The sequence below is a fragment of the Flagellimonas beolgyonensis genome, from assembly GCF_003992615.1.
Taxonomy (GTDB): domain Bacteria; phylum Bacteroidota; class Bacteroidia; order Flavobacteriales; family Flavobacteriaceae; genus Flagellimonas; species Flagellimonas beolgyonensis.
In genome coordinates, this window is sequence record NZ_RZMY01000015.1 from 115,343 (window position 1) to 173,013 (window position 57,671).

The 57,671-nt window shown below is 43.9% G+C and carries 57 protein-coding genes and 1 riboswitch (2 of these 58 running past the window's edge); of the genes, 26 read left to right on the top strand and 31 right to left on the bottom strand.

What is annotated here, in order from left to right; genetic code table 11:
- The 12 genes from EO131_RS10610 to EO131_RS10665 all read right to left on the bottom strand — a co-directional run.
- Positions 1-109, bottom strand: the 5' portion of a protein-coding gene (locus tag EO131_RS10610) for a sulfate adenylyltransferase subunit 1 (RefSeq protein ID WP_127021671.1). The gene continues 1,139 nt to the left of window position 1, outside the view; the window shows 109 of its 1,248 coding nt (coding positions 1-109); it begins with the start codon at positions 107-109; the stop codon falls past the left edge of the window.
- An 81-nt stretch (positions 110-190) separates the two neighbouring features.
- Entirely contained in the window at positions 191-1,090 is a 900-nt protein-coding gene (cysD, locus tag EO131_RS10615) for a sulfate adenylyltransferase subunit CysD (RefSeq protein ID WP_127021822.1), read from the bottom strand.
- Between the two features lie 111 nt (positions 1,091-1,201).
- Complete coding sequence (locus EO131_RS10620) at positions 1,202-1,825, bottom strand: phosphoadenosine phosphosulfate reductase domain-containing protein (protein WP_127021673.1); 624 nt, start codon at positions 1,823-1,825, stop codon at positions 1,202-1,204.
- An 11-nt stretch (positions 1,826-1,836) separates the two neighbouring features.
- Positions 1,837-2,100, bottom strand: coding sequence for a DUF2061 domain-containing protein (locus tag EO131_RS10625; protein WP_127021675.1), 264 nt, complete (start codon positions 2,098-2,100; stop codon positions 1,837-1,839).
- 179 nt (positions 2,101-2,279) lie between these two features.
- The gene (locus EO131_RS10630; protein ID WP_127021677.1) at positions 2,280-2,687 is read right to left on the bottom strand and encodes an RrF2 family transcriptional regulator; all 408 of its coding nucleotides are present in this window, start codon (positions 2,685-2,687) and stop codon (positions 2,280-2,282) included.
- A gap of 57 nt (positions 2,688-2,744) precedes the next feature.
- Positions 2,745-3,911, bottom strand: coding sequence for a trans-sulfuration enzyme family protein (locus EO131_RS10635; protein ID WP_127021679.1), 1,167 nt, complete (start codon positions 3,909-3,911; stop codon positions 2,745-2,747).
- Positions 3,912-3,996: 85 nt separating this feature from the next.
- The gene (locus tag EO131_RS10640) at positions 3,997-4,320 is read right to left on the bottom strand and encodes a GIY-YIG nuclease family protein (protein WP_127021681.1); all 324 of its coding nucleotides are present in this window, start codon (positions 4,318-4,320) and stop codon (positions 3,997-3,999) included.
- Positions 4,321-4,393: 73 nt separating this feature from the next.
- On the bottom strand, positions 4,394-7,783 hold the full coding sequence (thrA, locus tag EO131_RS10645) for a bifunctional aspartate kinase/homoserine dehydrogenase I (RefSeq protein ID WP_127021683.1): 3,390 nt from the start codon (positions 7,781-7,783) through the stop codon (positions 4,394-4,396).
- 77 nt (positions 7,784-7,860) lie between these two features.
- Positions 7,861-7,967, bottom strand: a riboswitch (SAM riboswitch).
- A 114-nt stretch (positions 7,968-8,081) separates the two neighbouring features.
- Entirely contained in the window at positions 8,082-10,016 is a 1,935-nt protein-coding gene (locus EO131_RS10650) for a CocE/NonD family hydrolase (protein ID WP_206512879.1), read from the bottom strand.
- 105 nt (positions 10,017-10,121) lie between these two features.
- Entirely contained in the window at positions 10,122-11,375 is a 1,254-nt protein-coding gene (metK, locus tag EO131_RS10655; RefSeq protein ID WP_127021685.1) for a methionine adenosyltransferase, read from the bottom strand.
- Positions 11,376-11,540: 165 nt separating this feature from the next.
- Positions 11,541-14,231, bottom strand: coding sequence for a carboxypeptidase regulatory-like domain-containing protein (locus tag EO131_RS10660; protein ID WP_127021687.1), 2,691 nt, complete (start codon positions 14,229-14,231; stop codon positions 11,541-11,543).
- Positions 14,231-15,127, bottom strand: a complete 897-nt coding sequence (locus tag EO131_RS10665; RefSeq protein ID WP_241243831.1) for a GLPGLI family protein — start codon at positions 15,125-15,127, stop codon at positions 14,231-14,233. The genes EO131_RS10660 and EO131_RS10665 overlap by 1 nt, the downstream gene beginning before the upstream one ends.
- A 113-nt stretch (positions 15,128-15,240) precedes the next feature.
- On the opposite strand from EO131_RS10665, the gene EO131_RS10670 reads away from it, so the two are divergent.
- The 5 genes from EO131_RS10670 to EO131_RS10690 all read left to right on the top strand — a co-directional run bounded on the left by EO131_RS10670 (position 15,241) and on the right by EO131_RS10690 (position 19,424).
- Complete coding sequence (locus tag EO131_RS10670; RefSeq protein WP_127021689.1) at positions 15,241-16,746, top strand: sensor histidine kinase; 1,506 nt, start codon at positions 15,241-15,243, stop codon at positions 16,744-16,746.
- The gene (locus EO131_RS10675) at positions 16,739-17,422 is read left to right on the top strand and encodes a response regulator transcription factor (protein WP_127021691.1); all 684 of its coding nucleotides are present in this window, start codon (positions 16,739-16,741) and stop codon (positions 17,420-17,422) included. The genes EO131_RS10670 and EO131_RS10675 overlap by 8 nt, the downstream gene beginning before the upstream one ends.
- 130 nt (positions 17,423-17,552) lie before the next feature.
- Entirely contained in the window at positions 17,553-18,167 is a 615-nt protein-coding gene (locus EO131_RS10680) for a deoxynucleoside kinase (protein ID WP_127021693.1), read from the top strand.
- 129 nt (positions 18,168-18,296) lie between these two features.
- On the top strand, positions 18,297-18,509 hold the full coding sequence (locus EO131_RS10685) for a hypothetical protein (protein ID WP_127021695.1): 213 nt from the start codon (positions 18,297-18,299) through the stop codon (positions 18,507-18,509).
- A 198-nt stretch (positions 18,510-18,707) separates the two neighbouring features.
- Positions 18,708-19,424, top strand: coding sequence for an energy transducer TonB (locus EO131_RS10690; RefSeq protein ID WP_127021697.1), 717 nt, complete (start codon positions 18,708-18,710; stop codon positions 19,422-19,424).
- A 201-nt stretch (positions 19,425-19,625) separates the two neighbouring features.
- Here the strand turns inward: EO131_RS10690 and EO131_RS10695 are convergent, their stop codons facing one another.
- The 4 genes from EO131_RS10695 to EO131_RS10710 form a co-directional block, all read right to left on the bottom strand.
- Positions 19,626-22,028 (bottom strand): sodium-translocating pyrophosphatase, encoded by a 2,403-nt coding sequence (locus tag EO131_RS10695; RefSeq protein ID WP_127021699.1) that lies wholly within the window; start codon positions 22,026-22,028, stop codon positions 19,626-19,628.
- 111 nt (positions 22,029-22,139) lie between these two features.
- Entirely contained in the window at positions 22,140-22,667 is a 528-nt protein-coding gene (locus tag EO131_RS10700) for an inorganic diphosphatase (RefSeq protein ID WP_127021701.1), read from the bottom strand.
- A 73-nt stretch (positions 22,668-22,740) separates the two neighbouring features.
- Positions 22,741-25,236, bottom strand: a complete 2,496-nt coding sequence (locus EO131_RS10705) for a DUF5686 family protein (RefSeq protein WP_127021703.1) — start codon at positions 25,234-25,236, stop codon at positions 22,741-22,743.
- Between the two features lie 158 nt (positions 25,237-25,394).
- Entirely contained in the window at positions 25,395-26,375 is a 981-nt protein-coding gene (locus EO131_RS10710; protein ID WP_127021704.1) for a pyruvate dehydrogenase complex E1 component subunit beta, read from the bottom strand.
- Between the two features lie 171 nt (positions 26,376-26,546).
- On the opposite strand from EO131_RS10710, the gene EO131_RS10715 reads away from it, so the two are divergent.
- The 8 genes from EO131_RS10715 to EO131_RS10750 all read left to right on the top strand — a co-directional run bounded on the left by EO131_RS10715 (position 26,547) and on the right by EO131_RS10750 (position 33,416).
- Positions 26,547-27,293, top strand: coding sequence for an electron transfer flavoprotein subunit beta/FixA family protein (locus tag EO131_RS10715; protein ID WP_127021706.1), 747 nt, complete (start codon positions 26,547-26,549; stop codon positions 27,291-27,293).
- A gap of 76 nt (positions 27,294-27,369) precedes the next feature.
- Positions 27,370-28,338: an electron transfer flavoprotein subunit alpha/FixB family protein gene (locus EO131_RS10720; protein ID WP_127021708.1), complete on the top strand. Its 969-nt coding sequence runs from the start codon at positions 27,370-27,372 to the stop codon at positions 28,336-28,338.
- An 89-nt stretch (positions 28,339-28,427) separates the two neighbouring features.
- Positions 28,428-29,057: a bifunctional nuclease family protein gene (locus tag EO131_RS10725; protein WP_127021710.1), complete on the top strand. Its 630-nt coding sequence runs from the start codon at positions 28,428-28,430 to the stop codon at positions 29,055-29,057.
- Between the two features lie 6 nt (positions 29,058-29,063).
- Complete coding sequence (locus EO131_RS10730; RefSeq protein ID WP_127021712.1) at positions 29,064-30,521, top strand: NupC/NupG family nucleoside CNT transporter; 1,458 nt, start codon at positions 29,064-29,066, stop codon at positions 30,519-30,521.
- 88 nt (positions 30,522-30,609) lie between these two features.
- The gene (locus tag EO131_RS10735; protein ID WP_127021714.1) at positions 30,610-30,972 is read left to right on the top strand and encodes a four helix bundle protein; all 363 of its coding nucleotides are present in this window, start codon (positions 30,610-30,612) and stop codon (positions 30,970-30,972) included.
- Between the two features lie 101 nt (positions 30,973-31,073).
- A complete protein-coding gene (locus tag EO131_RS10740; protein WP_127021716.1) occupies positions 31,074-31,898 on the top strand; it encodes a thymidylate synthase in 825 nt (274 codons plus the stop codon).
- A 15-nt stretch (positions 31,899-31,913) separates the two neighbouring features.
- The gene (locus tag EO131_RS10745) at positions 31,914-32,576 is read left to right on the top strand and encodes an HAD family hydrolase (protein ID WP_164731671.1); all 663 of its coding nucleotides are present in this window, start codon (positions 31,914-31,916) and stop codon (positions 32,574-32,576) included.
- 111 nt (positions 32,577-32,687) lie between these two features.
- Positions 32,688-33,416 (top strand): hypothetical protein, encoded by a 729-nt coding sequence (locus tag EO131_RS10750; RefSeq protein WP_127021720.1) that lies wholly within the window; start codon positions 32,688-32,690, stop codon positions 33,414-33,416.
- Between the two features lie 44 nt (positions 33,417-33,460).
- Here the strand turns inward: EO131_RS10750 and EO131_RS10755 are convergent, their stop codons facing one another.
- Positions 33,461-33,649, bottom strand: a complete 189-nt coding sequence (locus EO131_RS10755; RefSeq protein ID WP_127021722.1) for a hypothetical protein — start codon at positions 33,647-33,649, stop codon at positions 33,461-33,463.
- Positions 33,650-33,790: 141 nt separating this feature from the next.
- Here EO131_RS10755 and EO131_RS10760 point away from each other — a divergent pair, with 141 nt between their 5' ends.
- Together EO131_RS10760 and EO131_RS10765 are read left to right on the top strand one after the other, a co-directional pair.
- Positions 33,791-34,399, top strand: a complete 609-nt coding sequence (locus EO131_RS10760; RefSeq protein WP_127021724.1) for a hypothetical protein — start codon at positions 33,791-33,793, stop codon at positions 34,397-34,399.
- The gene (locus EO131_RS10765) at positions 34,377-34,874 is read left to right on the top strand and encodes a DinB family protein (protein WP_164731672.1); all 498 of its coding nucleotides are present in this window, start codon (positions 34,377-34,379) and stop codon (positions 34,872-34,874) included. Before EO131_RS10760 ends, EO131_RS10765 begins: the two co-directional genes overlap by 23 nt.
- A gap of 199 nt (positions 34,875-35,073) precedes the next feature.
- Here EO131_RS10765 and EO131_RS10770 read toward each other — a convergent pair whose 3' ends face one another.
- Together EO131_RS10770 and EO131_RS10775 are read right to left on the bottom strand one after the other, a co-directional pair.
- The gene (locus tag EO131_RS10770) at positions 35,074-35,370 is read right to left on the bottom strand and encodes an isoamylase early set domain-containing protein (RefSeq protein WP_127021728.1); all 297 of its coding nucleotides are present in this window, start codon (positions 35,368-35,370) and stop codon (positions 35,074-35,076) included.
- Between the two features lie 156 nt (positions 35,371-35,526).
- On the bottom strand, positions 35,527-36,606 hold the full coding sequence (locus EO131_RS10775; protein ID WP_127021730.1) for an aminotransferase class V-fold PLP-dependent enzyme: 1,080 nt from the start codon (positions 36,604-36,606) through the stop codon (positions 35,527-35,529).
- A gap of 54 nt (positions 36,607-36,660) precedes the next feature.
- Between EO131_RS10775 and EO131_RS10780 the strand changes: the two genes are divergently transcribed.
- Together EO131_RS10780 and EO131_RS10785 are read left to right on the top strand one after the other, a co-directional pair.
- Positions 36,661-37,053 (top strand): 2TM domain-containing protein, encoded by a 393-nt coding sequence (locus tag EO131_RS10780; RefSeq protein WP_127021732.1) that lies wholly within the window; start codon positions 36,661-36,663, stop codon positions 37,051-37,053.
- Positions 37,050-37,541 carry a dihydrofolate reductase gene (locus tag EO131_RS10785; protein ID WP_127021734.1) on the top strand — a complete coding sequence of 164 codons (492 nt, stop codon included), beginning with the start codon at positions 37,050-37,052 and terminating at the stop codon, positions 37,539-37,541. The genes EO131_RS10780 and EO131_RS10785 overlap by 4 nt, the downstream gene beginning before the upstream one ends.
- A 3-nt stretch (positions 37,542-37,544) precedes the next feature.
- On the opposite strand, the gene murI is transcribed toward EO131_RS10785, so the two are convergent.
- The 8 genes from murI to EO131_RS10825 all read right to left on the bottom strand — a co-directional run bounded on the left by murI (position 37,545) and on the right by EO131_RS10825 (position 45,630).
- The gene (gene murI / locus EO131_RS10790; protein WP_127021736.1) at positions 37,545-38,324 is read right to left on the bottom strand and encodes a glutamate racemase; all 780 of its coding nucleotides are present in this window, start codon (positions 38,322-38,324) and stop codon (positions 37,545-37,547) included.
- Between the two features lie 89 nt (positions 38,325-38,413).
- Positions 38,414-38,923: an OmpH/Skp family outer membrane protein gene (locus tag EO131_RS10795; RefSeq protein WP_127021738.1), complete on the bottom strand. Its 510-nt coding sequence runs from the start codon at positions 38,921-38,923 to the stop codon at positions 38,414-38,416.
- Positions 38,924-38,968: 45 nt separating this feature from the next.
- Positions 38,969-39,805 (bottom strand): OmpH/Skp family outer membrane protein, encoded by an 837-nt coding sequence (locus EO131_RS10800; RefSeq protein ID WP_127021828.1) that lies wholly within the window; start codon positions 39,803-39,805, stop codon positions 38,969-38,971.
- A gap of 98 nt (positions 39,806-39,903) precedes the next feature.
- Positions 39,904-42,582 carry a BamA/OMP85 family outer membrane protein gene (locus EO131_RS10805; RefSeq protein ID WP_127021740.1) on the bottom strand — a complete coding sequence of 893 codons (2,679 nt, stop codon included), beginning with the start codon at positions 42,580-42,582 and terminating at the stop codon, positions 39,904-39,906.
- Entirely contained in the window at positions 42,554-43,294 is a 741-nt protein-coding gene (locus EO131_RS10810) for an isoprenyl transferase (RefSeq protein WP_127021742.1), read from the bottom strand. Before EO131_RS10810 ends, EO131_RS10805 begins: the two co-directional genes overlap by 29 nt.
- A 1-nt stretch (position 43,295) precedes the next feature.
- Positions 43,296-43,979 (bottom strand): type IX secretion system protein PorG, encoded by a 684-nt coding sequence (gene porG / locus EO131_RS10815; protein ID WP_127021744.1) that lies wholly within the window; start codon positions 43,977-43,979, stop codon positions 43,296-43,298.
- A 111-nt stretch (positions 43,980-44,090) separates the two neighbouring features.
- Entirely contained in the window at positions 44,091-44,972 is an 882-nt protein-coding gene (locus EO131_RS10820) for an NAD kinase (RefSeq protein WP_127021746.1), read from the bottom strand.
- Between the two features lies 1 nt (position 44,973).
- The gene (locus EO131_RS10825) at positions 44,974-45,630 is read right to left on the bottom strand and encodes a CBS domain-containing protein (protein ID WP_127021748.1); all 657 of its coding nucleotides are present in this window, start codon (positions 45,628-45,630) and stop codon (positions 44,974-44,976) included.
- An 84-nt stretch (positions 45,631-45,714) separates the two neighbouring features.
- Here EO131_RS10825 and EO131_RS10830 point away from each other — a divergent pair, with 84 nt between their 5' ends.
- The 7 genes from EO131_RS10830 to clpX all read left to right on the top strand — a co-directional run bounded on the left by EO131_RS10830 (position 45,715) and on the right by clpX (position 52,773).
- The gene (locus tag EO131_RS10830) at positions 45,715-46,431 is read left to right on the top strand and encodes a pyridoxine 5'-phosphate synthase (RefSeq protein ID WP_127021750.1); all 717 of its coding nucleotides are present in this window, start codon (positions 45,715-45,717) and stop codon (positions 46,429-46,431) included.
- On the top strand, positions 46,431-47,201 hold the full coding sequence (locus EO131_RS10835) for an alpha/beta fold hydrolase (protein ID WP_127021830.1): 771 nt from the start codon (positions 46,431-46,433) through the stop codon (positions 47,199-47,201). Before EO131_RS10830 ends, EO131_RS10835 begins: the two co-directional genes overlap by 1 nt.
- A gap of 136 nt (positions 47,202-47,337) precedes the next feature.
- Positions 47,338-48,837: an SGNH/GDSL hydrolase family protein gene (locus EO131_RS10840; protein WP_127021752.1), complete on the top strand. Its 1,500-nt coding sequence runs from the start codon at positions 47,338-47,340 to the stop codon at positions 48,835-48,837.
- A 77-nt stretch (positions 48,838-48,914) separates the two neighbouring features.
- Positions 48,915-49,259, top strand: a complete 345-nt coding sequence (locus EO131_RS10845) for a phage holin family protein (protein ID WP_127021754.1) — start codon at positions 48,915-48,917, stop codon at positions 49,257-49,259.
- A gap of 99 nt (positions 49,260-49,358) precedes the next feature.
- Entirely contained in the window at positions 49,359-50,681 is a 1,323-nt protein-coding gene (gene tig / locus EO131_RS10850; RefSeq protein WP_127021756.1) for a trigger factor, read from the top strand.
- Between the two features lie 87 nt (positions 50,682-50,768).
- Positions 50,769-51,446 carry an ATP-dependent Clp endopeptidase proteolytic subunit ClpP gene (clpP, locus tag EO131_RS10855; protein ID WP_127021758.1) on the top strand — a complete coding sequence of 226 codons (678 nt, stop codon included), beginning with the start codon at positions 50,769-50,771 and terminating at the stop codon, positions 51,444-51,446.
- A gap of 91 nt (positions 51,447-51,537) precedes the next feature.
- Positions 51,538-52,773, top strand: coding sequence for an ATP-dependent Clp protease ATP-binding subunit ClpX (gene clpX / locus EO131_RS10860; RefSeq protein WP_127021760.1), 1,236 nt, complete (start codon positions 51,538-51,540; stop codon positions 52,771-52,773).
- On the opposite strand, the gene EO131_RS10865 is transcribed toward clpX, so the two are convergent.
- The 4 genes from EO131_RS10865 to EO131_RS10880 all read right to left on the bottom strand — a co-directional run bounded on the left by EO131_RS10865 (position 52,770) and on the right by EO131_RS10880 (position 56,709).
- Complete coding sequence (locus EO131_RS10865) at positions 52,770-53,318, bottom strand: hypothetical protein (RefSeq protein ID WP_127021762.1); 549 nt, start codon at positions 53,316-53,318, stop codon at positions 52,770-52,772. The genes clpX and EO131_RS10865 overlap by 4 nt on opposite strands.
- 199 nt (positions 53,319-53,517) lie before the next feature.
- Positions 53,518-53,970, bottom strand: a complete 453-nt coding sequence (locus EO131_RS10870) for a hypothetical protein (RefSeq protein ID WP_127021764.1) — start codon at positions 53,968-53,970, stop codon at positions 53,518-53,520.
- A gap of 79 nt (positions 53,971-54,049) precedes the next feature.
- Positions 54,050-55,186 (bottom strand): helix-turn-helix domain-containing protein, encoded by a 1,137-nt coding sequence (locus EO131_RS10875; protein ID WP_127021766.1) that lies wholly within the window; start codon positions 55,184-55,186, stop codon positions 54,050-54,052.
- Between the two features lie 11 nt (positions 55,187-55,197).
- Positions 55,198-56,709, bottom strand: a complete 1,512-nt coding sequence (locus tag EO131_RS10880; RefSeq protein WP_127021768.1) for a GH3 auxin-responsive promoter family protein — start codon at positions 56,707-56,709, stop codon at positions 55,198-55,200.
- A gap of 97 nt (positions 56,710-56,806) precedes the next feature.
- On the opposite strand from EO131_RS10880, the gene EO131_RS10885 reads away from it, so the two are divergent.
- Positions 56,807-57,601 carry a DUF2797 domain-containing protein gene (locus EO131_RS10885; protein WP_127021769.1) on the top strand — a complete coding sequence of 265 codons (795 nt, stop codon included), beginning with the start codon at positions 56,807-56,809 and terminating at the stop codon, positions 57,599-57,601.
- Between the two features lie 21 nt (positions 57,602-57,622).
- A protein-coding gene (locus EO131_RS10890) for an APC family permease (protein WP_127021771.1) crosses the window boundary here: on the top strand, positions 57,623-57,671 show its 5' end (the start). Its footprint extends 1,241 nt past the window's final position; the window shows 49 of its 1,290 coding nt (coding positions 1-49); its start codon is at positions 57,623-57,625; its stop codon lies off the right edge, out of view.

Below are 57,671 nucleotides of genomic sequence, written 5' to 3' on the forward strand. Positions count from 1 at the left end.
CTTCCAATTTATCGTCGGTCAATGATTTAGTATCGTACAACAATCTTCCGATCAAGGTACTTTTTCCATCATCCACACTGCCTGCTGTTGCTATTTTTAAAACTTCCATATTTAGTTTTTGGTTAAGGGTTGTTCGTTGTTGGTCATCCAAATGATTCTGATGAACCAGCAACTATAAACCATCAACTTTTTAAAAGTACCCTTGTTGTTTACGTTTCTCCATGGCTGCTTCCGAACGCTTGTCATCGATTCGGGCCCCTCTTTCCGAAATTTTGGAATTCCGGATTTCTGCCACGACCTTATCAATGGTATCGGCATGGGATTCCACCGCAGCGGTACAGCTCATGTCGCCTACGGTTCGGAATCGCACCATTCGCTCTTGCACTTGTTCATCATCTGCCCGGAAGACCACATCATCCTCGGCAGACCAAATAAGGCCATCGCGTAGGAAGGTATTTCTTTTGTGGGCAAAATAGATGGAGGGTATTTCAATGTTTTCCTTTTGGATATAGCTCCATACATCCAACTCGGTCCAGTTGCTGATCGGGAACACCCGTACATTTTGGCCCAATTCAATTTGGCCGTTCAACATATCGAACAATTCCGGGCGTTGGTTCTTTTCGTCCCACTGGCCAAAATCGTCACGCACGGAAAATATGCGCTCCTTAGCCCTTGCTTTTTCCTCGTCCCTTCGGGCACCACCGATACAGGCATCAAACTTGAATTCTTCAATGGCGTCCAATAGGGTTGTGGTCTGCAACATATTCCTACTGGCATATTTACCGGTTTCTTCCACAACCTTTCCCTGATCGATGGAATCTTGAACATTGCGAACAATAAGTTCCACGCCCAATTCTTCCACCAATCTATCCCTAAATTCAATGGTTTCCGGGAAATTGTGCCCGGTATCGATATGCATCAACGGAAAAGGAATCTTGGCGGGCCAAAACGCCTTTTGGGCCAATCGAACCAAGGTGATGGAATCCTTTCCCCCGGAAAACAGCAGAACCGGACGTTCAAACTGTGCAGCCACCTCCCGGATAATATAAATAGCCTCATGCTCCAAGGCGTTGGCCTTTGGCCTATCCAAAAAATATTGGATGTCTTTCGACTGTATTTCTTCTGTAAGTGTATTCAAATCTTTATCTGTATTTATACTTCACAACTTTGCTCGAAGTATCCATTCTTACTTAATCTTTTATTAGCTATGCAAGCCACATTCCCTGTTCGCCAAAACTTTTGTTGGGTCGAAATATTTGTGTTCGTTGGGCAGGTTGCGCAGTTTTAGATAGGCATCGAGTTGGGTGTCGCTCCAATGATAGAACGGGCTCACTTTTAGCACACCTTCCTTACTCATACTCAACACATCCAATGAATCGCGATGGGCAGTTTGTCCTTTACGTAGGTTTGTAAACCAAACATCGGGTTTGTGCTCTGCCATGGCCCTTTTAAAGGGTTCCAATTTCACTTGCTCCGTAAATTCGGCATGTTGGGGATCATCAATTTGTGGAATGCCCATTACGGCATCGCGATGTGCGGATGTTTGCTTGGGCACATACAATTTGATGTTTAAGCCCAAACGCTGAATCAATTCCTCTGCATGCTTATAGGTTTGGGGGGTATTGTACCCTGTATCGCACCAAATTACGGGAATGTTGTTGTCCACTTCGGTCACCGCATGCAAAATGGCCACCTCATACGGTCTAAAATTGGTGGTAACCACCGGTTTCTTGCCATGTCCAATGGCCCAAGAAATGATTTCTTCCGGCGGAATGCCCTTGAACTGTCTATTTAGATTTTGTATTTCTTCCTGTGTCAAAGCCATATCTCATTGTATTATTTACCCCACTTGATGGAGTTCCAAATGCGTTCATGAAAAAAATAAAGGACCATTTTGGTCACCAGTTCCACCAAACCAATAGAGAAAGCAAGGGACAAGGTTCCTGTCACGATCCAAGAAATAATAATGGTATCAATCGTTCCCACAATGCGCCAGCTAACGGATTTGGCGATGCTCCTTTTTGGACTTTCAGAAACAACATCCTTGGCGTACGTGGCCTGCTCCTTATTGTTTTTTACAAGTATCTGTTCGGTAATCATCCGTTAATTTATTATCCTATCATTTTACTAGGGTTTTCAAAAATAGAATTAAATTTTAGAATGAAAACTAAAATATCCTTAAAAAATACTTTTAACCTATAGTTTTAGTAGATTATCGAAAATAAATGAGTGATTTTAAGATATCAGCAATGGTTTTTAAGAAAACTTGGGGATCTAAATCAAAGCAAATCGGCCAACGTATTGTTCCGGTACACCTCCAAGGCACTATCCCGTACCTGAAGCATTAGTTTGTGGACCGAACAGGAGTCCTCATCCGGACAATCGTCGCACTTCTCATAAAAATTAAGGCTAACACAAGGCACCATGGCTATCGGTCCTTCCAAAACACGCATAACCGTGGTCATATGAATTTCCTTGGGTTCTTTGATCAGGTAATAACCTCCGCCCTTCCCTTTCTTGGACCCCAAAAATCCATTTCTGCGCAGGGTAAGAAGGATGCTTTCCAAAAATTTTTGGGAAATGTTCTCATGCTTGGCTATTTCGGCAATTTGAACAGGCTCCTTACCCTCTGCCCTAGCGAGGTAGGTTAGTGCTTTAAGGCCGTATTTTGTTTTCTTGGAGAGCATTTCACGAATATAGCGAAATTAAACAATCCCCAATTGAAAATATCCCAAGGTGGTTTACTACTCCAATGCCTGTTCGATATCGGCAATGATATCGTCGATGTGCTCCAAGCCAACCGAAATGCGAACCATACCATCGGTAATGCCCACTGCCTCCCTTTCTTCTTTGGTGAGTTTACTATGAGTGGTCGATGCTGGGTGGGTCACAATACTTCGGGAATCGCCCAAATTGGCCGAAAGCGACAACAGTTCAATATGGTCAAAAAACTGTCGTCCCGCATCAAGTCCACCTTTTACCCCAAAGGCCACTACACAGCCACCGGCCTTCATCTGCTTTTTGGCAATTTCGTATTGGGGATGGGATTTCAAGAACGGATATTTCACCCATTCAATTTTATCATGCCCCTCCAAGAAAGTAGCCAATTTCAAGGCATTTTCACAATGCCTATCCACACGCACGGCCAAGGTTTCCAAACTTCTGGACAAGACCCAGGCATTGAAAGGGGACAACGCGGGACCTGTAATCCTTGAAAAACGATAGACCTTGTCCATCAACGCATTACTTCCCACTGTAATACCAGCCAACACCCTTCCTTGGCCGTCCATCAATTTGGTTCCGGAATGGATTACCAAATCGGCTCCAAACTTTATGGGTTGTTGCAAATAAGGTGTTGCAAAACAATTGTCCACAATAAAAATGAGCCCATGCTTTTTGGCAATGGCACCCAATGCTTCCAAATCCAACACCTCAACGCCAGGATTGGTGGGCGATTCAGCATAAATGATCTTGGTATTTGGTGTAATCAATCCTTCAATGGAATCGAGATCCTGGGCATCAAAATAACTTGTGGAGATATTCCATTTGGGAAAAAAATTGGTAAACAAGGTATGGGTGGATCCAAAAATGCTTTTGGATGAAATCACATGATCGCCCGAATCCAACAAAGCTGCCAAGGTAGAAAAAACAGCAGCCATGCCCGAAGCATAGGCAAAGCCATTTTCGGCACCTTCCATTTTGCATACCTTATCGATAAACTCCGAGGAGTTGGGATTGGAATAGCGGGAATAGATGTTCCTGTCCTTTTCTTCGGCAAAGGAGGCCCTCATGTCCTCAGCATCCTCAAAAACAAAACTCGAGGTCAAATAAATAGGACTGGAGTGTTCCAAATTCTGGCTTCGCTCCATTTGGGTCCGTATCGCTTCTGTTTCAAATTTTTTGTTGCTCATCTTCTTTTTTTTTGGTGGCTGAGCGTAGTCGAAGCCACTTTACTTTTCCACAATGTAGTTGATTGTTGGATGGCTTCGACTACGCTCAGCCACCTTTGTTTTTCTCCTTAAAATATCTATAATTAGAACTGTTCATGTATTCAGCCAAATTCGGTAAAGCTTCCAATTCCCCATTGATAAGGGCCTCCTTCTTTGCTCTCGACCAACTTTGAATTTGTTTCTCCCTTTCAAATGCCGTTGCTATGTTCAAATATTCTTCCACATATAATAATTCAACTGGCAATCTTTTTTTGGTATGATTGGCGCCCCTACCATCTTGATGTTCCTTAATTCGTTTGTCCAATGCTATGGTACTACCGGTATAACAGCCACCATCAGAACATTTCAATATGTAAACATAACCTTTCACAACCTAATTAATGTGGCTTCGACTACGCTCAGCCACCAAATAATCCAAAAACGGTAGCTGAGCGAAGTCGAAGCTATATCTTTTCAGCTATTCGTAATATATCACCGAAAACACCGCGCGCCGTAACGGCCGCTCCAGCTCCTGCCCCTTGAATCACCAATGGATGTTCCCCATACGATTCGGTATAGATTTCTATGATGGAATCGGAGCCCTTCACCTGACCCAGGGCGCTTTCCTTTGGAACCGAAACCAACTTCACCTCCAAAATTCCTTTGTCCTGTTGCAGGTCGCCATGCAAATCCCCCACATACCGAAGCACGTGTCCCGGTTTTTGATTTTTCTTGATGTCCTTATAAATGTTGTCCATTTCCACAATCCTGCCCATAAAATCATTAAAATCCAGTGTCTGTAAACCCTCAGGAATCAGATTTTGGATGTTGATATCGGCAAATTCGTTCTGTAAATCGAGTTCACGGGCCAATATCAACAACTTCCTACCAACATCATTGCCCGATAGATCTTCCCTTGGGTCGGGTTCAGTATATCCATTGGCCATGGCCTCCTTTACAATGTCCGAAAAGTTGGCCTCCTTCTCTGAAAAGGTATTGAAAATATAACTTAAAGATCCTGAGAAAACCCCTTTTATACGGGTGATGTTCTCCCCAGAAAGGTGCAACAACTTTATAGTATCGATCAATGGCAACCCTGCCCCCACGTTGGTTTCGTAGAGGTATTGTTTTTGATTGTCATCCAAACATTTTCTAATGGACTTGTATTTCTCAAAACTAAGGGTATTGGCTATTTTATTGGAGGAAACCAAATCAAAGCCTTTTTTGATCAAGGGTTCATATTGCTCCACAAAAGTGCTGCTTGCCGTATTGTCCACAGCAATCAAGTTTTCCAAATGATGCTTTTGTGCAAAGGCCATAATGTCTTCCAACTGGTAGGGTTTGCCTTCTTTTTCCAATCGCTTTTTCCAATCGGAGCCAATGCCAGAAGCATCCAATAATACCTTTCTGGAGTTGGCCACGGCAAATACCCTCAGGTCGATTCCTTTTCGTTCTTCGATGCTCTTTTCGGAACCCAAAATTTGTTCGATCAACGTGCCGCCCACATTTCCATGACCGAACAGCGCCAAATTGATACGTTTGGCGATTCCAAAAATCTGCCCGTGCACCACATTCACCGCTTTGGTAAGATCGGATTTTTTAACCACCATACTCACGTTCTTTCCGGTCACCGTATTGTTAAAAAGCAACGGAATCACCTGGTTTTTGGCCAAAGCATTGAACGGTTTGTGGAAACTGCTCAAATCCATGCCCACAATGGAAATCACGGACACATCCTTTACCACGGTGATCTGGTTGATGTCCTGGCTGGAATAATCGGTCTCAAACTCAATATCCAATACTTTTTTGGCCTTATCGGCAAGGGATGCATCCACCACCAAACCAATGCCCCGTTCCGATGATCCCTGGGAAACAATGCCCACACTTATCCCGTTCTGACCCAAGGCACGGAATATCCGCATGTCCACACCAACCTTGCCCAACAGTCCCCTACCTTCTAGGTTGATGAGGGCCATATTGTCCAACACCGACAGGGATTTGATGCCTCCATTGTCTGTTTTCGGTCCAATCAACGTGCCTTCATTGTCATCATTGAAGGTGTTGCAGATACGTAGTGGAATGTTCTTTTCAATCAGTGGAATGATGGTTTTGGCATGCAAAATATTGGCACCAAAATTGGCCAACTCGTTGGCCTCACTGTATGATATAACATCGATTAATTTGGCATCCTTCACCAATTCCGGATTGGCCGTGAAAATGCCATCCACGTGGGTATAGTTCACCAACTCCCCTGCATCCAAAAAGTTGGCCAAGAGTGCCGCGGAATAGTTACTACCGTTCCTGCCCAAAGTAGTGGTGGCCCCTTCCCTACTGGACCCGATAAAACCTGTGACCACTGCAATGGTGTTTGGCTCCAGGTTGTGGAAATAGCGAATCACATTCTCCTTGGAGGCACTTTGGTCTACTTCAGCATTGCTGAAAGTGTCGTCGGTCTTGATCAATTTTCTGGAATCGAACAATTTCACCTTCAATCCATTGGCATTGAGCAAGGAGGTGATCACTTTGGCGGAAATCAATTCCCCAAAGGCCAAAATTTCATCCTTGGTCTTCAGGCTGTAATCGCCAGTAAGGGACACCCCGTTCAGGATTCGTTCGATGGTCTGGAGTTCAGCATCAATATCGACGCCCTTAAAATTATTTTTTTGATAGGCTGCAAACGCTTCCAAAGCTGATTTGAAATCTTCTCCCGAGGCAGCCAAATCCAGAAGGTTTTCGAGATCATCCGTTGCATTACCCCTGGCGGAGACCACCACAGCAAAATGTTCTTTTTTATCGGCCCTGTTTTTGATAATCTTCAGAACCCTTTCCAATCCTTCCCCATTGGCTAAAGACTTACCGCCAAACTTGAGAATTTTGATGCGTTCGGTATCTGCTTGACTTTTAAAGACCGACTGCAGCAACTTTTCCAATTGCTCAAACTCCATTAAAAAGGCATCGTGGCCATGAAGCGACTGGACCTCACCATAGGTGACGTTGGTATTGGCCTGTGCCAATCGTTTAAAGGTTTCCTTATTTTCCTCTGCGGTAAAAAACAAGTCGGAATTGACCCCTATGATATGAATTTTGGTATCGCTGTCCTGTAAAGCTTGAAAAGCCTCTTCTCCGTTTCGGGTAATATCGATGGACTTCAACAATTGGTTCATCAACTTATAGGCGGACAGTTGAAAGCGCTCCTGCAATTTTTTGCCATGGTGCATCAGCCAGCTTTCCACATTGAAGACCTGCAATTCTTCGTTCGTACTCCGCTTGAACCGTTCCTTGAAGGATTCCGGAGTTCGATAACAGAGCATGGCATGCATACGTGCATCGTGCACCGGTTGCTTGGAATTGACCAAAAACTGTTCTTGGATCTGGCAGTTTGCAATCAACCAGTCCGTGGATTTCCAATCGGAGGCCACAGGAATGAGGTGTTCGGTAATTCTCGGGTTGAAGGCTGCCATTTCCCAGGCAATGCCACCTCCCAATGAGCCACCAATGATGGCAAACAGTCGGTCTATCTTCAACTGTTCCAATCCCAAAAGAAAGATTCGGGCGATATCCCCTGCCACAAAATCCTTGTAGTTTTCAATTACAAAACCATCATAACCGTTACCCGGAATGTTAAAGGAGAGTACGGTATACGTTTGGGTATCGATGCATTTTCCGTCCCCGATCAAATCGGACCACCAACCTTGTTCCCCGGCCACGTTGGAGTTGCCGGTCAATGCATGGTTCACCAATACAATGGGTGCGGTGTGTAAGGGCTGGCCAAATAATTGATAGGACAGTTTCAAATCCTGCTCGGTTCCATTGATCGTTTTAAAATGCTGTATGTCCAAATGCCTTAATTCCATAATGCAATATGTGACCTTGAAGGTCAATAAATAATAAAAATTGGGTTATAAGAAAGTGGGGCAGAGACTACCGGGTTGCGTTATCTATTCCCAATGGGATAGAATGTAGCACCTTCTTGACAAAAGGGGTCAAGGGTTGCTAAGGCTTCAAAGGGTCTATTCCCTCCACCTTTCTTGATAACTTTCAATACGTGTGTGAACTTCGTTGGACAAAGATACTGATGGAAAAATGGAATTTCCTAATCTTTTGGGATTTTTTCACAATCCCCTTAAAAATACTTTGCCTACAAACAGTTTACTACTTCAACACCGTAAACTCAATATTTGAATCGGTGAAAACGGTATGGGTCTGTGTTTTGAAATCGGATTCGTCCGCTTTAAAGATGTTGTCCACATAGGTCTGCGGGTTCATATCAATCAAGGGGAACCATGTACTCTGCACCTGAATCTGCAATTTGTGGCCTTTTTTGATCGTATGGAACACATCCTGAAGTTTGATGTCCACATCGGTCTTTTGGTTGGGCACAAAGGGCTCAGGGTCAGAAAAACTGTTTCGGAACCTGCCCCGCAATACTTCGCTGCGTACCATTAAATGATAGTTGCTCATTTTGAGGTGATCCTGCATTTCTTCGTTGGTCTCGGCATCGGCCGGATGCACATCGATTACCTTAACGATCCAATCGGCTGCGGTACCCGTGGTGGCCACCTTTAAATGGGCCATAATATCACCGGCCAACGTAAAGTCTTTGTCCATCACCTCGGTCTCAAATACCAAAACATCGGAACGTCGTGCGGCAAAACGCTGATCGTCGGTCATGTACTTTCTTGGAGTGAAAACGGTCTTCACATCTTCGGAATACGGAACGGGTTTTTTCACATCACTGATAAACTGAATGCCTTCGGTTCCTTTTTGGTCCAAAGTAAGTTCCTGGTCTTCGGAAAGGTATAGGGTCTGTTTCACGGCATTCTGAGGAGGCCAGGTATCGTACATTTTCCATTCTTTTTTGCCCGTATCGAATACATAGGCTTCGGGCAATCCGGAATCCATACTACCATCTCCTTTGAGGAAATGGTTGAAAAATTTGGTCTCTATTTTTTCCTGGAAAAACAACGAAATAGAATCTCCAAAATAGTAGTTGCCCACTACATTTCGTTCCCGGTCACGGGCCCACCCCCCGTGATCCCAAGGGCCGAACACCATGGTGTTGTAATTGCCTTCGTTGTATTTTTCAATGTTCTTGTAGGTTTCCAGCGGCCCGTACAGGTCTTCCGCATCGAACCAACCACCCACGATCATGGTAGCCACACTGCTTTTTACATCTTTCAAATGTTGGATCAACCCCTTGCTTTGCCAATGTTCATCATAATTGGGATGCTCTTTCAACTCATTCCAGAAAAAATCATCGGTGACCCCTTCGGGGCGCATGGTCGGGGTATCGGCCGTTTCGTATTCAAAAAAGTGGTCCAAATTCTTCAATGGGCCGTTGTCCAAAAAGAACTGGTATTGATCTTGGGTCGGCAATTCCGGAAGGACATACCAAGCTGTATCAACAGGCTGGTCTCCGTTGGGCCTAGGGGTACCAAACAAACTGGTAGCGCGGAAATAACTCAACAAATAGGCACCGTTATGGTGGAAATCATCAAAAAAGAAATCGCCGATACATGCCTGGGGCGAAGCAGCTTTTAAAGCTGGGTGCGCATCCACCGTAGCGTAGGTGGCATAGTATCCGGGATAGGAAATTCCCCAAATTCCCACATTGCCATTGTTGTTCTCCACATTGTTCACCAACCACTCAATGGTATCGTAAGTATCCGAGCTTTCATCTACTTGATCATTGGACGTTTTGTTGGGAATATAGGCCCGCATGTTTTCATAATGGCCTTCACTCATCCACCTGCCCCGAACATCTTGATAAACGATGATGTTCCCCTCTTTCATCAAATGTTCGTTGGGTCCAATTTTGGTCCTCATATTGCCTTCGCCATAAGGTCTGGAGCTATAGGGCGTCCGCTGCATAATGATGGGATATTTTTTCGAGGTATCCTTTGGCGAATAGATTGTGGTATGCAATGTAACGCCGTCCCGCATTTCAATGTCAACTTCCTTTTTGGTATAATGGTCCACCACGTAGGTGTCGACCACTTCGGTTTCTGTTTTGACGGTTTTTTTGCAGCTTACTGCCAACACCATAAAACCAAGACTAAACAATAGGATTTTGACCGAACTTCTCATGGATTGAATTTTTTGATTCCCTAAAGCTACTAAAGATCATGGGAGTATCCCAACAAAAAAAGGGAGTCCTTGTTAGACTCCCTTCTTCCCAATTGTAATTCAGTATTATAGCCCGAAAGCTTCCTTTACCTTGTCCACCATGTCCAATTTTTCCCAGGTGAACAACTCCACTTCCTTCTCGATTCTTCCGTTGTAGGGCGACTCGAAAATCTTGGTCACCGTTTGGGGCTGTTTACCCAAATGGCCATAGGCCGCTGTTTCCAGATAGATCGGATTGCGGAGTTTTAAACGTTCTTCAATGGCAAAGGGGCGCATATCGAACAATTCGGATGCTTTTTTGGCAATGGCTCCATCGCTCAGACCTACTTTTGAGGTGCCGTACGTATCAACATAAATAGAGGTGGGCTCCACTACTCCGATGGCATAGCTTACCTGTACCAACATCTCATCGGCCACACCAGCGGCCACCAAATTTTTGGCAATGTGTCGTGCTGCATAGGCCGCACTTCGGTCCACCTTGCTAGGGTCTTTTCCACTAAAGGCTCCACCACCGTGGGCACCTTTGCCCCCATAGGTATCCACAATGATCTTACGACCTGTCAAGCCGGTATCGCCATGCGGACCTCCGATCACAAACTTTCCGGTGGGGTTGATGTGGTATTTAATATGGTCGGTAAACAATTTTTGAATGTTCTCCGGCAACAATTTCTTGACTTCTGGAATCAATATATTGATGATATCCGCCTTGATCTTGGCCAACATGTTGGCGTCAGTGTCAAATTCATCGTGCTGGGTAGAAACCACTATGGTATCGATGCGCTGTGGCACATTGTCATCGGAATATTCAATGGTCACCTGGGCCTTGGCATCGGGTCTTAGGTAGGGAATTCGGGTTCCCTCCCTTCTCAAAACAGCCAATTGCTGAAGAATCTTGTGTGAAATATCCAAGGCCAACGGCATGTAGTTTTCGGTCTCCTTGGTGGCATAACCGAACATCATCCCTTGATCCCCGGCACCTTGCTCTTCCTTACTGCCGCGATCTACCCCTTGGTTGATATCTTGTGATTGTTCGTGGATCAATGAAATCACCCCACAGGAATCCCCACTGAACTTGTATTCGCCCTTGGTATAGCCTATGTTGTTGATCACTTCGCGAGCAATGCTCTGTAAATCCACATAGGTGTGACTTTTCACCTCTCCGGCCAATACCACTTGCCCAGTGGTCACCAAAGTCTCGCAGGCCACTTTGCTCTCGGGATCAAAAGCCAAAAAATTGTCCAATAGGGCGTCGCTGATCTGATCGGCAATCTTATCTGGGTGTCCTTCGCTTACGGACTCGGACGTAAATAAATATGACATTGTACTAATTTAAGCGAGAAGGATTTGACGGAGAATGGACCGGGAAATGGCCAACTGCTTTAGCATTTTTTAATGAGGTTGCAATCAGTCAAATCCTTCCTCGGTTCGCGGAGCAAAATTATGGGAAAACCTTTTATTTCCAAAAAGATTTCCAAAAACTTAAAACTACAGCTCATACTTTATTTTGAATACCACGTATCGGGGCTGCACCCTATAGGCCGAAGTACTAAAAAAGAGATCATTGTAATTGTCCCGATTCAAGTCTTGATTATTGGCAATATTGGTAGCGTTGATGCTGTATTCCCATTTGCTGTCCGTTTTTTGATAAGACAAGCTTGCGTTTAAAAAACCATATTTGTTTTCAATACTGCCCGCTTTGTCCCTGTAATAGTAGTGATTGTAGTCGGCCAAAAAGATGAAATTTTTCAAGAGGACCATATCCATTTTCACAAAGGGCCTATCCGTATAAAACGTGGAGGAAGCGGTTCCTGTCCTGTACTGATTGATTGCATAGCGGTAGCCCATTTCCACATTTGGGGCATTCGCAAAACTGGTTCCCACCGAAGCCGAATATTCCTGCGTGAAAGAGGTGGATTTTCGAGGAGCATCGTTCACCACGTTGTTGGTAATGGTTTGGGACAGCACGGCACCACTTGTTATTTTAACCTTGCCAAAGGTGCGTTGGAAATTTCCGGTTGCGTTCAGGGTTTCATCCTCTAGGTCGGAATTGATCGTGGTATTGACCTGATTAATACCGGCAATGGACGTGTTGCTCTTGAAAGCATCCACCCGTTTGCTATAGCTCAATTGGGCAAAAATGTTTTGCATATTGAACATGCTGAAACTAAAAAAATTTAGGGATAGATTATGGTACAGTGCACTTTCAAGGTTTCGATTGCCCTGGTACAGTGAATTGTAATTGTTGAACACATAGCCCCGAGCCAAATTGGTGATATTGGTAAAACCGCGGTCAATATTGTAATTGAAACGGAGGCTCTCCGATCTTTTCATTTGGAAGTTCACAAAAAAGTCGGGCACCAAATTGAAGCGTTTGTCCTGCACCGTGGTCCCCAATTGCTGATTGGTCGCAACATAATTATGAATGTGAAAACCGGGGTTGAAGGTAAATTTTCCGGTCACCATTTTGTAGTGCAGGCCCATGAACACATCAGAGAAACCAAAATCAACGGTGTTGTTCAACTCATCCGAATCGAAATCCAGGTTGGAGCCATTGTCCAGGATCTGAAAAATCCCGGAATTGAACTTTTGTCCGCTCTGTAGGGTTCCCAAAGTGAAATTGAGGTTGCTCTTGGGACCTGTCACCCAAAAATAGTTGAGCTTCAAATCTAATCGGTTGGTGATCACACGTTGCTCTTGGTTCACATTGAACCTATTTTGGTTCTCATCCAAAGGCACAAGGCCCACAAAAGGTTGTTGTTCCCGAATGGCCTGATAAAAGGGATTTTCGTTGGCATACTCGTATTGGGTCTCCAAGGCAAAAATATGCTTCTCGTTTAGGGTGTAGTAAAGGTTCGAATTTTGTCTGATACTGCTTGGGGTCTGCTCCCGGTTTTGAACAATATTGTCGGTAACATCAGAAACGGAAAGGGTGTTCACCGCCTCGGTCTCATCAGACATTTTCAACAGCACATCGTGGTTCCATTGCAAACGTTGCGAGGGTTTATAGTTTGAAGAAAACTTGACCAATCCCAAGTGCGAAATTTGATCCGTGTTGGTACTGGCCGTTTCCGTTTGGTTGCTTACAATATAGGTTTTGCGGGCCTCCGTTTCCATCAGGGTATTGGTATAGGAATAAATTCCGAAACCGCTCAAGCGCCATGTACTGGTGGGCTTATAGCCAAAATTTACCGCGCCGAATCCCGTATTGATCTCCTTGGCGCGATTGTTCTGCAAAAGGGTAAGTCCCAGACCACCAGAGCCCGTATTAAAATTTGTGCCCGTACCTCTGGTTGCCCCGCCAAAACCTCCGGTAAAGTTCCAGTAATCCATTGTGGTAAAGGGTACCTCACCAATGTTGTTCAGATCGGTCAACACATTTAAACTAAACTCGGGACTATAATAAAACAATTTGGGGTGGGCCACATAGCGTTCATCAAGACCCGCTCCCCCTGTTATTTCACCAAACCAAAACTTCTTTTTGCCTTCCTTCAGTTTTATGTTCAGGGCAATATTGTCCTGATTGTTGGTGACCCCACTCAACTGGGACACTTCGCTGTAGTTTCGGAGTACTTCTACCTTATCCAGGGCATTGGCCGGGATATTTTTGGAAGCCAGTTTGGAATCGCCATCAAAAAAATCTTCCCCTTCCACCATTACTTTGGACACCTTCTTGCCCTCTACCTTGATTTCACCCTGGTCGTTGACTTCAATACCGGGCAACTTGCTAAGTACATCTGCCAATTTCCGTTCGGTGCCGCTTACAAAGGAATCGGTATCATAAACAATGGTATCCCCTTTTATGGAAATTGGAATGTCGTACACTACCTCTACCCCTTCCAGATTGGCAATTTGGGGCTCCAACACCACATCTTGAACCATATCCGCTTCTTTGGTCTGCAAGGACAGCTCCTTGGTCACAAAACCAAGGTAGCTCACTTTTAAAATATAGTTGCTATTGGCCTTGACCTTGATACTATACCGACCATTATCATCGGTAATACCAAACCCATCCAAGGCTTGGTTTTCTTGGTTGATTACGACAACGTTTGCTACATCCAATGGTTGTTGGAGTGTATCCCTAACCGTACCCGTAAGTGTTAACTGTTGGGCAAATACCCTTCCATTGCCTCCCCAAAAAAGGCAGACAAACAGTATCCAGAACAATACCCTTCGCATTAACCCTTAATTTCAATACTGATGGATTGACCATCTTTTCTGTGGCTATTGGATTGCCACCTTTCTTGCATTTCCTCCATTTTCTTGGCCAAGATCTCATCATACTCTGCCTGAGATACTTTTTTGCCCTTTGATGGCGGCTCCACGGCTTCCTTTTTATCGGGATTAAGAATGAGCTTACTGCAAAGAATAGCTGTTCTTTCGGTGGTCACTTCCAAAATCAAACCCGGTAGACCCCAGTACGGGCCAGGACCCTGACTGATGGGAATTTCCGGCGTATACCAAGCGGTAATGAGCTGGTCCTTCGGTTTTTCTATGCGGGAAAGCAAAGAGTTGTTTGCAGTGGAATCCTGCGCAACACTATCTTTGCCCATTTCGTTGTCCTGGTTATTGTCAAGTCTTTTTAAGCGCCTAACCAAGGTCGTATCCGGTTTTTTTATGGCGGTTGCCTTATAACAAGTATAATTCCCAATCTTCTTGGTTTCTGAAGTCAACTTCCATTCCCAAGGTTGTAAACTGTCCTTCACCAAAAATAACTTCCCGAACATATCGGTCTCGTTCACATAGGTCTGGGTTTGGACGTTCTTATAATATTTTCCCTGACCGCTTCCGGCAATTACCATGGTAAACCCACTTTGGGTCGCCCCTGGGGTTCCCAAACGCTCTTCCTCTTGGTATATGGAACCGGAACGATCGAAGGTAAGCTCAAAAGACTTTTCCATGCTTTTTTTCATGCTTTCCATGATCTGTTCCCTTTGGGCATCGGAAATGCCTTGGCCATCCAACTTAATGTCCATTGATGTTTTACTTTGGTAAATGGCCTTACCTTGAAAATCTTGGGCCATCAATGGCGCCACTAAAAACAATAATACCCATGTTATTTGTGCTTTCATCATCTTTGATTTTTGGTTTGTCCAAATATCATTTTTTAAGCTGCATGGTAGTGTTAACCAGTGTTAACGAGTGTTAACCGATTGGTTTTACCATATTTAAGCACGTAATTTGGCGTATGGGAAAGTTCAATTACCGATGGATGGTCTATCTGATTGCCACTGTAATCTTGGCCACCATCTGCATTCAGGTATATTGGAACTACAACAACTATTTGGTCAACAAACAGCAACTCATCAACGAAGTACAAATAGGATTGGACAATGCGGTGAATTCCTATTATGAAAACTTGGCCCAGCGCAATACCGTTGCAGTTGCTTTGAATTCTGAGGGCACCAGGGATTTTTTGAAAGGCGATGGGGAGTTCGACAGTTTGATGCATCGGATCGATATTTCCAGTAAGGGTATTCGCGGGTTGGATTCGCTCACCAGGGACAGCACCAAAAAATTTACGGTAATCAGGGGTGTTGCCTCGGATTCTTTGCCCATTTTTCAGGTACCAACATCAAGAGATCATAGCCGATTCAGAAGAGGCTGGACCATTGACTCCCTTGCCGAAAATGACACTCTTAGACCCTTGAATTTTGAATTGTTGACCTCCAAAGTCATCATATCCATAACCCAAGACACCCTCGAGTTGGGCAGTTTGGACACCTTGCTCGCCAATGAGCTGCACCGTAAAAACATTGAAATGCCTTACGGATTGGTATTTCGTCCCGAAAATGGGGAAACCAAGGAACTCCATTCAGAAGTTGTACAAAGCGCAGCCCTATCCACCACCTCGAAATCCAGTTTTTTGCCCAGGGCCAGTACCTTGGAGGTGTTTTTTCCCGATGTGCAGGCCATTGTATTACAACGTATCCTTGGTGGCATACTGCTATCCACCCTATTGGTACTTGCCGTAATCGGCTCGTTGTTCTACCTATTGGCCACCATAAAAAGACAAAAACAATTGGCCGAGCTTAAAAATGATTTTATATCCAACATAACCCATGAGTTCAAAACACCCATTGCCACCATACATGCGGCTCTCGAAGGGATTACCGGTTTTGATGTACTCAACAATCCTGAAAAGGCCAAATCCTATATTGGCATATCGCAAGACCAATTGGCCAAATTGGACCATATGGTGGAAAAACTGCTCGAAACCGCATCTTTTGACCAGCAGGGGCCGATATTGAACAAAAAACGGGTGGACCTTGTACCCATTTTAGCGCAATTGGTGGAAAGGCACCAACTGAATACCGAAAAGAGTATTGCATTTAAGTCCGAGGTAAAAGAGGCCTTTGCCACCATTGATGCCCTGCTTTTGGAGAATGCCATCAACAATGTACTGGATAATGCCGTTAAGTATGGGGGCGATACCATTGAGGTTGTTCTGAACGCCACCGCTTCGTCCTTGGAAATCATCGTGGAGGACAATGGCACTTCGCTTTCTCCTGCGGACAAAGACGCCATTTTTGAAAAATTCCATCGGGTTCCCAAAGGGAATGTTCATGATGTGAAGGGCTATGGCATAGGCCTGTACCACACTAAAAAGATAGTCACCTCCCATGGCGGACAGGTCACCTTGCAACTGGGCAAGCACAAAACCTCCTTTAAAATTTCCATACCCCATGCCTGAGCCCATTACCATACTTTTGGCGGAAGATGAACCATCATTGGGTCTCATCATAAAGGAAAGTCTGGAAACACGGGACTTCAACATTCTTTTGTGCAAAAATGGCCAAGAAGCCCTTGCCGTTTTTCAAAACGAAAAACCACAATTGTTGGTGTTGGATGTGATGATGCCCATGAAAGATGGATTTACCCTGGCCAAAGAAATAAGGGCAATGGACCAAAACATCCCTATTATTTTCCTAACGGCCAAAACCCAGACACAAGATGTAGTGGAAGGGTTTTCCATAGGTGGAAACGATTATCTGAAAAAACCTTTCAGCATGGAAGAGCTCATCGCCCGCATACACAATCTTTTGCGGAGCGCTTCCCAAACAACATCCGGCCCGGTATCCATTGGCAATTACCAATTCGATTTTACAAGGCAAACATTACAATACAAAACCGAGGAAAAAGTGCAGCTCACCCATCGTGAAGCACACTTGTTGCAATTATTGGTGCAGCAGAGCAATACGTTGGTGGAGCGATCGGAAATATTGAAAAAGTTGTGGGGAACGGATGATTTTTTTAACGGGAGAAGTATGGACGTATTTATTACCAAACTCCGCAAGAAGTTGCAAAAAGACCCTTCCGTTGAGATCATCAATGTACGTGGTTTTGGATATAAATTGGTTTTCGATTAGGGTTTTAGGCGCACGACAAAACAAACGTTCCTTTTATCCAATTCCTTTTTCACATCCCGTAATACTTTGTATATTGCGGCGATTAGAAATCCCCTGATCAACAAACACCAACTTAAAACACAATCACCCTATGCATATTGCGGTAGCTGGAAACATTGGCGCTGGAAAAACCACTTTAACCAACTTACTTGCAAAACATTACAAGTGGGAAGCCCATTTTGAGGATGTGGTGGACAATCCCTATTTGGATGACTTTTACACCCAAATGGAACGTTGGAGCTTTAACCTGCAAATCTACTTTTTGAACAGCCGGTACCGCCAAATTCTTAAGATCCGAGAAACGGGAAAAAATGTGATCCAGGACCGTACCATTTATGAGGATGCGCACATTTTTGCACCCAACCTGCATGCCATGGGTTTAATGACCAACCGGGATTACGAAAACTACAAAAGCTTGTTCGAATTGATGGAAAGTTTGGTGCAACCACCAGATTTGTTGATCTATTTGCGCAGTTCCATCCCCAATTTGGTCAGTCAGATTCACAAACGCGGGCGGGATTACGAAAACTCCATTTCCATTGATTACCTCAGCCGATTGAACGAGCGTTACGAAGCTTGGGCCAATACCTACGAAAAAGGGAAATTGCTCATTTTTGATGTGGACAACCTCGATTTCGTATCCGATCCCGAGGATTTGGGTACGGTAATCAACCGTATCGATGCCGAGATCCACGGTTTGTTTTAAAAAATTTACGCCAGAAATATGTAATTTGTTCAATATCCTTCTTTTTGAAGAGATATAACTATATTTAATTGTGTTAATCTGGGATGGACCGTAACCCCTCCATCAAAATAGAATCTTAAGAAAGAGAGCATGAACTCAGACATTTTGAAGCTTTACAAGCAACTGGAAAGTATGGAGCAAACCAAGGAAGTGGTTCAATTACAAAAACAAATCAAGGAAACATTGTACCAAAACCTAAGAACACATTTTCTTGAATACACTAGCATTGGGCGAATTATTGGTTATGACGAACTTCAAGAAGAACTAAAGAAAGCCATGGAACTCCTTGAACTTCAGAAATAAAAACAACCAACTGGGGTGAGTTTACCAAATATCTTTTCCAAATCATCCAATGAATAAAACAATGAGAGGGTATTTCCCTCACCCAAACTACCCGTTCCCTCATTATTGCTTTTAAACATTTGATTTTCAAACTAGTTTCGGATTGGGACTATTCCCACAACCAGTAACTACGCCCTTGCGGCCAAAAATTTGAAAATCATGGAAACAAAAAAGAACCCAAAATCCGATCTACGAAAAAACAGCATCCTTTACTTTTTTGTGGGGATGACCGTAGTCCTCTTTGCCACTTGGTTGGCTTTGGAATGGAAAAGTTATAACGAAACCATCGCTTGTGACTTCGGACAACTTGATCCTGATCTACTGCCTGATGAAGAAGCCCCCATTACCATCCAAAAACTGCCCGAACCTCCAAAGCCAAAAATTCAAGCACCACCAATAATTGAAATCGCTCCCGATGATTCGGACTTTGACGAAACTCCAATTGAAGCTAATGAACCAAATCCAGACACAGAAATAGCCGAAGTGGATGATATTGAAGTTGCCGAAGAAGACATTCCAGATACCGTACCCTTCATTTTGATTGAAAATGCACCCATTTTTCCGGGCTGTGAAAATCAGTCCACCGAAAAAGAAAAAAGGGACTGTTTTCAGGAGATGATGCTCAAACACATCAAGAAAAATTTCAACTATCCTGAAATGGCCATGGAAATGGGATTACAAGGAAAGGTAAATGTAATTTTCACTGTGCAAAAAGATGGCAGCATTGGCGATGTTCGTTTGCGAGGTCCGCACGAGAGCTTGGAGAAGGAAGCCGCCCGGATCATCTCTAAATTGCCCAAAATGATTCCTGGTAAACAACGGGGAACCCCAGTGAAAGTACCGTATGCCATTCCGATTACTTTTGTATTGAACTAAAATGGCATCTCGACTGCGATCGATGTGACAACTATTAGCTTTCTCAAGCTCCCAAAGGTCGGTTCGAAATGACAAATTATCGGAACAGTCATTTCGAAATGAGGATTGTAAAGACGATTTAGAAATCTTAATTCTTACATTGAAAAATAAAAAAACCACGCCAATTGGCGTGGTTTTTCCAGCTTTGCAGAAAAGCAAGCGCTAATTCTTTGCCTCAGCACTTTTATATTCTTGGATCTTTTGCTCCAATTCTTCTTTGGTGGCAGCAGTAAACTCTTCGGTTTCTTCCACTACCTCACCATTGTTTGTGGTACTTGAAGTAACCACGGCTTTAAATGTTCCTTCATCGGTATTGCTCACCTCCACACGGATTTGTTTTTCCATGGCTTGGGTGGTTTGCATACCTTCCTCGGTAACATTGATGGTTTTGGTTTCCTCATGCAACATGCCCATTTCATCGGCTGGAGCAAGGCTTACCAAACTTGGCGCGATTACCAAGGCCACCACGGACATCAATTTCAACAAGATGTTCAAAGAAGGACCTGAAGTATCCTTAAAAGGATCTCCAACGGTATCCCCAACAACGGCTGCCTTGTGGGCATCGCTACCTTTTCTTCCTTGGCTTTCAATGGTCTTTTTGGCATTGTCCCATGCACCACCGGCATTGGATTGGAAAATCGCCATCAACACACCTGCTGTGGTTACACCGGCCAATAGACCACCCAACATTTCAGCACCGCCGATAAAACCAACGGCAACAGGAACGGCAATGGCCAACAATCCTGGGAATACCATCTCTTTAATGGACGCCTGGGTTGAAATGGCCACACATTTTTCATATTCGGCCACCCCATCGGCAGCTTCAAAAATTTCCATATCCTCCTTGGTCGCTTTGGAAAGGTCTGAATCGTATTTACGCATTACTTCCAAAGCCGCTTTCAATTGTGGGATTTCCTTAAACTGACGACGCACTTCCTCAATCATGGACATGGCCGCTCTACCCACCGCATTCATGGAAAGGGCCGAGAACACGAACGGCAACATACCACCGATCAACAAACCAGCCATAATATCAGGTTGGGACACATCGATGGATTGTACGCCGGCTGTTTTCATAAACGCGGCAAACAAGGCCAAAGCTGTCAAGGCAGCAGAAGCAATCGCAAATCCTTTTCCGATGGCAGCTGTAGTGTTACCCACCGCATCCAATTTATCGGTGCGCTCACGAACCTCCCTTGGCAACTCGGCCATCTCGGCAATACCACCAGCGTTATCCGAAATAGGACCGTAGGCATCAACCGCCAACTGGATTCCTGTATTCGCCAACATCCCTACGGCAGCGATTGCGATTCCGTAAAGTCCAGCAAAATGATGGGACACCAAGATAGCAGCAGCAATCAAAATAATTGGAATGGCAGTGGACATCATACCCACACCCAAACCTGCAATAATATTTGTAGCAGAACCGGTTTCTGACTGGCGAACAATCGAGTTCACCGGTTTTGTACCTGTTCCGGTATAGTACTCGGTTACTTTACCTACCAAAAGGCCAGCTACCAAACCTGCAATGGTCGCCCAAAAAACACCCATGGCAGAATATTCTTTTCCGCCCTCTACCCAAGAGTCTGGAAGCATTCCGGTAATGATAAAATAAGAGGCTACCAACATGAGTCCAGCAGAACCAAATTCACCAATGTTCAATGCGGTCTGTGGGTTGCCACCATCTTTCACCTTTACAAAGAAGGTTCCAATGATGGACATCACGATTCCCACAGCGGCCAATGCCAAAGGTAAGTATACCGCTCCAAGGCCATCAAAGGAAGCTTGGAATTCGGGAAGGGTTGCAAAAATAGCACCCAATACCATGGTACCGATGATCGATCCCACATAGGATTCAAAAAGGTCGGCACCCATACCGGCCACATCCCCTACGTTGTCACCAACGTTATCGGCAATGGTTGCAGGGTTCAACGGGTGATCTTCTGGGATACCGGCTTCCACCTTACCCACAAGGTCAGCACCAACGTCGGCTGCTTTGGTGTAGATACCACCACCCACACGGGCAAATAGTGCAATGGATGAGGCTCCAAGAGAGAACCCGGAAAGTACGTTAAGCACCTCGGCCAATTCCCAACCTTGTCCGCTGTAAATCATAAAGAGTCCACTCAATCCCAAAACACCAAGGCCCACAACACCAAGACCCATAACGGCTCCACCGGCGAAGGCTACTTCCAAGGCTTTGCCCAAAGACGTTCTAGCCGCCTGTGTGGTTCTAACATTGGCTTTGGTGGCAACTTTCATTCCAATGAAACCTGCCAATGCGGAACAGATGGCCCCTACAACGAAGGAAACGGCCACCATACCGTTGGAACCGGCTTCGTTACTTCCTTTGAAGAACAATAGCACGGCAACGGCCACAACGAATATGCTCAAAATTTTATACTCTGCCTTTAGGAATGACATGGCCCCATCGGCAATATTCTTGGCAATCCTTGCCATTTTTTCGTCTCCAACCTCTTGTTTGGAGATCCATACGTTCTTAATGAAAACGTACAACAGGCCCAGGATACCAAAAACGGGCAAAAACTTTACGATTAAATCCATAGATTGAGTTGTTTAGATTTTTTTAACGGCTGCTAATGTAGTAAAATACGAAGTAATAAAAAAAATGCGCCTTTGTTTATAAAAGGCGCATTTTTTCAATGCTATTCTTACCTATATGGTGAAGGTACGTTTCTTTTTGTGGTCGCTGTTATCATAACGTTTCACACACTCATGGTAAATCTGGATGGCTTCGTTCACATCGCCCCAGCCTCCGGTATCCACCTTCTTTTCCTCCAAATCCTTGTACACTTGAAAAAAGTGCTCGATTTCCTTCAATCGGTGGGGGTTCAGTTCGCTAATGTCATCACGTTGGCTCCAAATAGGGTCGGAAACCGGAACACAGATCAATTTTTCATCAGGTCCCTTCTCATCCGTCATGTGGAAAACGCCCACTGGCTTTACTTCCACCACAACCATTGGGTAGGTTGGTTCGGTACAAAGTACCAGAACATCCAAGGGATCACCGTCCAAAGCCAACGTTTCAGGAATGAACCCATAATCACCCGGGTACATCATTGAAGAGAACAACGTCCTATCAAATCGGATTTTGTTCAACGTAAAATCGTATTCGTATTTGTTTCGGCTTCCTTTTGGAATTTCTACTAGAACATCAAAGGTTATCTGTGGTTTCTTAGCCATTTTTCGTTTTATTTTCTGCAAAAATAACCAGTATTGCTGGATTTACAGGTAAAAACGGGCTTTTTAGTATGAATTAAAAGTTAAATCCGAAAGTTCCGGTGATACCAAATCTGCGTGCATCGGGATTATCCAAGTAATTCCCCCTAAAGTTGAAGTCGATTCGCAATATTTTAAAGATGTTGCCCACACCAAAGGAATACTCCCAATAAATTTGGTCGGTAGGGGCCATCAATGGGATATTGGTCGGGGCACTCAAGGCAATATTCTCATCGGACAATTGCCCCCAGGCTCCACGTAGGCCTACAATTTCCCTTAAGTTCAACTTTCGTAACACGGGTATCCGTGAAAACAATCGCCCGTTGAAATTGTGCTCCAAATGGACCGTGGCATAGGTATCGGTCACAAATTCATAAAAATCCAAATTGGGGAACACGTTGTACAGCGAGAACAGGGTCTGGTTGCCCGGTATCACACTCAACAGCCCCAATGGCACCGTACCGAAGGTCTTGCCCAGTTCCACACTGCTGGTCAATCGGCCAAAACCACCAATCTGCCAAGGTTGACGATAGGAAAATTGCAGTTTCTCATAATCGAAATCACTTTCCAAAAAACCACTGAATCCTTTGGTATAGTTCAGCACCAAGGTGCTATAATTGTCATTGATATTGGCCCGTTCCACCCCATAGCCAATGGTTCGCTTTCCGGGAGTATAGACGATGGTGGTATTGACATCGAACTGTTTTATTTCCGATGCAATACCCGTAAGCGAAGTCGGGTCCACATAATCGAGGCTAAAGGCATCGGGCAGAGCGGAACTCAACGTACGGAACGAGCTGCCCACACTAAACCGAAAATTCTTCACCGGTTCCATTTCCACATTGAAAGTGGACAGGTTTATGTTCGTTAACCGGTTATTGGAACCGACCGTAACCAAGGATGACGACGCGATGCTTCGCCCCAATACATCATTTGTACTGGTTAGGCTGAGTCCCAATTGTTCAATATCCCTTCGATTGCCCCCGGAAACGATCAATCTGCTTTTTCGGTCCAACAGGAATTTACCGGAAAAACCATGTTTGAACTTTCTATCCTCAAATCCATAGGCCATATACCCTTCCAAACGCCAAGTATCATTTTGGCCGAAATAGGTCCGCGCCCCCGCCCTTAGTCGAATACCCTCTGCATCGTTAAAACCGAAGGTGCTGTAGATATCCCCAATATCGATGTTCCACTTATCGATTTCCACATAACCGGAACCCAAAATACTGACAATGTCGTAATAGGTCCGGAACTTGGGAACGGTCTTCAGGGTATCCAACAATTTGAAAATACCCGATTCATCGTCGTTCAAGCTTTCCAAGCGAGCATTCTTCCAAAAAACACTGTCCTGCGAGAACACTCGTGGGTCATACGGGTCGGAAACGGCCTTGTAGAAAGCTTCGGGTCGGTTGGTATCGAATTGGTAATTGTCAAAAACCGTGGTGCGTTTGCCATATACCCCCCGTGATTCTTCCTTTTTGGAGAAGCTGAAATCACTCAACATGTAATCCCGTTTCAGTAAAAAGACCGAATCGCTCACCACATCGAAGTCCTGTTCAATGTATATTTCCTTCACCCAGTTGATGTTGGCACTCTTGGTGACCTGCATGTTGATTTTCTTGATGGCGAAGGTGGTATCGTTCACCCAAAAGTCCCCTTTGAAGGTCAACTCGTTTTTGCGTCGGGGATAATAGATAATGTTATAGCACCATTTATTGTCGATAAACGTACTGTCGGACAACACATAATTATAAACATCCACCCCCGTTTTGGACAAGGGACTGGTAAAGCTCTTGTCGAAAAATTTGAGGTAATTGTCGTAAATATCATAATCGGAATAAAGGTCCTCCACAAACGCAGTGATGGCCTGATTGCCGCTAAAGCCTGAATTTTTGTTGCCCAATACATCCTCCTTTTCCTTATCGATGATATTGTCCCCATATACTTTGGAAAAGGTTTCGTTCAAAAAGATGGGCAGGTAGGTTTTACCAGTTATCCTAGAAGTATCGAGATCTTCGAACATAAATTCCAACCCCTTGAAAAGCTTGCTCTTGATCAGGGCACTGTCGATGGTATTCAGGTCGAACTCGATTTTCTCGTATTTGTCGTACTGGTATTGTTTAAACATCCGCACCCCGTTTTGGCGCTTTTTGGCCCATATTTTTTTAAGGATATCAATGGCCGGATTGTTCTTTTTGGATTGTTTTCCAGTGTAAACGATCACCTCCCTCAATTGCTCCGCGGATTCGGGCAAAACAATCTCCATTCCGTAATTTACCTTTTGTGGCAATGGGATCTCCTTGGTCTCATAGCCAATGAAGGACACCTTAATGGCACTGTAGGTTTCATCGGATTCCATATAGAAACGACCATTGTCGTTGGTGATGGTTCCTTCGGAGGAGTTCACAAAGATGATATTGGCAAAAGCAATGGGCATGCCGGTCTCATCGGTCACAATACCTTCCACCTTGGTCTGTGCGGAAACCGACAAAAAGATCAAAAAGAAAACGAAAGAAAGGAATTTGTTCATGAGCAGCTATAAAGGACATGAAGAACAGCTGGAAAGCGATTCCACATATCAACTTAGGTCAAATTTGGTTTAAAAGTAATGTCTTATCAAAAACTGTTCCCTAAAAAATAGCCCCGGCAACCATGTTGTCGGGGCTAATATACCTTACTTACAAGTTTCTATAACTTATATAACACTTTCTTAACAGCCTTGATCACATCTTCGTGGTTTGGCAACCATTCGGCCAAAAGCACTGGTGAATAAGGAGCTGGCGTATCAGCGGTGTTCAATTTTACAATGGGTGCATCCAAATAATCGAATGCTTTGTCCTGCACATGGTAAATGATTTCGGTAGCCACGTTGCCAAATGGCCAGGCTTCTTCCAAAATCACCAACCTATTGGTTTTTTTGACCGATGTTAGAATGGTATTGATATCCATCGGGCGAACGGTGCGTAAATCAATGATCTCACAACTGATGCCCTCTTTTTCCAGTTCCTCGGCAGCTTTGTAAGCTTCTTTTATGATTTTTCCAAAGGAAACGATGGTTACATCCGTACCTTCCCTTTTAATATCGGCCACACCCAACGGAATGGTGTACTCGCCTTCGGGCACTTCCCCTTTGTCTCCATACATTTGCTCGGACTCCATAAAGATAACGGGGTCGTTGTCACGGATGGCAGACTTCAACAATCCTTTGGCGTCAGCAGGATTCGAAGGTACCACTACCTTTAGACCTGGACAGTTGGCATACCAACTTTCAAAAGCCTGGGAGTGCGTTGCTGCCAATTGCCCTGCAGATGCGGTTGGGCCCCTAAATACGATGGGGCAGTTAAACTGCCCACCGGACATTTGACGGATCTTTGCCGCGTTGTTTATGATTTGGTCAATTCCTACCAAGGAAAAGTTGAACGTCATAAATTCTATAATGGGCCTATTGCCGATCATCGCAGAACCTACGCCTATACCAGCAAAACCCAACTCAGAAATCGGGGTATCCAATACACGTTCCGGTCCAAACTCATCAAGCATGCCCTTGGATGCTTTATAGGCTCCATTGTATTCTGCAACTTCCTCACCCATCAAATAAATGGATTCATCCCTTCGCATCTCTTCGGACATGGCCTCGGCGATGGCCTCCCTAAACTGTAGTGTTTTCATTAAATCGAACTAAAGAATTTCGTTAGTGTGCTTAAAAACGCAAGCAAAAATAGCAAAAACTACACGAACATCACTTGGGCATTCATCAAAAAAAAGAACAAAATTTATTATGCATGCATAATAAATTTCATAATTATTAGCTATATTTGATGCGATAAACCTAAAGTATATATGAAGATTTTAATTTGCATAAGCAACGTACCGGATACTACTTCCAAAATCAATTTTACGGAAGGCGATACCAAGTTTGATACAAACGGGGTACAATTTGTGATTAATCCCAATGATGAATTTGGGCTAACACGTGCCATGTGGTTCAAAGAAAAGCAGGGAGCTACCGTTCATGTGGCCACTGTGGGTGGTGCCCAAACGGAGCCCACCATCCGAAAGGCATTGGCGATTGGCGCCGATGAGGCCATTCGGGTGAATGCAGAACCAACCGATGGTTTTTATGTAGCCAAGCAGTTGGCCGAAGTAGTTAAAAATGGTGGTTACGACCTTGTCATTGCAGGCAGGGAGTCCATCGACTACAATGGGGGCATGGTTCCCGGCATGTTGGCCACGTTGTTGGACATGAACTTTGTAAACACCTGTATCGGTTTGGAAATTGACGGAACCAACGTTACCGCAATGCGTGAAATCGATGGTGGAAAGGAAAAACTAAGCACCTCTTTGCCCCTGGTGATCGGAGGTCAAAAAGGGTTGGTGGAAGAAAGCGACCTGCGCATCCCCAATATGCGTGGCATTATGATGGCGCGCCAAAAAGCCCTTAATGTGGTGGAGCCAGTTGAGGCTGCCAAACCCACACAAGACCAAAAATTCGATAAACCAGCGGCCAAAGGTCCCGTTAAACTGGTGGACGCCGACAATGTGGGAGAACTGGTAGACCTATTGCACAACGAAGCTAAAGTGATTTAAATAAAAAATTCAGAATTCCAAACTCCAAAAAAACAACTTGGAATTTGAGGTTTGAATATTGAAATTTCAAAAAATTATGTCAGTATTAGTATATACAGAATCCTTCAAGGGAAAATTCAAAAAAAATGCATTTGAGGTTGTATCCTATGCCTACAAAGTGGCCCAGGACCTAGGCACAAGCGTTACTGCGGTGACCTTCAATGCGGAAAACGATGCCGAATTGGGAACCTACGGGGTTTCCAAAGTGTTGAAAATAGTGGACGATCAATTGGCTACCTTTAATGCAAAAGCCTATGCTGATGCCTTGGCGCAAGCGGCCCAAGCCGAAGGAGCAAAAGTGATTGTTCTGAGCACCTCGGCCGATTCCAAATATTTGGCCCCGATATTGGCCACAAAATTGAACGCTGGTTTCGTACCCAACGTGGTTGCTGCACCCGATAGCACTTCCCCATTTGTGGTAAAACGAACCGCATTCAGTAATAAAGGCTTTGCGCACACAGAAATTTCCTCGGACATCAAGGTCATTGGCGTTTCCAACAATGCTTTTGGCGTAGTGGAAAACAACACTTCTGCCAATGTCGAAAGTTTTAGCCCTTCTTTAAGTGAAGGTGATTTTGCGGTTAAATCCGTAGAGGTGGATCGCGTGGCCGGAAAAGTGACCATTGCCGATGCCGATATTGTGGTATCCGGTGGTCGTGGATTGAAAGGTCCTGAGAATTGGGGTATGATCGAGGAACTCGCCGATGTTTTGGGCGCAGCCACCGCATGTTCCAAACCTGTATCCGATTTGGGATGGCGTCCGCATGGCGAGCACGTGGGCCAAACTGGAAAACCAGTGGCGAGCAACCTATACATTGCGGTTGGTATTTCTGGCGCCATTCAGCATTTGGCCGGTGTTAGCGCTTCAAAAGTAAAAGTGGTGATCAACAACGACCCCGAAGCACCTTTCTTTAAGGCTGCAGATTATGGTATCGTTGGGGATGCCTTCGAGGTAGTGCCCAAACTCATCGAAAAATTAAAGGAATTTAAAGCCCAAAACGCTTAAATTTTGTTAATTTGCCCATTGCAAGGGGCTGTTCAGATAACTGGTTACGCCACTTATTTGAACAGCCTTTTTGGCTTTAGGAGGATAATATGAGTTTAGTACGATTAAAAATAAAGGGAATATCATACAGCCAAACCCAAAATGGTGCGTACGCCCTTATTTTGAATGAAGTGGAAGGGGACAGAAAACTCCCCATCGTTATAGGCGCTTTTGAAGCACAGTCCATTGCCATTGCATTGGAAAAAGAAATAAAGCCGCCACGGCCCTTGACGCATGACCTTTTCAAGAATTTCGCCGACCGGTTCCAGATTGTGGTCAAGCAGGTCATCATCCATAAATTGGTGGATGGCGTGTTCTATTCCAGCATAATTTCTGAACGGGATGGGGTTGAAGAGATCATCGATGCACGCACCAGTGATGCCATTGCTCTCGCCTTGCGTTTCAATGCACCCATCTTTACCTACAAGACCATTTTGGATAAAGCAGGTATATTCTTGAAATTTTCAACCAAGGAGGAAGAGGAAAAGGAAGATGATAGCATTGTGGTGGACGAAATTTTACAGGAAGGCGAAACCGTGGAAATAGAATCCGGGGCTGAAGCCCACGGCTATCGCGAGCTATCCCTCGAAGAGCTCCATAAAGAATTGGATAAGGCAGTAGCCAATGAAGACTACGAAAAGGCTGCCAAGTTACGGGACGAAATTTCCAAGCGCAAATAAACATACATGGCAAAAAAGTACTCTGGATTACTGATCCTTCTGCTCCTTTGTTCGGTCGCATTCGGCCAAAATTCAGTACCAGCGGATTCCTTGAACGTTGCCATCGATGCAACCGTTGAAAATGTGGTCACCCAAGCATCACCCGACATTATTCCCAATCAAGGATTTACCATAACCACCTTATTGCGTGGCGCGTTGGGTATGGCCGTTTTGATTTTGATCTCCTTTTTGTTCAGTGCCAATCGCAGGGCCATCAACTGGAAAACCGTGGGTATCGGACTTTCACTACAAGTTTTAATAGCCATTGGTGTACTCAAAGTACCCTTCGTACAATATGCCTTTGAAAAGGTAGGCGGAATTTTTGTGAGTATTTTGGAATTCACCAGGGCAGGAAGCCAGTTTTTGTTCGAGGGCCTTGTAGTAGATATGGATACCTTTGGGTACATCTTCGCCTTTCAGGTATTGCCCACCATTGTCTTCTTTTCCGCATTGACTTCGGTGCTTTATTATTTAGGGGTCATCCAATGGGTAGTAAAAGGTATGGCTTGGTTGCTATCGAAAACTTTGGGCATATCCGGAGCAGAAAGTTTGTCTGTGGCCGGTAATATCTTTTTGGGCCAGACCGAAGCTCCCCTATTGATCAAAGCTTATCTCGAAAAAATGAACCGGTCCGAAATCCTTTTGGTGATGATCGGGGGCATGGCCACTGTGGCAGGAGCCGTTTTGGCTGCGTATATTGGATTTTTGGGAGGAGATGACCCGGTTTTACGACTGGTTTTTGCCAAGCACTTATTGGCAGCATCTGTAATGGCCGCACCGGGTGCCATTGTTATTTCAAAAATATTATATCCACAGACGGAAGCCGTAAATACGGATGTTCAGGTATCCACAGAAAAAATAGGTTCCAATTTATTGGATGCCATTGCCAATGGTACCACTGAGGGCTTAAAATTGGCCCTGAACGTAGGCGCCATGCTATTGGTTTTCGTGGCCTTTATTGCCATGATCAATGGTATTTTGGGATGGATCGGAGACATCACCACCTTTAATACTTGGATAGCAGCCAACTCACCCTACCAAAGCTTTTCGCTCGAAGCCATTTTGGGAACCGTTTTTGCCCCGCTTATGTGGTTGATCGGGGTAGCCAATGAAGATGTGATGCTCATGGGGCAGTTGCTCGGTATCAAATTGGCCGCCAGTGAATTTATCGGGTACATTCAATTGGCCGACCTTAAAAACGTAGCCAATGGAGTGCATTTCACCTACAACAAATCGGTAATTATGGCCACTTACATGCTGTGTGGCTTTGCCAATTTCGCTTCCATCGGCATCCAAATCGGTGGTATCGGTTCCTTGGCACCAGGTCAGCGCAAAAACTTATCCGAATTTGGCATGAAAGCCGTTTTGGGCGGTTCTTTGGCCTCTTTGCTTTCCGCGACCATTGCGGGGATGATACTTGGGTGAAAGGTCAAGGGTTAAAGGTGAAGGGTTAAAGGCAAAAGGTATAATGTCAAATTTAGTTCAATCTCAAAATTTTTAAAGATGCAGTACTATGCGAAATTTTCGAGAATTGGAAGTCTGGAAAGAAGCCAGAATGTTGGTGAAAGACATCTACAACACTACCAAACGACTCCCTAGTTCAGAGCAATACGGCCTAATTTCCCAAATCAACAGGTGTGTTGTTTCTATTCCTGCCAATATAGCTGAGGGTTGCAGCAAATATTCCCAGAAGGACTTTGTCCGATTTTTACAAATCAGTTTAGGCTCAGCCTTCGAGTTGGAAACCCATCTATTACTTTGTGAAGATTTGAACTTTCTATCTCCCGAAGTAACGAAGTCCTCCATCAAAAAACTTCAAAGACTGCAACGAAGGATTGCTTCACTTATAAAATTCAACTTATCCAACCACCACTAACCCTTCACCCTTGACCCAATCTTACCCGTTAATAAAGTTTTCATAAATCTGCTTCCAGCCCTATTGTCCCTTTTCCCTTAACCATTTACCTTTAACCCATTATGAAACAATACCACGACCTTCTTAAACACGTGTTGGAACACGGGAACCAAAAAGCCGACCGCACGGGAACAGGAACCTTGAGCGTTTTTGGCTATCAAATGCGCTTCGACCTTTCGGATGGATTCCCCATGGTGACCACTAAAAAACTGCATTTAAAGTCCATTATTTATGAACTGCTGTGGTTTTTGAAAGGGGACACCAATATCGAATACCTGCAAGAGAACGGGGTTCGTATTTGGAACGAATGGGCCGATGAAAATGGCGACCTCGGTCCGGTGTACGGTCACCAATGGCGCAATTGGAACGGCGAGGAAATCGACCAGATCCAGGAAGTGGTGGATACCTTGAAAAACAATCCCAACAGTCGTCGTATGCTGGTCTCCGCCTGGAACCCCAGCGTACTGCCAGACACTTCCGTTTCGTTCGCAGAAAATGTGGCCAACGGAAAGGCGGCCCTCCCCCCTTGTCATGCCTTTTTCCAATTTTATGTGGCGGACGGTAAATTGTCGTGCCAGCTGTACCAGCGCAGTGCCGATATCTTTTTGGGGGTACCGTTCAACATAGCATCATACGCCCTGTTCACCATGATGATGGCCCAAGTTTGTGGCTACCAACCCGGGGAATTCATCCACACCTTTGGTGATGCCCATATATACAACAACCACTTGGAGCAGGTACAATTGCAATTGAGCCGTGACCCCCGACCCTTGCCCACTATGAAAATCAACCCCGAAGTGAAGGACATCTTTGCTTTCACTTTTGATGATTTTGAACTACTTAACTACGACCCGCATCCACATATTAAAGGGGTGGTTGCGGTGTAAATCTTAATGTTGCTTATGCAAAAAAATGGAGTAATCTTTGACTTTAACGGTACGCTGTTTTGGGATTCCGAATACCAGGAAAAGTCTTGGGATGAATATTTGGCGGCGCACCATATTTTTTTGACCGAACAGCAAAAACGGGATTACATTCATGGCCGCAACGGGAAAGATACGCTTGAAATCCTTTTCAAACGGCCTTTTAGCGACGAGGAAGTGCATCAGTATTCCGAGGAAAAAGAGGTGCTGTACCGCAATGAATGCCTGAAACACAATATGGAACTGGCACCCGGTGCGCTGGATCTATTGGACTATCTAAAAGCCAATAACATTCCTAGGGCCATCGCCACGGCCTCCGGGAAATCCAACGTGGACTTTTTTATAGATAAATTCAATTTGTTGGACTATTTTGAAGAGGAGCATATTGTGTTCGACGATGGCACCGTACGGGGAAAACCACACCCCGACCTATTTGATAGGGCCATCCAACGATTGGGTGTGGACAAAACAGGCTCCATCATTTTTGAGGACTCTCACTCCGGGGTACAGGCGGCGCTCAACTGCCAAGTGGGCCATGTGGTCATCGTGAACTCCACCAACTCGGATTATTCGGATTTTGACCTGCCCATCATTTCCCACTTTGATGGGTTTGATAGGGGGTTGATAAATTTTAGCTATTAATTTATTAGTGTTACTCCCACAATTAAGATGGGAATTGTAGCTTTTTTATCTAATTTGGTGACGGTAGTAAAATTCCTTTTACCATTACTAACAAACTAGTTTACTTTTTAGATGAAAAATATTCTTCCAATTTTCATATTACTTATTTTTTCATGTAATAGAAGTAACGTAAAAGAGAATTCTAAACAAGATTTAATTCTTAACGGCAAAACTTTCATCTTATATCCTGAAGATGATGATGAAAATCTAACCATTCAGTTTCTGGACTCTACATGCAATTTATTTGAATTCCATGCGTACAATCAGCCATGGAAATTGATCAAATTTGAAGACTCTAACGCGTTGGTTTTAGGTCATTTGATTATTTTATTACATCAACAAAATGATTCAACAATAACCGGGTATAGTATTGGAGAAAAAGAAACCAAATTGATATTGAAAGAACAACATCCTAAGTGGAAACTAGAAAATATTTTGGGAAAATGGACTGAAGAACCATGGATAGGGATTGAAAACTCCAAAATACCACCTCCACCAGCCCGTATACCTGATCATGATACTCTATGGCCGCCATACTATGAAATTTTCGAAAACAAAATCATGAGTTATTGCCTAGGCATCGATTCCACCGAGATTCGATTTGATAATTCCCTGGTTTATTTTAACATGAAACAACACCTTCATACTGATTTTGTGGGATATCAAAATGATTGGAAGATATTGGACATTAACGATAGTGTTATGACCATAGAACGCAGGTATACCAAAGAATTTTTCGATGCTAACACCTTACAATATCTTGACAACGTTGAAATTGTTAGGTTAATAAAAAATCGTTAGTCCTCATTTTATAATCAAAATCGTTTTTTAAACTGATTTGTCCGTCAAGCCTTCAAAACCCCATTGATATCCCGCAACGCCCCCGCCACCCGTTGCAGTTCCCTTTGGGAAAAGGCACCTTCCTCCACATAAAAGAGCATTTCCAAACCCAAGTCCAATATATTGGCCAGTTCGGCTGGAGAGCCGTAGGCATCTTCGAACAAAGCCATGAATTTTTGTGCTTTTTGGGTCATGTTTCAAATGTAACCACCTTTAACAGATAAAGGGTCATAACAGATTATGACAAAGTTTCATTTGTAACAACCTGTGCATTCCGCATACCAATATTTAGAATTGAATTATTCAAAATGGCAGGCGAAGGAAGCATACAAAGTATGATAACAATTCTTCGGAACAACCAAAAATTGCTCCGAAAACGAAATCCTTTTCAACGTGGGTTTGGTTTTGAAAAACTCAGAAAGGAGTACCGAACGTATGCCCAAGGAAAATTGGATTCCCGACCACTTTCAAAAAGGGAACGACAAGCCATTCGAGAAAAAATAGAAGCCGAAAACCAAAAGCATTTTGTTAAAATGTGTATTGCAGCATCCATCATTTTAATAGTTGTATTGGGATTAGGTATTCAACTCAACGATTCCTTTAAAAGGAATGAAAAACTTTATGCTCAAAAGGAGTTGGAATCAAAAACCGAACAATACCTTTTTTACGTCAATGATGGTGACAAATGGTTGCAAAAGCGACACTGGCATAATGCCATTTTTCAATATTTATTGGCCAAAAAAATATTCCCGAATGAGTACGCTGTGAATTACCGATTGGCCTTGGCATATGGCAGTTACTGCAAATTTGAAGGCTCCGGATGTATTGAGGGTCATCAACTTTTGACCGACTTGAAACTTCAATTTCCAAATAAGGAAGAATTGCATACCTTGGAGAAAATGTATGTTTCGAAACTCACCAATGAACAGAAAACCAATCATTGAATATATCATCCAACAACTCAAGGAAATCCGTGCAGGTAAACCTTGGATGGGCAATTCCTTTGCCGATAAGCTGAATGATTTGGATGAAACCCTTGTCTTTCAACGTCCACTGGAGAACCTACACAGTGTAGCGGAGATCATTTCGCACCTTACCTTTTGGCGCCGGGAGGCCCTGTTGAAAATTAAAACCGGCCAAGGCAGCAAAACGGACGATGACCCAGAAAATTGGTTGTCGAACGATATTTTACAACTAAAAGGGTGGGACCACATCAAAAAAGAATATGACGACACCTTGTCCGAACTTATCGCCTTGCTAGAGGACAAGGAGGATGTTTTTCTTTCCCAAACGTATTACGATACCGATTTTAAGGGCGATTATCCGTATAGTTTCCTAGTCAATGGAATGCTCCACCACGATGTGTATCATTTGGGACAGTTGGGCATCGTCATCAAACTTTTGGAAAAAAAGAAGTAGTAGATTTAGGGCCCTTCTGCGGGCACGATTGGGCACTGCTTTGCAGGTAAAACATGATTACTTCGAGCAGGAAACCACCGCACGGCACCCTACCGACACTTTAGGAAGGATTGAAATACTTGAACGGCGCCAAAGAATAAAAAAACCGCCATCGGAGCGATCCAATGGCGGTACATTAAAATTATTTTTTTCTAATAAGTTACACTTCCAAAACGGCATTCTCAGCGCCGGCGTAGTCGTTCCACTGGAAACGATCGGCCTCGGCCTCGTTGGTGTAGCTACCGTCGATCAAATATCTAAATTCATAGCTGTTCTCAACAGGAAGTTCGAACGTTCCTTTGAAGGTTCCGTTCTTCAATTTCTTCAAGGTGCTGCCTTTAGGGTTCCATTTATTGAAATCCCCCACTACTGCAACGGTCTTTGCCTCTTCTGCAGGAACTGAAAAAGTTACTTTGCAAACAGGCTTGCTCTTTAGGTATTGTTTTTTAATTGCCATGGTACCAAAAATTTTAATTCCGGTACAAAGCAAGAGATAAAACCATTAATTTACAATTAGTTAGGTGCGATTTGTCATTTTGATAAAATGCGCCTAACAATAGGATTACTTTATCAAAATTGAATTGCGTATTTTCCCAATACGGTATTTATAACCTTACCGCTTTAGGAGTTTGGCAATGGCATCGATTTCTTCTTCGGTGTTGTAAAAGTGAAAACTCAATCGAATTCCACCTCCTCGGGGAGAAGCCACCACCTCTTCCGCTGCCAATTTTTGAAATAGGGCCTTATCTCCTTTTATGTTGAATATGGTACTGTGCTGTTTGCGTTCGGGCACAAAGGACTCCAACAGTCCCATACCATTAAAGGTTTCCATGGCTTTTTTGGACAATTTGTTCAAATGGGCCTGAATGTGCTCGAGGCCGATCTCGTCCAAAAAATTGAGGGCAAATTCGAGGCTGCCAAAGTTGAAGGAATCCAAGTGGCCGGGTTCCAAATATTTGCAGAACGATATATTGTTCCGTTGGGAGGCATCATTGTTCACCGATCCATTGCCGATGCCCTTCAGCTCGAACTGGTCCATAACCCCTTCCTTTACCAAATAAAATCCGTTGCCATACCCTGCCAATAACCATTTGTAGGCACTGGCTCCCAAGATATCGATTCCCGAGTCTTCAAAATGGAAGGGCTCCATCCCCAAAAACTGGGTGCCGTCCGCAATAATGATCAGGTTGGGAAAGTCCATTTTCAGTTGCTTTAAAAAATCAAGGTCGATCCGAACGCCGTTTACCCATTGTACCAAACTCAAGGCGAGGACATCTATGTTGCCCGATTTCACCTTCTCATGAATTTGTTCCTCCATATTACGGTCAATGGTCACATACTCCCGTTTGAAATTGCGGGTTTCGAAGGGCCAATTCAGCGAAGGATAATCGTTCTCCAACAACAATACGGTTTTGTCCTTGGCCAGTCCTTCCAATAACAGGTTCAAACCCAAACTAAAGTTGGGTACCAATGCCACATGCTCAGGCTGGCAACCAAAAAAGCGACCGACCGTTTTCTTGATCTCGGGCATGTGTGCAAAACCCTTGTTCTTCATATCGCTGCCACCGATCAGGTAATCGAGGTCATGGCCTTGTCGCCACTCCATCAAATCTTCGCTGAGCAGTCCGGCCGATGCGGTATTGGCATAGATACATTGGTTGAGAACAGGGAACTTTTTTCTGAGATTTTGCATTACGGGAAATTTGGATACAATTGCGTTATCTTTGTGTATAAAGATAGCCATTCCATGTTGTCATTCGGAAAAAAGAAAACACCGGAAATTGATTTGGAGCAGCACGAACTTTTGGAACATGCGCAAAAACGCATCAAACAAAAGAAACGGTTGTTCACCCACTTTGTGGTTTTTTTGATCGGCAGTATTTTTTTGATCTTGATCAACAAGATCTTCAAATATGGCGATACCTACAATTGGTTTGTTTGGGCCATTACCATTTGGGCCTTTTTGTTCGCACTGCATGCCTTCAATGTGTTTGTTACGCAAAAGTTCATGGGCCAGGAATGGGAACGGCAACAGCGGGAAAAATTGGTGGCCAAGCAAAAGCAGCGGATTGCCGAAATCCAAAAGGAAATCGAAACGGAATTCCCCATTTCCAACATCAATAAAAAAAAAGAGGATTGAAACGATTGATCGTGATTGCCGCCGCGGCGGAAAACAATGCACTGGGCAAAGACAACGACTTGGTTTGGCACCTACCGGACGATTTTAAGCGTTTCAAATCCATTACCTCGGGCCATAAGATCATTATGGGTCGCAAAACCTTGGAAAGTTTTCCGAAACCATTGCCCAATCGGGAACACATCGCCATTACCCGGGATACGGACTACGTACCAAAATTCCCCTGTACCATTGTCCACTCCCTTGATGAAGCCATTGCTTTGGTGGAAAATGGGGAAACCGCCTTTATTATCGGTGGCGGGGAAATTTATAAACAGTCTATGGCCATTGCCACCGATATTGAATTGACCCGTGTACACGGTGTTTTTGAGGCAGATGCCTTTTTTCCGGAAATTGATAAAAATGAATGGGAATTGGTGAACGAGGAGCGCCATCCAAAGGATGAGCGACATAATTATGCCTTCACCTATCTCACGTATCGTCGAAAATAACTTTTAAAAGTTCAAGTACGCCACTTGAACGTTTGGACCATTCACCAAGCTTTTTAAGACTTCCGTGCCTTTGTTGGTATAGAATCGGTGCATAGTAACCTTTCCATCAACAGAAAGCAATTTATTCGCCTGTAATACCGCTTTGGTCTGACGTGCGACTGCCTCACCCGAATCGATGATTGTAACGTTGTTGGGCAACAGCTCCTTCAAGACCGGAATCAAATAAGGATAATGGGTGCAGCCCAATACCAGGCAGTCGATTTGTTGTTCCAGCATGGGTTGCAAAAAGCCCATTAACAGGTTGCGCATTTCGGGTGATCGGGTTTTGCCGGCCTCAATCAACTCCACGAGTCCCTTTCCTTCTTGTTCTATTACAGTGATGCCTTCGGCAAACAATTTGGACGTGCTGTGGAACAAACTGCTTGACAATGTACCCTTGGTAGCCAACACCCCCACTTTCTTGGTCTTGGTTTGCAATGCCGCGGGTTTGATCGCTGGCTCTATTCCGATAAAGGGAACGGGATAATTGGCCCTTAAATAATCGATGGCATTGGTGGTTGCCGTATTACAGGCCACGATGATGAGTTTGCACCCCTGTTCCAGCAAGTACTCGGTATTCTTTATACTGAGCTGCAGAATCGCTTGCTTGGATTTTTCACCATAAGGCGCATTGGCACTATCGGCCAAATATAGGGTATCCTCATCCGGAAGTAATTTTACAACTTCCTTCCAAATAGAGGTTCCTCCAACTCCCGAGTCAAAAATGCCGATGGGTCTGTGCATGATCTAAAAATAGAGACTTCTGATTTTATGGCATAAAAAAACCGCTTTTTCGTGACGAGAAAGCGGTTTTGATTTTATCATGGATCGGTTTAGAAACCGAGTTCCTTTTTTACATCGGGCAAAAGATCTTTTCCTTTTGCTACGATCAAGCTCAAACCTGGGGTTGCATCGATTACGTAGTCGAAACCTTGGGCTGCGGCCACTTTTTCGATAGCAGCTTTTGCTTTATCTGAAATGGGAGCGAACAGTTCCTGTTGCTTTTTTTGCATATCCTGCATAGCAGCGTTACGGGCCTCGTCAATGTTCTTTTCGAAACCTTGAAGCTCTTGGGCCCTTTTTTCGTTCTCCTCATTGGTTTTGGAAGTAGCCTCATTTTGATATTGGGTCAATTTGTTTTGAAGCTCCTGCATGGATCCTTGCAATTCTGCGGTGTAGGTTTCCTGCAGTTTCTTCAGCTCAGCCTGTGCAGCCTTCATCTCCGGCATTTCAGACAAAAGTTGCTGTACGTTGATATGGGCAACCTTGCTCTGTGCATTTACAAAACCTGTAGCCGCTACAAACAAAACCAGGGCTACTACAATCCTTTTAACATTTTTCATGATTCTTAGTTACTTATTTTGACGTTAAATTTAGTGTTTCAATATTCAGTATGGTATTGAATCCTTTTGTTCCTCTTGCGCTTTTTTCCGCTCTTCCAATTTGGCCTGGCGTTTGGCCTCGCGCTCTTCCAATAATTTTTTTCTTCGTTCTTCGTAGGCTTTCTTGCGTTCCTCGCGCAATTTTAACTGTTCAGCCCGTTTGTCTTCGGCGGCCTTTGCATTCGCTTGCTGGATGGAATCCGTCCGCTCTTGTCGTTCCCTCAGTGCCTCACTGATCTCTTCATCTGCATTTTCCTCATCGGCCTGGAACTTCTCCAATCGGCTCTGCAGTTCCTGGTTTTTATTGGAAGCACTTACCTTTCTGGTCCGTCCTATCTCCCTCAACACCAAGTCACTGATATCGTGCCTTTTTTCGGAGTACAACATTACAACATCTGCTGATTTATCAAAAATAAAATCGTATCTTTTATTGGCACCGATTTTTTGGACTTCGTTGAATACTTGGTCCTGAATCGGCTGAATCAGCAATTGCTTCTGCAACACCAAATCTCCTTTTGGCCCGAAACGGTCTTGCTGGTAATCCAACATTTCCTTTTCCAAAATCTGGATCTCTTCTTCACGCTCCGTGATCAGTTCATCGGTCAAGAGCACTTTCTCTGCCATCAAATCTTTTTTCATTTGATCGATGGCACTTTGTTTGAGCTCTATTTCCTGTTTCCATTTTTGGGCCTTGGCATTCAATTGTTCGGACGCATCCCTATACTCCTCTACGTTTTCCAGGATATACTCCATATCCACGTAGCCGATGCGCACCCCTCTTTGGGAAAACCCATATAGGGAGGTCATCAAAACAACCAATGACAACAGAAATTTAGTTTTCATCATTACTTCCGCATTTTATACAGAAAATATCGTGCCAAAATAACTAATTAATTTAAAATGAGTTATTTATAATTTAGCACAATTGTATTTTCCTTTGATTAAAATTGCTGCCCGATGATGAAGTGCGTTTGCCAGCCGCTTGGTCCGGTAGATCCTGGCCTGGCATCGGTATCGAAACCATAACCAAAATCAATCCCCAAGAGTCCGAATGCCGGCATAAAAATACGTAGCCCCACTCCGGCAGATCTTTTTAATTCAAACGGATTATAGTCATTAAAATTGTTGAAGGCATTACCTGCTTCCAAAAATGACAGTGCATAAATGGATGCCGTAGGTTTTAACGTAAGCGGATAGCGGAGTTCCATGGAGAATTTATTGTAAATGGTTCCCCCATCCTGTTCCAAACGGCCTGTAATGGCATTGGTGATATAAGGTGTCAACGATTGGTTCTCATAACCCCGTAGCTGAATCACGTCCCTACCGTCCAAGGTAAAGTTACCGAGACCATCGCCCCCTACATAAAAACGTTCAAAAGGCACATCCCCAATATCATGGTTGTAGGCTCCCAGGAATCCAAATTCGGCATTGGTGCGCAACACCAATTTATCCACCAATTGGGTGTACCAATCTCCTTTGAACTTAATTTTATAGTATTCCAATAATTTAAAACGTTCCTCTTCCAAACGCTCCAAATCCCTACTCAACTGATCGGCTTCCAATTGCTCCTCAGCAGATCCCGGGGTTTGGCCAATTTCCAACAAACGCTCTGTGGTGGATTCAATGTCGCTCTTCAATTGTTTGAAATCCTTGGATCCGAACAAAGAATATGGAGGGGTAAACTTGGCTGTTAATTCAAAATTAGATCCCGACAATGGGAAAATCCTACTGGGACCTTGGGAACTCCTTGATATTCCAAAGGTATAGCTCAAGGAATTGGAGCTACCATTACCAAAGTTGAAAAGTCCACTGTTATAATTATTGAAATCGTACAACTGATAGCTAACCGAATGCGAAATGGTGAAGAAATCATCGGGCCATTGCACTCGTTTGGCCAATCCGGCAGAAACACCCGTAATGGCAAATCCTCTTGATTTGTCCACATCAATTCTGTTTCTACTATCAAAAGAGGTCCCAAACTGTTGGGTACGGGACAACGACAAATTAAATCGTACCGGCTTTTTGCCCCCCAACCAAGGTTCGGAGAAGTTTAAACTGTACACGCGGAAGGTTCTACTGGCCTGTAAACGCAGGGCAAAAGTTTGTCCGTCACCCATGGGTACCGGCTTGTAGGCCTCACCGTTAAATATATTTTTAATGGAGAAGTTATTGAAGGACAGACCCAAGGTACCGATGAAACCACCACCACCAAAACCACCTTGTAGTTCAATTTGGCTGGAACCGGACTCCACAAGGCTGTATTCAATATCCACCGTACCTTCATTAGGGTTCGGGTTTTGGATATCCGGAACAATTTGCTCCGCATCAAAGAAGCCCAACTGGCCCAATTCGCGAATGGTCCTCACAATATTTTCCTTGCTGTAGCGCTGACCTGGTCTGGTGTAGAGTTCCCTAAAGATTACATGGTCATTGGTCTTGTCGTTTCCTTTCACCGTTACGTGATCCAAGAACGTCTCCTTACCCTCTATGATCCTGATTTCAAAATCGATGGTATCGTTGACAGCGGAAACTTCCACGGGGTTGATACTTGAAAACAAGTATCCATTGTTTTGATACAGGTTTGTCAAATCCTGGGCGTCGGGTTTGGAATTATCGGCAACCCTTTCCTTAAGCAAAACACCATTATAAGTATCTCCTTTTTTGATGCCAAGCACCTGGCTGAGTACACGATCATTGTACACCGTATTCCCTACGAAGTCAATATTTCCGAAGTAGTACTTATTGCCTTCTTCAACTTTAATCTTTAGATCGATATTGTTTTCGTTCACCTTTATGAACGTATCTGAAATGACACGGGCATCCCTATAACCTCTTTCCGCATATGTATCCACCAAATTGGATAGATCCTCTTTATAATCCTCTGCGATGTATTTTGATTTTTTCCAGAAGCGGTAAAATTTCTTCTTTTTGGTCTTTTTCAACGACTTGCGCAAACGTTTGTTCGAAAGTTTTTCATTCCCCTCAAAAACGATGCTTCGAATTTTGACCTTATCGCCCTTTTTTACATTGATGACCATGTTCTGCACATTGGTCCCTGAAGTATCGGCCGCGGTAGCAATATTTACGTTGGCATTGAGATATCCCTGCTTTTTGTATTTATTCTGAAGGTAGTTCTTGGTATTGGCAATCAAACTTTCGGTAATTTTTTTACCTTTTTTAAGGTCGGTATCGTTAATGATATCCTCCACCTTACGTTTTTTGACGCCATAAACGGTAACATTGTTCAAGGTGGGACGCTCTAAGATATTAAGCTCCAAATAGATTTTATCGCCCTCGATTTTGGTGTAGTACATCTCCACATTACTGAAGAGCTCCAAACTCCACAACTTTTTGATAACGGCACTGATCTCATCGCCTGGCACTTTTATGGGCTGGCCTACCCGCAATCCCGTATAGGTTACTACCGTTTGCTCGTTGTAGCTCTGCAGACCGGTAACCGATAATCCACCCAAGATGTACTGCTTGCCATCCTCAAAAGAAGTTTCCTGCGCAAAACCTTGCCCAGACAAAACCAAAAATGCTGCGGAAAGAAATAGTCGGAGATATATGCTAATTAGGTTTTCGGTAACCTTAGTTGAGTTGTTCGCTTGTTTTTCCAAATCGTCGTTCTCTATTTTGGTAACTTAATATGGCCTCTACCAAATGCTGCTCATTAAAATCGGGCCAAAATACATCAATAAAATATAATTCCGCGTATGCAATCTGCCATAATAAAAAATTGCTGATTCTACATTCCCCACTGGTACGGATAAGTAGGTCAACATCAGGCAAAAAGTGCGCGTAAAGATGTGTATTTATAACGTCTTCATCAATATTTTCGGGCGAAATTATGTTATTTTTAACTTTGACCGCAATCTCTTGTACCGCTGTTTTTATCTCTTCCCTAGAACCGTAGCTCAAGGCAAGGGTAACGGTCATCCCGGTATTGTTTGCCGTTTTTGAAATAACTTCGTTTAGTTCCTTGTAAACTTTTGGTGGCAAGGATTCTATTTTTCCAATGGCCTTTAGCCGGATGTTCTTTTCCTTTAGGTTTTTGAGTTCCTTTTTCAACGCAGTCACCAAAAGTTTCATCAAAGTATCCACCTCGACCTTGGGACGGTTCCAGTTTTCGGTTGAAAATGCATAAAGGGTAAGAAAGGGCAAATTGAGTTTCACACAGGTTTCCACGGTCCGCCTAACGGCTTCGGCCCCGTTTTCATGTCCAAACACACGAAGCTTGCCGCGTTCTTTGGCCCATCGGCCATTGCCATCCATAATGATGGCGATATGTTTTGGAAGTTTGTCCTTGTTTAGGTCCTCTAGCGTGTGCATTTTATTGAAAACAATCCTGGCAGGGCTTGCGTCCAAAGGTATACGTCAACGTAAAACCTGTGAACACATACCAGTCATCGCTCAAAATGTTCCCAAACCTGAATTCCTCAAAATTGGAGCCCTCGGGATTACTTGCGTCCAAATTGTCCGTAAAAGTATACCTGGCCCCAATTTCGGCTCCGAGAATCAGGAACTGACTCAACCGGTATTTTGCCCCAACCGTCATTGGAATTGCAAAACTACCGTCTTTTTGGTTAATATCCTGCACTTGAAGGGCATCAAAATAATTAAAATCGTACCTAAAGTAGGTAATTCCCGTGTAGAGGTAGGGTGTAAAGGCAGGTCCGAGCTTGTGCAAGTTGTATTCCACAAAGTTAATTTCCAATCCGGCAGAAAATTCCAAAATGGAATTATCGACCACATATCCCCGCTGTTGACGGGATTGCATATGGGATTTGGAATCGTCAGCGGTTACTTGTCCATAAATGACACTTCCGCGCCAAGCATAGCGTTTTCCCTTGTTCCATTTAAAGATTCCCCCAAAGGCAGGTCCCGAGGGCAAGAGATAATTCGTTCGCCCCACATCACCAATCATATTGGCACCGCCCGCGAACAATCCAATTTCATAGGTCTGCGCGGTCATCTTGAACATACAGCATAGAAAAACAGCCAATACTATTCGCATACGATCAAAAAAAATTACGAATTAAGGGTAAAGGAAGGTCAATAGATATTGCTTTTGGTTTGTTCTCCCTTGTTAAACAGATTTTCGCCCCTTTTATTGTTTTGAACCGGTTCAATTCCTTTTATCCTCCCCCCAAAGCAATTTATTGCGAAGCGTTTTCAAAAAGCTTTCAGATGTATACTCGATCATTTTAATGGTCACATCCGATTTTTTGACACGAATCTCCTTTCCGTTGGGAATATCGGCGATACGCGAATCCAAAGAGACCAAATGGGTTTTTTCCCGGCCTGATACTTTTAAACGAATCTCGGTATCATCTGAAATTACCAAGGGTCTGGCGTTCAGGTTGTGGGGTGCAATGGGCGTAAGCACCAAAGATTTTGCCGAAGGCGCGATCACTGGCCCTCCACAGCTCAGGGAATATCCCGTGGAACCTGTGGGAGTCGAAACAATTAGGCCATCGGACCAATACGAAGTGAGGTACTCATCGTTCAAATAGGTTTCCACGGTGATCATGGAAGTGGTATCCTTACGGCTTACGGTAACCTCATTCAAGGCAAAGTTGAGCCCATTGAAGGCATCCACGTCGGAGTTCAGGTCCACCTCGACCAAGGTGCGTTCTTCAATGGTATAATGTCCGGCCACAAATTCTGTGACCAACTTACGTACATTCTCTTTTTTAAAGGTGGACAAAAATCCCAACCTTCCCGTATTCACCCCAACAATGGGAATACCGTAATCCTTGATGTAGGTTACAGCCCGCAGCATGGTACCGTCGCCACCAAAGCTTACGAACATATCAAAAGTGGAGTCCAATCCTTTGGATTGATTGAACGTACCTTTAATATGATTGCTTGTTATCCCGGAAATGAGTGAATTGAAATTTTCCTCGACAAATATCTGGGCATCCAACTTTTCGAGCTCCTCCAATAACTCCTCCACACATCGCTTATCCTCCTCTTGAAAAGCTTGACCGTAAATGGCTACCTTCATGTTATACGTTGAGATATTTTTCCAGATAATCCGATCGTTGCTTCAAATCTTCGAGGAACTGATCGTCACTGTTTCCAAAAATGATGGTGTAGTTATAGCGTCTGAAGGTCTGTGCCACCTCGTTCATATTCTGTGTACCGATTTTTAGGGTGATCTGCACCACATCGTTTTCCGAACCAGTGATAAAGGCACCCAACAATCGAGCATTATTGCTCTCGACGATTTGGGCTATTTCACTGAACGAATAATCCTTTATACCTGTAGAGATGACCAAAATAGCCCCTGGCTCCCTAAAAAAGGGAGTGTCAATAAAGACCCCAACGATATCTTCCAAGTCGTAATAACCCAAAACCAATTGCGCCTCATCCAAAATGGGTAATATATTGGCCTCGTTCCTGGAAAACATTTCCAACACATCCAACCACGCCGTTTCCTTGGTCACAAAGAAATTCTCCAACTCATATCGAAATTCCTCTATGGACTTTTCAGGTTCGAAACAAGCCAAATCCATTTCCGATAAAAGCCCTAAAAAGACACCATTCTCTGTTACGGCCACATGGGAATACGTGGTCTCCTCAAAAAACTGGATCACCTCCTTCAACGTTTCGGAAACTTCAAAAACGGGTACGGTCGTTATTATTTGGTCTTGAATGTACATATCGCTTCAATTAGGTGCAAATTACTAATTTTTCATGGCAAAAGGCGTGCCTAATTCTTATTTTTGCACATCTAAATGGACTCCATGACAAAGCTTAGCGTCAATATAAATAAACTGGCCACCCTTCGGAATTCACGCGGGGGCAATGTACCCAACCTGATTACCTCGGCACAGGATATCGAATCTTTTGGGGCCGAGGGGATTACCATCCACCCCAGGCCAGATGAACGACATATCCGCTATCAAGATGCCCGAGATCTGAAAAAGGTGGTCACCACTGAATTCAATATCGAAGGGAATCCGGTTCCAAAATTCATCGATTTGGTATTGGAGGTGAAGCCGACCCAGGTAACCTTGGTACCCGATGCCGAAGATGCCATAACCTCGAATGCAGGCTGGGACACCATTAAACACAAAGATTTTTTGGTAGATGTGATCCAAACCATTAAGGAAAATGGCATACGAACTTCCATTTTTGTGGATCCAAGCGAAAAGATGGTGGAAGGTGCCGCGGCCACGGGGACTGACCGAGTGGAATTATATACCGAAAGTTTTGCCCATTTGTTTGCACTAGGAAAGAAGGAAGAAAGCATAGCCTCGTTTATCAAGGCCGCTGAAATGGCAGATAAAGTTGGTCTTGGATTAAATGCCGGACACGACCTAAGTTTGGACAATATCAAATTTTTTAAAGAGCACATCCCCAACCTTTTGGAAGTATCCATCGGACATGCCTTGATTTGTGAATCGATATATTTGGGACTGGAGAATGTCATCAACATGTATTTACACCGATTGAAATGATGGAAATTTTGCATTCCAAAATACTGGGCGAAGGGCAACCCTTTCTCATCCTTCATGGCTTTTTGGGCATGTCGGACAATTGGAAGACCTTGGGTACCGAATATGCCGAGAAAGGCTACCAGGTGCACTTGATCGACCAACGCAATCATGGTAAAAGTTTCCATTCCCCCGATTTTGACTACCAGTTGTTGGCAGAGGATGTTGTCCGGTACATGAACCATCATCATATCCCCTCTGCAATTGTATTGGGCCATTCCATGGGCGGCAAGACCGCCATGCAGTTGGCCACATCCGAACCTGATCGGGTAAGCAAATTGATCGTTGCGGATATTGCCCCTAAATTTTATCCGCCCCATCACGATTTCATTTTTAATGGACTTTCCCATTTGGATTTCGACCAAATCGCAAGCAGACGGGAAGCCGACGAGGAACTTTCCAAATACATCAAGGATTTTGGCATTAGGGCCTTTTTATTGAAAAACCTGTACTGGGTGGAACAAGGCAAGTTGGGATTTCGCTTCAATTTTGAAGTGCTTCGAAACAAAATGGATGAAATCGGAGACAACATTTCCGCCACTGCAGTCTACGAGGGCCCTACCCTATTTTTAAGGGGTGATCGGTCGGAATACATCATGCCCACAGACGCTTCGGACATCAAAAAACACTTCCCCAATGCCCAAATAGAAACCATTGATCGGGCTGGTCATTGGTTACATGCGGAAAACCCGGAGCAATTCTTTGAAAAGAGCATGGCATTTTTAAATTCATAAAATTTACCTGTTTTTATTATGCATGCATAATTTTTTTGTGCTTTTAATTGTCTGTATAACAAATTTGATATAGATTTGGTTTATTCTGGTTTTACCATAACGATTAACATAAACTAACTCTAACAGATTTTTAGATATGAAAAAGTTGTATGCCTTACTTCCTTTTTTAGGCCTATTCTTGATTGCATGCGAAGACGACACCGTAGTGGAAACTCCGGAACCCACGCCGGTTGAATATACATCAGGTACTGCTGATTTCTCCAACTATGTTGCCATCGGGAACTCATTGACCGCTGGTTATTCTGACAACGCCCTTTTTGAGGCCGGACAAGAGGCTTCTTTTCCAAATATGTTGGCAGCCAACTTTGCACTGGCCGGTGGAGGATCTTTTGAAATTCCTTTTATGGCAGACAACTTGGGAGGTATGACACTTGGTGGAACACCCATTTCAGGTAACAGATTGATTTTGGCTTTCCTTCCAAGTGGTGCGGCACCAACTCCGGTTGCAGGGCAAGGAAGTACTGAAGTATCCAATAAATTGGCTGGCCCTTTTAACAATATGGGAGTCCCCGGCGCAAAAAGTTATGAATTGTTGGCAGATGGCTATGGTAGTGTGGCCGGTGTGGCCATGGGTACTGCGAATCCTTATTTTGCAAGGTTCTCTTCTTCTGAATCCGCTTCGGTGATTACCGATGCCGCTGCCCAAGGCGCATCATTCTTTTCCTTGTGGGCAGGCAACAACGACATTTTATTGTATGCCACTGGTGGCGGAACTGGAGTGGATCAAACTGGAAACATTAATCCAGCCACTTATTCTAGAAACGACATTACCGACCCCAATGTTTTTGCCAATGCGTTAAATCTTATGCTACAGGCCATGACGGCCAATGGGGCCGGGGGTGTTATTGCCAATTTGCCCAATGTTACCGATATTCCTTATTTCACCACGGTACCCCACAATCCAATTCCTTTGGATGCCGCTACTGCCGAATTCTTGAACAGTATGTCCGCATATGGTGCCTACAATGCAGGGTTGGCCCAACTTCAAGGTTTGGGACTAATTTCCGCTGAGGAATTGGCCAAACGTACCATCTCTTTTTCCGCAGGTGAAGGCAACGCCGTTGTGATCATCGATGAAGATTTGACTGATTTGACTGGCTTTAATCCAGCATTGATCAATATGAGACAGGCCACTGCTGACGATCTTATGGTTTTGACCTCAAGGAGTTTTATCGGCACACTGGCAGATCCAAACAATCCAGCCTCTGTGAATGGAGTTGGAGTTCCTTTGGGCGACCAATGGGTATTGACCCCGGAGGAACAAGCCGCAGTAGAAACCGCATTGACAGCTTATAACCAAACCATTGCTGCTTTGGCCGCATCTTATGACCTAGCCTTTGTGGATGCCAATACCTTGCTTAACGATCTTAAAAATGGTGGTTTCCCACAAGCCGATGGTAGTGTGGTGACCGCAACTTTCGCAACAGGGGGTGGATTCTCGTTGGACGGTGTGCACCCTTCTCCAAGGGGCTATGCCATATTGGCCAATGCCTTCGTTGCAGCGATCAACGCCAAATATGGTTCTAATCTTCCCGGTGTAAATCCTTTGGATTATACCGGCTTGTATATTAACTAGACAAACTTAATTTAGTATCTTAAAGGCACCGTTTAGCGGTGCCTTTTTTATGTACAGAACATTAAATTCGTTATTATATGAAACTAATCATGCGTCTTTTACTCAACGCCATTGCCGTGGTCATACTGTCCTATATTCTTCCAGGTGTAGGGGTCGATTCCATGCTTACCGCCATTATTGTCGCCGTGGTGCTCAGTATTCTGAACTTTTTGGTGAAACCGCTATTGGTCATTTTGACCTTGCCGATCACCGTGCTCACCTTGGGGCTTTTTCTTTTGGTGATCAATGCGATCATCATTTTGATCGCTGCCGACCTTATTGATGGTTTTCAGGTTGCCAGCTTTTGGTGGGCCATAATCTTCAGTTTGTTACTGGCCTTTTTACAGGCCATTTTGCACTCCGTTTTAAAGGAAGACCAATAGAATTCGTTTTGTTTGACATTCAAGGGGTTAAAAAGTTGTCGACAAACCAAAAATGCATTACTTTTGCATCCCATTTTTGAATAGCAAATTAGGCAGTAGATGAATATTACAAAAGAGCAGATTGACGACCTTAATGCAGTTGTAAAAGTCGCCATTAGCAAAGAAGACTATCAAGACAAGGTAGATCAGATCCTAAAAGATTATAGAAAACAAGCCAACATTCCCGGTTTTAGAAAAGGCCAGGTTCCTATGGGCTTGATCAAAAAACAATACGGAAAGGCAGTTTTGGTGGACGAAGTGAACAAACTGCTCCAAGACAACCTAAACAAATACCTTACCGAGGAAAAATTGGATGTTTTGGGCAATCCGCTGCCAAAACAACAAGACAACTTCGATTGGGAAAATGACAATCTTGCCTTTGAGTTTGAATTGGGCCTCGCCCCTAGCTTTGAGGTAAACCTGAAGACCAAAAAGGCGGTAACCCAATATAAAATCGTAGCCGACAAAAAAATGATCGACGAGCAAGTGGAACGTATTCAAAAACAATACGGAAAACTGGTTTCCAAGACAGAGGTTGGCAAGAACGATGAAGTAACCGGTACTTTTGTAAATGAAACAGAGGACATCAACAACAAGACCACCATCGAGGTAAGCAAACTAAAGGCCAAAAAAGCCATCGATGCCCTTCTTGGAAAAAAAGTTGGGGATGCCGTGTCGATTTCCACGAAAGGTTTGTTCAAGGAAGATTATCTGTTGTCCAGCGCCTTGGGCATTAGCCGTGACAAGGCCGACAAATTGAACGCAGAGGTCACCTTTACCATTGAGGAAATCAACGAAAGGGAACCTGCCAAATTGGACCAGGAACTTTTCGATAAATTGTTCGGCAAGGACAATGTAAAATCCGAAAAGGAACTTAAGGAACGTATCAAAGAAGATTCAGAAAAACAGTTCGAGCAGCAATCCGACCAAAAATTGTTGAACGACATCACCGAAAAATTGATCGATGAGACCAAGTTTGACCTTCCTGCGGAATTCCTTAGAAAATGGATTCAGGTAAGTGGTGAAAAAATGTTGTCCGATGATGAGGCCAAAGAAGAGTTCGAAAGATCTGAAAAAGGACTTAGGTACCAATTGATCGAAGGAAAGATCATCCAAGAAAACAACCTACAAGTTCAATTTGAAGAGCTGAAGGAATTCGCCAAGGGCTTCATCAAGTCCCAAATGGCACAATATGGCCACATGGATCCAAAAGATGAAGAGTTGGAAGGCATTGCAGCACGGGTTTTGGGCAATCAGGATGAAGTAAGAAGACTTTCGGAACAATTGATGAGCCAAAAGCTTTTGGACCTCTACAAGGAAAAAGCAAACCTCAAGGTGAAGGAAGTATCCTATGATGACTTCATCAAGGAGGCCTATAGCTAGTCGGCTAAAAGAAAATTAAGTATCTTTACGGTGCCGAAAAGCTAATTTTTCGGCACCTTTTTTTTAAGATAAATCGAGCAAGATCCTATGGATTACGGAAAAGAATTCAAAAAATATGCTACCCAGCACCATGGGGTGAACAGCATGTACTATGATCAGATCATGAGCAGCATGTACCCCATGAACATGACCCCAAACATCATTGAAGAACGACAATTGAATGCTGTTGCGATGGATGTTTTTTCAAGGTTGATGATGGACCGTATCATCTTCCTGGGCACGGGAATCAACGATCAGGTGGCCAACATTGTCCAGGCACAGCTACTGTTCCTCGAAAGTGCTGATGCATCAAAAGATATCCAGATATACATCAACTCGCCTGGAGGAAGTGTTTATGCCGGATTGGGCATTTACGACACCATGCAGTTCATTAAACCGGATGTTGCGACCATTTGTACCGGCATTGCCGCATCCATGGCCGCTGTTTTGCTCTGTGCCGGAGAGGCCGGCAAAAGAAGTGGTCTTACCCACTCCAGGGTCATGATCCACCAGCCATTGTCCGGAGCACAAGGCCAGGCCAGCGATATCGAGATTGCAGCCAAAGAGGTTTTGAAAATCAAGGATGAGCTGTATGAAATCATTTCCAAGCATTCCGGCCAGACCTTCGAAAAGGTGTATGACGACAGTGATCGCGATTACTGGATGAAGGCGGAAGAAGCCAAGGAATACGGAATGATCGATGAGGTTTTACGCAGGGAAAAATAAGAAACACCCGGCAATTAATTAAAAAACAAGCTTTTAGCATAGACCAAACGCATTATTTTTGCGTTTATAATGGTCGAATAGTACAAATTATATGGCAAAAGAAAATTTGGAATGTTCTTTTTGCGGTAGAAAAAAACCGGAGACCAATTTATTGATTGCCGGTTTGGACGCTCACATTTGTGATCGATGCATAGAACAGGCCCACAGTATAGTAGCCGAAGAGTCCAAACAATCCAAAACCCAGGACCTTTCCTCAGAGTTGGTGCTTAAAAAGCCGCTGGAGATCATGGACTTTCTGGATACCTTCGTAATAGGACAGGAAAGGACCAAAAAAGTGATGTCGGTTGCGGTGTATAACCACTACAAACGACTATTACAGCCCAAAAGCAAGGAAGATGATGTGGAGATCCAAAAGAGTAACATCATCATGGTTGGGCAAACCGGCACCGGTAAAACCCTGATAGCCAAGACTATTGCAAAAATGCTCAACGTGCCTTTGGCCATAGTGGATGCGACGGTGTTGACCGAGGCAGGTTACGTTGGTGAAGATGTGGAAAGTATTTTGACCCGTTTGCTTCAAGCTGCGGACTATAATTTGGAAAAGGCCGAAAGAGGCATCGTTTTTATCGATGAGATAGACAAGATTGCCAGGAAAAGCGACAACCCTTCCATTACACGCGATGTTTCAGGTGAAGGGGTACAGCAAGGCTTGTTGAAGCTTTTGGAAGGAACCGTTGTGAATGTACCGCCAAAAGGAGGTCGTAAGCACCCCGATCAAAAGTTTATCGAGGTGAATACCGAAAATATTCTATTTGTGGCCGGTGGAGCATTTGATGGTATCGAACGCATCATCACCAAGCGATTGAACATGCAGGCCGTCGGATACAGCGCTTCTAAGGCGGACGAGCAATTGGACAACGAAAATATCCTTCAATACATCATCCCAAAAGACCTTAAGGAATTTGGTTTGATTCCGGAAATCATTGGTAGGCTTCCAGTTTTGACCCACATGAATCCTTTGGATTCCAAAACCTTGCGTGCCATTCTAACGGAGCCGAAAAACGCCATCATCAAACAATATGAAAAATTGTTTGCCATGGACGGTATCGAGTTTTCCATTACCGATCAGGCTTTGGATTACATCGTGGAAAAAGCCGTGGAATACAAATTGGGTGCACGGGGATTACGATCGCTTTGTGAAGCCATTTTCACCGATGCCATGTTTGAATTACCCAGTTCGGAAGAAACCGAATTTAAGGTGAACAAAGCCTATGCGGAGAAAAAGCTTTCCTACGAGACCATCAAAAAATTGAAGGTAGTTTCTTAATGGGACCTTACCATATTTTTAGTCACTTGCTCCAATAGGTTCAGGCAAACCTCCGAAATAATTTTTTCGTCGGAATACATATCATGACCAAAATTGGGTACAATATTTAGGTCAATACCTAATTGTTGTGCCCATTTTTCGCAGGGTTTAAATGCATCGCTTTCACCATAAATCAAATTCAGCTGGGTATTGGGTCGCTGCTCTTCAAAACGGATTCTTGTTGCTGAAATCGCCGTTAACGATTTCATGGGCAATCCCTGCAAACCTGCTTTATAGGCTATGGTACCGCCAGTGCTAAAGGCCAAATAGTGGGCCGGTTCAGTTTCCTTCTTCAACAAATTGGCAACCGCCCTATCAATTCCTCCGTTCAAAAAAGCGTTATGGATATTCTCCTCTGTACAAATGGGCACATCGATATCTCCCAACTGTTGACAATCGTAAAAGTCGATGTTATAGTACTGCTGTAAATACCCGAAATAAGAAGTGATCCAAAGTCCTTTTTTAGCCCCCCACATATCGGAAAGGACAACAAGTTTTTCTGCCATGATTTTAATGGTTTTGTGTTTTTCAAGTGATTTGAGATGGGGAATTTCATCATTAAACGCAAAAAATCCGCTTTTATTTGTTCAAAGGAACCGTTTGCCCGATAAAGGGTTTCTATTTTACGAAAACGTTTTCGTAAATTCCATTATGTCGATACATCCACTACAATTATCCCCAAATGCGCTGCTTGCCTTTATGAATTTAAAACCGGGTCCCAAATGAAATGCCGCCCCAAGGCAAAAGGTCAAAGGGCTCGTCATTGTCAAAAAAGATTGGATTAAAGGTTATCTTGAAAAAGGTTTTTCTGTTCGTGGAATACTTTCTATAACCAATGGCAGGAAGAAAAAATCCGCCCGTTTCATTATCATCCCATCCGGTAAGCAACACCGTATAGGTCATGCCCAATTCCAGGTAATTGCCTTTATTTAAATCCTGTAGATAGTAGAGCCCCAATGGAGCACTTAGTCCACTATACCAACCCGTGTAAAAACCAAGTCCGGCCCGCAAGTTCAAATGGGATTCCTGGAAGAACTGTCGTTCATAATTGATCGATACAATGGGACCTGCACCACCCAATTCCCCATAAATCAGGTTTTCTTGTGCATTGCTAATACCACTTGTAATTAGCATTCCAATTAGAATAATTCGTTTCATGTTCAGTTGATTTTGGTTACTGAACGCAAACTACCCATGCCTGAATTAAAAAAGTCCCAAATCTTCCAATTTGGATATATCAGGACACCTTAAGTCGCCTTTGATTACGGAATTTTTGGGGAGATAACCCAGCTATTTTATTGAATGAGGCATAAAATGCCGATTTGGAATTGAAACCACACTCCAAGCCGATGGAAACAATAGTATAGTGGTCATATTCCGGGTCGACCAAAATGTCCTGTGCCTTGGCCACTCGCTTCCGGTTGATGTAATCCGTAAAACTTTCCCCGGCATGATCATTGATGATTTTGGAAAGCTTGCTTGTCCCCATATTCAGTTCATCAGCCAAACCGTTCAGCCCGATCAAAGAATCCAAATACCTTTCGTTGGAACGCACATATTCGTCCACAGTGTCGAATGCAGTACGTAGGCCCGGTTCGGTCTCCCTCTTGTACTCCAGCACTCCAGCCCTGGCATTTTTTGCCAAGTGGGCCCTTAAACCGATCCTATCCTTCATAACCACATAATGGAAAAAGGCTTGGTAACCCACCCAATAAATGAGCAGGGAAGAAAAAAACCTGAGGGGATAATAACTGTAGAACGGATTTTGCTCTACCGCCATGGTATTCACAACAACGGCAAACAACCAAAAAAAGAATACCGCACCACCCAGTCGCAAAAACCATTTGATCCAATTGAGATTATCCATCTTCAATATTTCCGGGTAGAGATTTTGGTATTTAAAGACCAATCGGATTGACTTGACATACAGAAAAATGGAATAGCTCAATGCGATGATATCCTCAGCCAGATTATAGTTCCGCACCAATGCCAAAGGCGCCAATTCCCTTTTTACCAGAAATATGACGATCAGCCTGGCCACAATGGCCAAAAGAAAGAGCGCCAATGAGATTCGCACAAAGGGCCATCGCTTTTTTTCAATCTGCAGGTAATAGACCAAGAAAGCATAAAATGCAGGTACTATCAACAAATACCAGGGAAAAATAAAATGCCCGTCCAGAAAATCAGCTAAAATCAATTGCTTTTGTTGCAACCAGGTCTGAAAATTGTTCAGGGACAGAAACAGCACGAACATATTCAGGAAAAAGACCTGCAATTCGACCTTTTTGCGAGAGAGAAAGGTGCCAATAACAAAAAGAAATCCGTGAACGGCCCCGATAATCAGAAAAAAATCAAAGATCCGTTCAAAATTCATAGTTCGGGTTTTTATACGTTCATCCGCAGTAGTTCGTCAATATATTCCCGATTGTTGGACAATCTTGGAATTTTGTGTTGTCCACCCAGTTTGTTTTTCGATTTCAGCCAATCGTGGAACAGGTTTTTTCGGGCTACATGCACCTTTGGCATTTTCAAGGTAATGTTGTTATACCGTTTTGCTTCATAATCCGAATTCAAGGCTTTTAGCGCATTGTCCAACACTTCGGTAAAGTAATTCACATCTTTTGGCGGCTTGCGAAACTCGATGATCCATTCGTGGGCTCCCTTTTCCTTTCCGGTCATAAAAACTGGCGCTGCGGTATAATCCATGATCTCTGCCTCTGTTTTTTGACAAATTTGCTTCAAGGCTTCCTCCGCGTTTTCAATGATTAGCTCCTCACCAAACACATTGATATGGTGCTTGGTCCTTCCCGTAATTTTAATCCGATACGGATTTTTTGAAGTGAAACGCACCGTATCCCCGATCTTATACCGCCACAATCCGGCGTTGGTCGTAATCACAATGGCATAGTTGACCCCGATTTCCACATCCCAAAGGGGAATGGCCTTTTCGTGGTCTTCGCCGGCATCCATAGGTATAAACTCGTAAAAGATGCCGTAATCCAGCATCAACAAAAGATCATCCGCATTGTTTCGATCTTGGATGCCAAAAAAGCCTTCCGACGCATTATAGGTTTCATAATAATTGAAACGCTTTCTAGGCAGTAATTTTTTGTATTGATCTCGATAAGGTATAAAACTGACTCCCCCATGAAAATAAACTTCCAGGTTCTCCCAAATTTCGAACAAATGGTTCTTCCCTGTTTTTTGGATCACTTGGTTAAGCAATACCAACATCCACGAAGGCACTCCGGCCAAACTGGTCACATTTTCTTGAATACTTTCCTCAATGATGGCCTCCAATTTGGATTCCCATTCACTCATCAGTGACACTTTGTTGCTGGGCGTACTGCTGTATTCTGCCCAAAGTGGCATATTATCGATCAAAATGGCGGAGAGATCGCCAAAAAAAGTCCCATTGTCCTCGTACAACTCCTTGCTGCCGCCCAACCGGAGGCTCTTACCTGTAAAAAGTTGCGAGTTTTCATTGTTGTTCAGGTAAAGGCACAACAGATCTTTGCTCGATTTGTAATGGCAATCCTCCAAGGCTTCGTTGCTCACGGGTATAAACTTGCTCTTGGCATTCGTGGTGCCACTGCTTTTGGCAAACCACTTGATATTCGTGGGCCAGAACAGGTTCTGTTCGCCCCTTCGGGTTCGTTCGATAAGAGGCGCAATGTCTTCGTAACTCACAATGGGCACCCTGTTTCGAAACTCATCATATTTAGGCATGTCCCGAAATCCATATTGCTTGCCGATCATGGTGTCCTCGGCAAAATCCATCAGTTGTCGCAATACCTCATCCTGCACATCCAGCGGATATTTTAGAAAAAGCTCGATCTGATGATAGCGCTTTCTCAATAACCAAGAAGCAATGGAGTTGAATAAAGGTATTGGCATTTTAGGTATCTTTAACCAAGAAATTTAGTTGGGTGCAATAGCTAAAATAGCTTTTCTGGCATTCATTTTCAAATTCGAACCAAACATTCATTTCAACATGTTGTACGAAGGAGTCCTCCGTAAAATGCGGACCGAAAACGGTCATCCCATTCAGTATTTTCTGGTATTTAAAAACGATTATTTAAACTTGAACCAGGCATTGGACAAGGAAATACGAATACAGTTCATCAAACACCAATGTTTAAATTGTGGTGAAGATAAGCCTATTTACAGACAGGGTTTTTGTCAATCCTGCTTTTTTGAGACCCCATTGGCGGGCGATTGGATCATGAAACCGGAATTGAGCACGGCCCATTTGGACAAGGAAGACCGTGACCTGGACTATGAAAAACAGATGCAATTGCAGCCCCATATCGTGTATTTGGCCAATTCGAGTAATATTAAGGTTGGGGTCACCCGAAAGTCGCAAGTACCCACCCGATGGATCGACCAAGGCGCACACGAAGCCATTGAGATTGTGGAGGCGCCCAATCGATACTTGGCCGGCATCACGGAAGTTGCCCTTAAAGATCATGTAAGTGACAAGACAAGTTGGCAAAAAATGCTCACCAACCGCATTGAGGATGTAGATCTTGTGGAATGGCGCAACAAATTGAAAGCCTACATCCCCGACGAAGCAGCTGACTACTTTATCGATACCAATGATGAGACCCATCTGGATTTTCCCGTATTGCAGTATCCTGAAAAAGTGAAAAGTTTGAACTTGGACAAAACACCGGACTACCAAGGCGTACTAAAGGGCATTAAGGGGCAATACCTCATTTTTGAGGACAGTACCGTTTTTAATGTGCGGGGGAACGAAGGGTATTATGTAGGGATAGATTTCAGCTAAAGCATTGGAACATCTTTTAAAATGAGCGAAAAAATAGGCCTTAAGGAAGCCATTTCCATCGGAATCGGTG

What these genes read in the sequence shown, in the direction of transcription:
- EO131_RS10620 (WP_127021673.1), bottom strand. Translation starts at nt 1,825, where the DNA reads ATGGCTTTGACACAGGAAGAAATACAAAATCTAAATAGACAGTTCAAG.
- EO131_RS10625 (WP_127021675.1), bottom strand. Translation starts at nt 2,100, where the DNA reads ATGATTACCGAACAGATACTTGTAAAAAACAATAAGGAGCAGGCCACG.
- EO131_RS10630 (WP_127021677.1), bottom strand. Translation starts at nt 2,687, where the DNA reads ATGCTCTCCAAGAAAACAAAATACGGCCTTAAAGCACTAACCTACCTC.
- EO131_RS10635 (WP_127021679.1), bottom strand. Translation starts at nt 3,911, where the DNA reads ATGAGCAACAAAAAATTTGAAACAGAAGCGATACGGACCCAAATGGAG.
- thrA (WP_127021683.1), bottom strand. Translation starts at nt 7,783, where the DNA reads ATGGAATTAAGGCATTTGGACATACAGCATTTTAAAACGATCAATGGA.
- EO131_RS10650 (WP_206512879.1), bottom strand. Translation starts at nt 10,016, where the DNA reads ATGAGAAGTTCGGTCAAAATCCTATTGTTTAGTCTTGGTTTTATGGTG.
- metK (WP_127021685.1), bottom strand. Translation starts at nt 11,375, where the DNA reads ATGTCATATTTATTTACGTCCGAGTCCGTAAGCGAAGGACACCCAGAT.
- EO131_RS10660 (WP_127021687.1), bottom strand. Translation starts at nt 14,231, where the DNA reads ATGCGAAGGGTATTGTTCTGGATACTGTTTGTCTGCCTTTTTTGGGGA.
- EO131_RS10665 (WP_241243831.1), bottom strand. Translation starts at nt 15,127, where the DNA reads ATGATGAAAGCACAAATAACATGGGTATTATTGTTTTTAGTGGCGCCA.
- EO131_RS10670 (WP_127021689.1), top strand. Translation starts at nt 15,241, where the DNA reads ATGGGAAAGTTCAATTACCGATGGATGGTCTATCTGATTGCCACTGTA.
- EO131_RS10675 (WP_127021691.1), top strand. Translation starts at nt 16,739, where the DNA reads ATGCCTGAGCCCATTACCATACTTTTGGCGGAAGATGAACCATCATTG.
- EO131_RS10680 (WP_127021693.1), top strand. Translation starts at nt 17,553, where the DNA reads ATGCATATTGCGGTAGCTGGAAACATTGGCGCTGGAAAAACCACTTTA.
- EO131_RS10685 (WP_127021695.1), top strand. Translation starts at nt 18,297, where the DNA reads ATGAACTCAGACATTTTGAAGCTTTACAAGCAACTGGAAAGTATGGAG.
- EO131_RS10690 (WP_127021697.1), top strand. Translation starts at nt 18,708, where the DNA reads ATGGAAACAAAAAAGAACCCAAAATCCGATCTACGAAAAAACAGCATC.
- EO131_RS10695 (WP_127021699.1), bottom strand. Translation starts at nt 22,028, where the DNA reads ATGGATTTAATCGTAAAGTTTTTGCCCGTTTTTGGTATCCTGGGCCTG.
- EO131_RS10700 (WP_127021701.1), bottom strand. Translation starts at nt 22,667, where the DNA reads ATGGCTAAGAAACCACAGATAACCTTTGATGTTCTAGTAGAAATTCCA.
- EO131_RS10705 (WP_127021703.1), bottom strand. Translation starts at nt 25,236, where the DNA reads ATGAACAAATTCCTTTCTTTCGTTTTCTTTTTGATCTTTTTGTCGGTT.
- EO131_RS10710 (WP_127021704.1), bottom strand. Translation starts at nt 26,375, where the DNA reads ATGAAAACACTACAGTTTAGGGAGGCCATCGCCGAGGCCATGTCCGAA.
- EO131_RS10715 (WP_127021706.1), top strand. Translation starts at nt 26,547, where the DNA reads ATGAAGATTTTAATTTGCATAAGCAACGTACCGGATACTACTTCCAAA.
- EO131_RS10720 (WP_127021708.1), top strand. Translation starts at nt 27,370, where the DNA reads ATGTCAGTATTAGTATATACAGAATCCTTCAAGGGAAAATTCAAAAAA.
- EO131_RS10725 (WP_127021710.1), top strand. Translation starts at nt 28,428, where the DNA reads ATGAGTTTAGTACGATTAAAAATAAAGGGAATATCATACAGCCAAACC.
- EO131_RS10730 (WP_127021712.1), top strand. Translation starts at nt 29,064, where the DNA reads ATGGCAAAAAAGTACTCTGGATTACTGATCCTTCTGCTCCTTTGTTCG.
- EO131_RS10735 (WP_127021714.1), top strand. Translation starts at nt 30,610, where the DNA reads ATGCGAAATTTTCGAGAATTGGAAGTCTGGAAAGAAGCCAGAATGTTG.
- EO131_RS10740 (WP_127021716.1), top strand. Translation starts at nt 31,074, where the DNA reads ATGAAACAATACCACGACCTTCTTAAACACGTGTTGGAACACGGGAAC.
- EO131_RS10745 (WP_164731671.1), top strand. Translation starts at nt 31,914, where the DNA reads ATGCAAAAAAATGGAGTAATCTTTGACTTTAACGGTACGCTGTTTTGG.
- EO131_RS10750 (WP_127021720.1), top strand. Translation starts at nt 32,688, where the DNA reads ATGAAAAATATTCTTCCAATTTTCATATTACTTATTTTTTCATGTAAT.
- EO131_RS10755 (WP_127021722.1), bottom strand. Translation starts at nt 33,649, where the DNA reads ATGACCCAAAAAGCACAAAAATTCATGGCTTTGTTCGAAGATGCCTAC.
- EO131_RS10760 (WP_127021724.1), top strand. Translation starts at nt 33,791, where the DNA reads ATGATAACAATTCTTCGGAACAACCAAAAATTGCTCCGAAAACGAAAT.
- EO131_RS10765 (WP_164731672.1), top strand. Translation starts at nt 34,377, where the DNA reads ATGAACAGAAAACCAATCATTGAATATATCATCCAACAACTCAAGGAA.
- EO131_RS10770 (WP_127021728.1), bottom strand. Translation starts at nt 35,370, where the DNA reads ATGGCAATTAAAAAACAATACCTAAAGAGCAAGCCTGTTTGCAAAGTA.
- EO131_RS10775 (WP_127021730.1), bottom strand. Translation starts at nt 36,606, where the DNA reads ATGCAAAATCTCAGAAAAAAGTTCCCTGTTCTCAACCAATGTATCTAT.
- EO131_RS10780 (WP_127021732.1), top strand. Translation starts at nt 36,661, where the DNA reads ATGTTGTCATTCGGAAAAAAGAAAACACCGGAAATTGATTTGGAGCAG.
- murI (WP_127021736.1), bottom strand. Translation starts at nt 38,324, where the DNA reads ATGCACAGACCCATCGGCATTTTTGACTCGGGAGTTGGAGGAACCTCT.
- EO131_RS10795 (WP_127021738.1), bottom strand. Translation starts at nt 38,923, where the DNA reads ATGAAAAATGTTAAAAGGATTGTAGTAGCCCTGGTTTTGTTTGTAGCG.
- EO131_RS10800 (WP_127021828.1), bottom strand. Translation starts at nt 39,805, where the DNA reads ATGAAAACTAAATTTCTGTTGTCATTGGTTGTTTTGATGACCTCCCTA.
- EO131_RS10810 (WP_127021742.1), bottom strand. Translation starts at nt 43,294, where the DNA reads ATGCACACGCTAGAGGACCTAAACAAGGACAAACTTCCAAAACATATC.
- porG (WP_127021744.1), bottom strand. Translation starts at nt 43,979, where the DNA reads ATGCGAATAGTATTGGCTGTTTTTCTATGCTGTATGTTCAAGATGACC.
- EO131_RS10820 (WP_127021746.1), bottom strand. Translation starts at nt 44,972, where the DNA reads ATGAAGGTAGCCATTTACGGTCAAGCTTTTCAAGAGGAGGATAAGCGA.
- EO131_RS10825 (WP_127021748.1), bottom strand. Translation starts at nt 45,630, where the DNA reads ATGTACATTCAAGACCAAATAATAACGACCGTACCCGTTTTTGAAGTT.
- EO131_RS10830 (WP_127021750.1), top strand. Translation starts at nt 45,715, where the DNA reads ATGACAAAGCTTAGCGTCAATATAAATAAACTGGCCACCCTTCGGAAT.
- EO131_RS10835 (WP_127021830.1), top strand. Translation starts at nt 46,431, where the DNA reads ATGGAAATTTTGCATTCCAAAATACTGGGCGAAGGGCAACCCTTTCTC.
- EO131_RS10840 (WP_127021752.1), top strand. Translation starts at nt 47,338, where the DNA reads ATGAAAAAGTTGTATGCCTTACTTCCTTTTTTAGGCCTATTCTTGATT.
- EO131_RS10845 (WP_127021754.1), top strand. Translation starts at nt 48,915, where the DNA reads ATGAAACTAATCATGCGTCTTTTACTCAACGCCATTGCCGTGGTCATA.
- tig (WP_127021756.1), top strand. Translation starts at nt 49,359, where the DNA reads ATGAATATTACAAAAGAGCAGATTGACGACCTTAATGCAGTTGTAAAA.
- clpP (WP_127021758.1), top strand. Translation starts at nt 50,769, where the DNA reads ATGGATTACGGAAAAGAATTCAAAAAATATGCTACCCAGCACCATGGG.
- clpX (WP_127021760.1), top strand. Translation starts at nt 51,538, where the DNA reads ATGGCAAAAGAAAATTTGGAATGTTCTTTTTGCGGTAGAAAAAAACCG.
- EO131_RS10865 (WP_127021762.1), bottom strand. Translation starts at nt 53,318, where the DNA reads ATGGCAGAAAAACTTGTTGTCCTTTCCGATATGTGGGGGGCTAAAAAA.
- EO131_RS10870 (WP_127021764.1), bottom strand. Translation starts at nt 53,970, where the DNA reads ATGAAACGAATTATTCTAATTGGAATGCTAATTACAAGTGGTATTAGC.
- EO131_RS10875 (WP_127021766.1), bottom strand. Translation starts at nt 55,186, where the DNA reads ATGAATTTTGAACGGATCTTTGATTTTTTTCTGATTATCGGGGCCGTT.
- EO131_RS10880 (WP_127021768.1), bottom strand. Translation starts at nt 56,709, where the DNA reads ATGCCAATACCTTTATTCAACTCCATTGCTTCTTGGTTATTGAGAAAG.
- EO131_RS10885 (WP_127021769.1), top strand. Translation starts at nt 56,807, where the DNA reads ATGTTGTACGAAGGAGTCCTCCGTAAAATGCGGACCGAAAACGGTCAT.